We start from the raw sequence: 57671 nt of genomic DNA, 5'->3' as shown, positions 1-57671 counted from the left end.
GGACAGAAAAAGGATCCAACAGTGAGGAAGGAACAATGAAATTGCGAGTTGTCGGCCCGGGCGTGGCGCTTTGCGTAATGATGCTCAGCGGTTGCGTGCCGCGTATCGAACTGGCCGCGCCGAAAGAGCCGATCACCATCAACATGAACGTGAAAATCGAACACGAGATCCATATCAAAGTGGATAAAGACGTGGAAAATCTGTTGAAGAATCAAAGCGATTTATTCTAGGGGCCACTATGTCCGCGATATTTTTCAATAAAAACAGCATCAGGAGAATCAGCCTGATGTTACTGACGGGGGGTTTACTGTTTTGCAGTCAGGCGTTCGCGTTAACGCTCAATGAAGCCAAACAGCAAGGGCGCGTGGGTGAAACCTTGTCCGGCTATCTGGCACCGCTGAAACAAGACGCCGACAGTGTCGCGCTGGCGACAAAAATTAACGAGGGGCGCAAACAGCAATACGAACAGGTGGCGCGGGACAATAACGTCAGCACCGACGATGTGGCAAAACTCGCCGGACAAAAGCTGGTCGCCCGCGCCGGAAAGGGCGAATATGTGCGGGGCATCAACGGTAAATGGTTGCAGAAGTAAGCAGAGGATCGCAGGCAAAAAAAAGCGCGCCTTTCAGCGCGCAATAGCTTTATCACAACATCATCTGAGCGGAACGGACAGATTCTTAAGTGAATGGGTGCTCAGATTGTGATAACGATAATTATGCAGCAGCCAGTTCTTTGATGGCGGCATCGATTGCTGCTTTCGCATCAGTCTGTGCTTTAGTCGCCACTTCAGGACCGTACGCAATACCTTCCGCGTAAACGAATTCTACGTCGCTCATCCCCAGGAAGCCCAGGAACAGAGACAGGTATGGGGCAACCAGGTCGCTTGGGGTGTCTTTATGAATACCACCACGGCTGGTCAGAACGATAACGCGTTTGCCTTTCACCAGACCTTCAGGGCCTTTCTCGGTGTATTTGAAGGTCACGCCAGCACGGGCAACCAGGTCGAAATATGTTTTCAGCTGAGTCGGGATGTTGAAGTTGTACATGGGTGCAGCGATAACGATCACGTCATGCGCCTGCAGTTCGTCAATCAGGGTGTCAGACAGCGCCAGTGCTTCTTCCTGACGTGGCGTCAGCGGAGCATCGGAAGGACGCAGTGCGCCAACCAGTTCGCCATCTAATACAGGGACTGGGTTAGCCGCCAGGTCACGAACTGTCACGGCAGAACCGCTGTTTGCAGACTGATACTGTGCAATCAGGTAATCGGCCAGTTGATTTGACTGAGAGAAGTTAGCCAGAATGCTTGATTTCAGAACGAGTACTTTGCTCATTAGTGAGTTCCTTAACTGTGTGATACATAGGGAATGGTTTTTTATAACCAGAACGTCCCCCGAATGGAACTTACTTTATTCACAAAGCTTATTCAGTGATAGCGCAATATTTAGAGACCTATCATCGATTTTTTTGAACAACTTTAATCCTGCGGCGTAATCACCCGTTTTCAGCATGTTCAATACCTTGTGTTAACATAGACACAAGCAGGCAAGGCTTAAACCTTCCTCATCACCCATTCAGATTCAGCTGGCGCAGACGTTTTGCTCTCCGGCTGACATGCAACAAGGAATTGTGAACGTGAAATCACCGCTCGCGGCATTATCAGCGCAGTTAGACGGGCTGATGCTACGTGACCGGCAACGCCTGCAACGCCGTTTGCAGGGTGCCAGAAAGATTGATAAACCTGAAGCACTCGACGCGTTAAGTGCTGAAATCCAGACCGCCATCAACGAGAGCCTGAAGAGAGTCAGTGCCCGTGAAGCCTCACGGCCAAAAATCAGCTACCCGGAAAACCTGCCGGTCAGCCAGAAGAAAGAAGACATCTATAACGCTATCCGCGATCACCAGGTAGTGATTGTCGCAGGTGAAACCGGCTCCGGTAAAACCACGCAAATCCCGAAAATCTGTATGGAACTCGGTCGCGGGATTAAAGGCGTTATTGGTCATACTCAGCCGCGACGTCTGGCGGCGCGTACTGTGGCCAACCGTATTGCCGATGAGCTGGATACCACGCTGGGTAACACGGTCGGTTATAAAGTTCGCTTTAACGATCAGGTCAGTGAAAACACCCTCGTTAAGCTGATGACCGACGGCATCTTGCTGGCGGAGATCCAGCAGGATCGCATGCTGATGCAGTACGACACGCTGATCATCGATGAAGCGCATGAACGCAGCCTGAATATCGACTTTATCCTCGGTTACCTGCGTCAGTTGCTGCCAAAACGCCCCGATCTGAAAGTCATTATTACCTCGGCAACTATCGATCCGCAGCGGTTCTCGCGTCATTTTAATCATGCACCGATCATTGAGGTTTCCGGCCGGACGTATCCGGTTGACGTGCGTTATCGCCCGATTGTGGATGACGCAGATGATGTGGATCGTGACCAGTTGCAGGCGATTTTCGATGCGGTCGATGAACTCGGTCGCGAAAGCATGGGCGACATTTTGATCTTCATGAGCGGTGAGCGTGAAATTCGTGATACCGCCGATGCGCTGAACCGTCTGGATTTGCCTCACACCGAGATTTTGCCGCTGTATGCGCGGTTGTCGAACAGCGAGCAGAACCGCGTATTCCAGTCGCACTCCGGTCGCCGTATCGTGCTGGCGACCAACGTCGCCGAAACCTCGCTGACCGTGCCGGGTATCAAATATGTCATTGATCCCGGCACCGCGCGTATCAGCCGCTACAGTTTCCGCACCAAAGTGCAGCGCCTGCCGATCGAACCGGTTTCGCAGGCGTCGGCTAACCAGCGTAAAGGCCGCTGCGGACGTGTTTCCGAAGGTATCTGTATCCGCCTGTATTCCGAGCAGGATTTCCTCTCGCGCCCGGAATTTACCGACCCTGAAATTCTGCGCACCAATCTGGCTTCCGTCATTTTACAAATGACCTCGCTGGGGCTGGGTGATATCGCTGCATTCCCGTTTGTTGAGGCGCCGGACAAACGCAATATTCAGGATGGCGTCCGTCTGCTGGAAGAGCTGAACGCCATTAATAACGCCGTCGATGGTCGCTATACGCTGACACCGCTCGGTCGTCAACTGGCGCAGTTGCCGGTGGATCCGCGTCTGGCGCGCATGGTGCTGGAAGCACAGAAAAACGGCTGCGTACGTGAAGTGATGATCATTACCGCCGCGCTGTCGATTCAGGATCCGCGCGAGCGTCCGATGGAAAAACAGCAGGCGTCCGATGAAAAACATCGTCGCTTTGCCGACAAAGACTCTGATTTCCTGGCATTCGTAAACCTGTGGGATCACCTGCAGGTGCAGCAGAAAGCGCTGTCTTCTGCACAGTTCCGCAAATTGTGCCGCAGCGATTTCCTCAACTATCTGCGCGTGCGCGAGTGGCAGGACATTTACACCCAGTTGCGTCAGGTAGTGAAAGAACTGGGGCTGCCGGTGAACAGCCTGCCGGCTGAATACCGCGAAGTTCATTGCGCATTGCTGACCGGTTTGCTGTCGCATATCGGCCAGAAAGATGCCGATAAGCAGGAATATACCGGTGCACGCAATGCCCGTTTTGCGGTGTTCCCTGGCTCCGGATTATTCAAAAAACCGCCGAAATGGGTGATGGTCGCCGAACTGGTGGAAACCAGCCGCCTGTGGGGGCGTATTGCCGCGCGTATCGAACCGGAATGGATCGAGCCGCTGGCTCAGCATCTGGCGAAAAGCAGTTACAGCGAGCCGCACTGGGAAAAAGCCCAGGGCGCGGTGATGGCGACGGAAAAAGTCACGCTCTACGGCCTGCCGATTGTGGCGGCACGCAGGGTGAATTACGGCACGATTGATCCGGTCGTGTCACGGGAACTGTTTATCCGGCATGCGCTGGTGGAAGGCGACTGGCAGACCCGTCATGCGTTCTTCCGCGCTAACCTGCGTCTGCGCACCGAAGTGGAAGAGCTGGAACACAAATCCCGTCGCCGCGATATTCTGGTTGATGACGAAACCCTGTTCCTGTTCTATGAACAACGCATCGGGCAGGAAGTGGTGTCGGCGCGTCATTTTGATACCTGGTGGAAAACGCAGCCGCAGGACAGCCTGAACTTTGAAAAAAGCATGCTGATCAAAGAGGGCGCGGGCAATATCAGCGCTCACGATTACCCGAATTTCTGGCATCAGGGCAATCTCAAACTGCGCGTGACCTATCAGTTTGAGCCGGGTACCGATGCTGACGGCGTAACGGTACATATTCCTTTACCGCTGCTCAATCAGGTGAGTGAAGAAGGTTTTGACTGGCAGATCCCGGGCATTCGTCGTGATCTGATCATGGCGCTGATTAAATCGCTGCCAAAACCCGTTCGCCGCAATTTTGTGCCTGCGCCAAATTACGCGGATGCCTTGCTCGGGCGCATCAAACCGTTCGAGATGCCGTTGCTGGATGCGATGGAAAAGGAACTGCGTAAGATGAGTGGCGTGACGGTGTCACGTGAAGACTGGCAGTGGGATCAGGTGCCCGATCATCTCAAAATGACGTTCCGCATTGTCGATGATAAAAACAAAACGCTGCGCGAGGGCAAAGACCTGGCCGCGCTGAAATCTGGCCTGAAAGAGCAGGTTCAGCAAACGCTTTCTGCGGTGGCTGATGACGGTATCGAACAACGCGATCTGCATGTCTGGAGCTTTGGTACCTTACCGGAACGCTACGAACAAAAGCGCGGCGGCTATGAAGTAAAAGCTTATCCGGCGATTGTGGATGAGAAAGACAGCGTAGCGATCCGCCTGTTTGACAGTGAACTGGAACAGCAACAGGCAATGCTCAGCGGAATGCGACGTCTGCTGCTGCTGAACATTCCTTCACCGGTCAAATACCTGCATGAGAAGTTGCCGAACAAAGCCAAACTGGGGCTGTATTTTAACCCGTATGGCAAAGTGCTGGATCTGATTGACGACTGCATTTCCTGCGGCATCGACAAACTGATTGCGGAGTCCGGCGGGCTGGTGTGGCGTGAAGAAGATTTCGCAAAACTGCATGAGCACGTGCGCGCCAACCTGAATGATACGGTGGTGCAGATTGCGATTCAGGTGGAGCAAATTCTGACGACCGTTTTCAGCATCAATAAACGGCTGAAAGGACGGATCGATATCAACATGGCGCTGGCGCTTTCAGATATCAAAACCCAGATGTCCGGCCTGATTTATCGCGGTTTCGTGACGCAAAATGGCTGGAAACGTCTGCCGGATACGCTGCGCTATTTGCAGGCCATTGAACGCCGGATGGACAAACTGGCAATGGATCCGCACCGCGACCGTGCGCAGATGCTGAAAGTGGAAAACATCCGGCAGCAATGGCAGCAGTGGTTCAACAAACTGCCGCCGGTGCGTCAGCAAAGTGATGAGGTGAAAGAAATACGCTGGATGATTGAAGAACTGCGCGTCAGCTATTTCGCTCAGCAACTGGGCACGCCGTATCCGATTTCGGATAAACGGATTTTGCAGACCATGGAGCAACTGGTTTAACCGGTTCTAAAAACTAAAAAACCGCCTGATACACGAAGGCGGTTTTTTTATGCTCTGAAATGGTGATGCTTACGGTTACTGAGCGGGCGTCGTTACCGGCGTGCTCGCACTGATCACACCTGAGGACAGCGTATTCAGGGCATCGCGGATGGCCGGAACGGCCAGCGCACGGTTATCGGCCAGATAACGGTCTTGTGCCGCTGGCGCGGAACTTTGAATCGCGACCAGCGACCAGCCATCGGCATTTTTCAGCAGTAGCGGTGAGCCGCTGTCGCCCGGCAAAGTATCGCAGCGATGCGATAACACACCCGGTTGCGCCCATCCGGTGATCAGACAATCCTGATGTACATACAAATCATCCAGATGATCTTCCGGGTATCCGGCCTGGGTCACTTTCCTGCCTTCCTGTTTCAGCAGAGCGGTCAAGTTGTCACGGGAGCCTTCCCACAATGGCAGGGGTTTGATCGGCAATGCCAGTTTTTCATCTGTCAGGCGAACCAGTGCGAAATCAAACGGTGCCGCTTTAGGCGGAACAATCCAGCCATCGCCATCCGCTTTCAGTTTCTTGCCCAATTTCGGATCCACCAGCGTTTGTAATGCGGTGATCTGATATCGCCATTTCTGATCATGAGAAATGAATCTCAGCGCCACGACTTTGTCTATTTTGCCCGGAGGCGCCAGCACACAATGGCCCGCCGTGAGGACAAGATGTTTAGAAATGAGCGTCGCGGTGCATAAATTGCCGCTCTCGGTTTCAATCTGCCCGATGGCCTGCCATGGCCAGTGCGCCGCCGCAGCCACAGGTGTGCGCTGATCGTGACCAAAGAAAAGGGCCGTTTTTTCTTTCATGCTGATGGAAGGTGTGTCGGAATCTGCATCATCAGGAGAGTCTGCATGTACAAGGGCACTGGCGGTAAAACAGAAAAAGCACAAAAACAGCGGTAACGCGATGCGCATAACATTCTGACCTTGAAAACAGGGAGAACCCGGGAAGCCGTAATTATGGAACSATTATAGACGGTTATGTTTCGTGGTGGATATATTTGTCTGGTAACTCAGCCTTTTGAGCCGATGACGGGCGTCATCGCGGGGTATCTCAGAAGTAGAAGAACAGGGTGATCAGACCGCAAAGGATCAGGGAACACAGGGTGATTTCGAACAGGTAGCGGCGCAGCATCTTCCATCAGTACCTCAAGATAGAAAACCGGAGAAAAAAACACCCGGCGAACCGGGTGTTAAATCATCAGTCTTGATAATGGTGAGTAGATACGCTCACAAAGACTTTTACTGACTACTTATGCTGCTGGAGTTGCTTTTGCAGCTGGAGCCGCTTTTTTAGCGTGTTTCACGTGTTTTTTAGCAGCCTGGGCTTTCTGAGCTACTGGAGCCGCTTTCTTAGCATGTTTCACGTGTTTTTTAGCAGCCTGGGCTTTCTGAGCTACTGGAGCCGCTTTCTTAGCGTGTTTCACGTGTTTTTTAGCAGCCTGGGCTTTCTGAGCTACTTTCTTGTGAGTTTTGTGCTTAGTCACATGCTTGGCAGCAGGTGCTGGAGCAGCGGTAGTTGCAGCAGCAGCTGGCGCCGGAGTTGCAGTAGTTTCAGCAGCGAAAGCGACAGAAGACAGACCCATTGCAGCGGCTACAACCAGAGCTAATACTTTTTTCATCTTTAATTCCTCAGAATTTTTGTTTAAGTGTCCACCCCACTGCGGGGCCGGTATGAAGAATACTAGGCGTGTTGGATCTGGTTGTCCGTGAGTGATTGGTTTCGGTGTGTAACGGAATGTACAAAGGAGGGGGGCGTAATAAAATCAGGAAATTACGGTGAAATTGGAGGATATAGCGATGGGGTTGCTACGGGGCAGTGGATCGCGTGTTTGCGTTTAATGCAAACTTCAACTTATTGATTTTGCTTTAAAACCCCACCCCAGCCCTCCCCTTCGCAGGGGAGGGAGCGGACCACGTGTTTGCTCCTCCCCCTGCGAAGGGGGAGGCGGGGAGGGGGTATTAATGGCAACTTCCCTTTTAAAGAAAACTTCAACTTATTGATTTATATTTAAAAAATCGACAACGCACGCCTTCCGCCTACAAGTATCGCCCTTCAAGATGCGCCCGGAAGAACGCCGGATTCAGCGTTTCGCCTGTCGCGTTTTTCATCAGCTGATCTGTCGTGAACCGGCTGCCGTGCTGCCAGATATTCTGTTGCAGCCACTGGAACAGGGCGGTCAGGTCGCCGCGGACAATGTCATCCTGCAACGTCGGAATGGCTTTGTTAGCCGTCTGGAACAACTGCGCGGCGTACATCGCGCCGAGGGTATATGTCGGGAAATAACCGAAGCCACCGTCGGTCCAGTGGATATCCTGCATGCAGCCGTCGCGGTAGTTGCCGACAGTGTCGATGCCAAGATATTCCTGCATCTTTCTGTTCCACAGGGCCGGAATATCATCAACTTCTATTTCACCTTCCATCAGCGCTTTTTCGATTTCATAGCGCAGAATGACGTGTGCCGGATAGCTCAGTTCATCGGCGTCAACACGGATAAGGCCCGGCTGGACGTGCTGGTTCAGCTTCATGAAGTTGCTTTCATCCAGCCCTTCACGGTGACCGAATTGCTCGATAACCAGCGGATACACAGATTTCAGGAACGGCTCGCTGCAACCCAGTTGCATTTCAAACAGCAGGCTTTGTGATTCGTGAACACCCATCGAACGGGCGTTGGAAACCGGCTGGCCCAGCCATTCTTTTGGCAGGTTTTGCTCGTAACGTGCATGACCGGTTTCGTGGATAACTCCCATCATGGCGCTGAGGAACTCATTTTCATTGTAACGCGTGGTGATACGTACATCCTGCGGAACCCCGCCACAGAACGGGTGCGCGCTGACATCCAGACGACCGGCATCGAAATTAAAACCCAGTTTACCCATCACTTTCAGACCAAGCTGCCGCTGTTTTTCGATGTCAAACGGCCCCTGTGGCGCAATACGGGTTTCGGATTTTTGCTTTTCAACCACGGTTTGTAACAGGTCCGGCAGCCAGGTTTTCAGATCGCCAAACAGCACATCCAGCTTCTGTGAGGTCATGCCCGGTTCGTATAAATCGAGCAGGGCGTCGTAACGACTGATGCCCGCAGCCTCGGCGCGCAACTGTGCTTCCTGACGGCTCAGCTTAACCACTTCTTTCAGGTTATCCGAGAAGCCTTCCCAGTCGTTCGATTTACGCTGGATACGCCACGCCTGCTCGCAACGTGCGCCGGCCAGTGATTTTGCCTGTACCAGGCTTTCCGGCAGCAAAGCCGCCTGCTGATAGTGACGGCGCATTTCGCGCAGATTGGCCTGCTCAACGTCATTAAGTTGTTCGCCGCTGGCCTGTTCCAGCCATTCACCGACCTGTTTCGCCGTGAGGATCTGATGCGTCAGCACGCTCAGTTCAGCCAGCGCTTCCGAGCGGGCTTGTCCGCCTTCCGGTGGCATCATGGCCGCGGCATCCCAGCCTGCAATAGCCGATAAATGGCCGAAGCGGGACAAACGGGCGAAGGTGTCGTGTAATTTTTTATAGGCGATGGTCATTGTGGCTCCCTTCCTGATTTTCGTGATTAGGCTGTTCTGCAGCCAGATTGAATGTGGGTTTTACCGGCCAGCTGAAACGCAGACTGGCACCGCCGAGCGGGCTGCCGTCAACGGCGATACGCCCCTGATAAGCGACGGCGATGGAATGGACGATTGCCAGCCCCAGCCCGCAGCCGCCGGTGGCGCGATCACGGCTCGGGTCCAGGCGAACAAAGGGCTCAAAGATGCGGGTACGTTCTTCCGGCGGGATGCCCGGCCCGTCGTCTTCAACCTGCAGGCAGGCGAGTTCACTGTCTAACCACAGGCTGACGCGCAATGTCTGTTGTGAATAGCGCAGACCGTTATTGACCAGATTGTCCAGCACACGCTCCATCAGACGTAAATCCACGCCGCCGAAATCGGCATTTTGCGGCGCGTCATAGAGAATGGTGCGCTCGGTGATCAGCCGGAAATCATCGACTTTGTCTTCCAGCCATTCGGCCAGATTGACTTTTTCCAGGTTAAGCGCCACCTGCGGACGGTCCAGACGTGCATAAGTCAGCAATTCGTCGATCAGCGCTTCAAGCTGCCCGATATCGCGGTTGATGGCATTTTGTTCGGATTCCGGCAGGTTTTCACTGATCGCCAGCCGGTAACGCAGACGTACCAGCGGCGTACGCAGCTCATGGGCGATACCGTCGATCAGGAGTTTTTTACTGGCGACCAGCGTACTGATGTTGTCTGCCATCTGGTTAAAGGCCACGCCCAGCCGGTTAAGGCTGGAGGTCGAATCAAAATCAATACGTTCGTCGAGATGGCCGTTACCGAGGCGCAGCGCGGAGTTTTCCAGCCGCAGCAAATCCTGCCAGTGCGGGCGCATCCACAGGAATACCGGCAAGGCCAGCGATAAACCGATGAAGATCAGCAACCCCAGATCCAGCAGCCGCATTTCATGCATATAAAACAGGTACGGAATAGGGCCGACCACCAGCACGTAATGGCTGCGCGGCACACGCTGAATGAAAGTGTATTCGTCATCAAGTGCAATAATTTCGCCGTCTTTAAGACGTTGATCCAGCACAGGGCTGAGTTTGCGTTTTCCGAGCGGCTCGATATGCAGTTTGAAAGACAGATTCAGATCCAGCGTATTGATGGTCTTGTTCCAGTCTTTAATCGGAATTTCCCGCAGTTCACTGCGCATCAGGTAGAGCGAACTTTTCATCAAATCGTTCATGGACTGACGGCCGGTACGTTCAGCGGTGACTTTGTAAACCAGTCCGACCAGCATCGCCATCACCAGAAAACAGACCAGCAGTAACAGAAAGAACTGGATGAAAAGCTTTTTCATTCCTGTAACGTCTCCCAGGCGTTGGGAGCAAACAGATAGCCTTTATTGCGCACGGTTTTGATGCGAAATGGCTCAAGGGTGTTGTCATACAGTTTGCGACGCAGGCGGGAGATCGCGACATCAATGCTGCGATCCAGCCCGTCATAGCTGACCCCGCGAAGGTTTTTCAGCAGCGCTTCGCGATCCATAATGCGCCCGGCGTGTGTTGCCAGTTCCCACAACAAATCAAAGTCGGAGGTAGAAAGAACGATCGTTTCATCCACCAGCGTCACTTCGCGGTTAACTGGGTCGATGCACAACTGACCGAAATGCAGGGCATTGCCGCTTTTGAGCGTCTGAACCGGTTGTTCATTTTGGCTATTCTGCGCCGGACTCTGACGTAAATGCAGCCGCAAACGGGCCAGAAGTACCGCTGGTGGCGTTGTTTTCAGGATGTAATCACTGGCGCCCATTTCAAGCGATAAAATGTGGTTCATGTCGCTGTCGAGCGATGTGAGCAACACAATCGGGCCGGGGAAAATCGGGCGTWAATCGCGGCATAATGTCATGCCATCTTTGCCCGGCAGCATGATATCGAGCAGAACCAGATCGGGTTTTTCTTTTTCAATACGCGCCTGCGCGGTATCGCCACGCGGTTCAACCAGCACGTCGATATCGTGTTTACCCAGATAGGCGGCGATCAGGTTGCCGACTTCTGCATCATCTTCTACAAAAACGATTTTATTCATTGGCTTGCTGCTTTAAGAAATCCGGTGATTAGCATAGCGTGACCCGCAGGGCGACGCTATCGTGCTAGCGTAATAGAACATGTCAGTTTCCGTTACGGAAAGCACCGGAAGCGACTGGCAAAGTGTTAGTGAATTATGCCATTATATAGCTGAATATCTTCGGCGTTATACATTGATTAAATAATTGATTGACCCTGACCAGGAAGAGGAAGAGGGGATGAATGAAAACCGCCTGGTACCCGATGCGCGCAGTCAACAAGCATCCTTTGACTACATGGAATACTTGTCCGCATCCTGCAAAAAGAAATGGAGTTTTGTCGACGCTATTTATGGCGTGATGCCGTTCTTTGGCATGGTTCTGAAATCCCGTTCGAAAAAAGAAAAATCCAGGCAGGAAGCGTTGCGCGCACTGGCCTTACAGGTAGTTTCCACCCAGGTCAGCGACGAGACCAATATTGTCCGGCTGATTGAACTGGCTGAGCAGCAGAATATGTACAGCATTGATATTAATCTGCCGTACTCGCTGACTGAAGAACAGCTCACTGCAATAAAAGTAGAATGCAAACATCTGGTGCAATTAAACCAGAATAATGATCATCTGTTAGTGCAGATTATGCAGATGCCTCCCCGGCACTGATTTCTCCGTGATGCATTCAAAATAAAGGCCGCTCTCGCGGCCTTTAACATTTCAGCAAATCCCTGCTTATTTCTTCAGTTCTGCGCGTAACTCTTTCACGTCTGAGGCAGAAACCGGCGCGGCGGCATTTCCCCAACTGTTACGGATATACGTCAGCACGTTAGCGACATCAGCATCGCTCATGTTGGCATCAAACGATGGCATCGACGGCGCGGTCGGTTGGCTGTCGGTAGCCACCGGACGGCTGCCCGTCAGCACCACGCGGATAAGCGACGTGGCGTTGGTCTGGTTGATGAGCGGTGAATCGGCCAGACGCGGGAACAGACCTTCCTGACCTTTTCCGGCTGGCGTATGGCATGCGGAACACCGGTCAGCATAGATATTTTTCCCGGCCACCATCGCCTTATCATCGGCTTTCACCGGCGCAGGGGCTTTGCTGCCGCTGTCATGACCGCTGTCTTTCAGGTACACCGCCACGGCTTTGAGATCAGCATCCGTCCAGTGCTGAGACGAATTAGTGACTTCTTCCGCCATCGGACCGGAAGCGATATCGAAACGGTTAGACCCGGTTTTCAGATATTGCATCAGATCTTCCTGCGTCCAGTTGCCGACACCGGTGTGCTTGTTGCTGGTGATATCCGGCGCAACCCAGCCTTCCACCACCGCGCCTTGCAGGAATTCGCTGTCCTTGTCGCCGCCAATCATATTTTTCGGTGTATGACAGGTGCCGCAGTGCCCCAGACCTTCAACGATATACGCGCCACGGTTCCATTCCGCTGATTTATCCATCTGCGGTTTGAATTCGCCTTGGGTGAAGTTCAGCCAGTTCCAGCCCATCAGACTGGTTCGCACGTTGAACGGGAACGGCAACTGGTTGGTTTCCACTTCGTGATGCACCGGTTGCAGGGTTTGCAGATACGCCCAGATGGCGGCGTTATCTTCGCGGGTTACTTTGGTGTAGGCCGTGAACGGCATCGCACCGTAAAGACGTTTGCCGCCGTGGCCGATGCCTTCGGACATCGCGCGCTGGAAGTCATCGAACGTCCATTTGCCGATACCGGTTTGCACATCTGGCGTAATGTTTGCGCCGACCAGACGGCCAAACGGTGTTTCAATCGGTACGCCACCGGCGAAAGGTTTGGCATCCGGCGTGGAGGCGGTATGGCAGGCGGCGCAGTCGCCCACCGTTGCCAGATACCGGCCACGTTCCACCTGTTCGAAAGAGCCGTCGCCTGCCGCGTGGGCCAGCCCGCTGATGCTCAAAGCCAGTAAACCGAGTGAGAATGAGGTTAACTTTTTCATGCGATCATCTCTCCCGGTTTTTTCAGATAGTAGTTACGGATTGCATGGGCGGCTTTGAACGCCAGCGCGCCGACGGTGCCGGTCGGGTTATAGCCCGGGTTTTGCGGGAAGGCAGAGGCGCCGACCACAAACAGATTAGGCACATCCCAGACTTGCAGATGTTTGTTTACCGAGCTGGTGGACGGATCCGCGCCCATCACAAATCCGCCGACCACGTGGGAAGACTGATACGGCGTACCGTTCCAGTGGCCTTTCATCGGATTAGCGACCAGCTGACGCGGATTCATCGCCTTGGCGATTTCGGCCACTTTACCGGTGCAATACGCGGCCATTTTCAGATCGTTTTCCGGGAAATCGAAGGTCACGCGCAGCAGCGGGCGACCCAGACGGTCTTTATAGTTCGGATCCAGCGACAGATAGTTGGTTTTGGTGGTGTAGCTGCTGGCCTCACAGCCGATCGACATCGAGCTGAGATAGTTGGCAACCGTGGCTTTTTTCCATTCGCTTCCCCATTTCGGTGTTCCCGGCGGAACAGGGCGGTAGCCGATGGGCGCACCACCGATGGGTGTGACACGGATACTGCCACCGCCAAAGAAGCCCAGACCACTGTGATCGAAGTTGTCGTTGTTGAAATCGTCGATGCCCATCCCGACCGCGCCTGCACCGATGAACGGGTTAAAGTTTTTGTCATCGAAGAACAGTTGCACACCGTTGGCGGTCTGATAAGCGTAATTACGGCCCGTGGTGCCGCTTAAGGTGACCGGGTCATAGGGTTTACCGATGCCGGAAAGCAGCATCAGACGGACGTTTTCGAAGGTAAAGGCACTGACGATCACCAGATCAGCCGGTTGTTCCCACTCGTCACCGGACGAGTCGATATAGACCACGCCTGTGGCGCGTTTACCGGTGGAATCGGTCAACACCTGCATCACTTCACAGTTGGTGCGGGCTTCGAAATTCTCCTTGCGGATCAGCGCCGGTAATACGGTGGTGATGGCGCTGGCCTTGGAATAGTTCGCGCAGCCGTAGTTGGTGCAGAAGCCGCAGTAGGTACAGGGCCCCATTTTTACACCGAGCGGGTTGGTGTAAGGCTCGGAAATCAGGGAAGAGGGCACCGGGAACGCTTTGTAGCCCATATTGCGCGCGGCTTCAGCAAACAGTGTCGGGCCGTAAGGCTGATCCATCGGGCGGGTCGGATATTCAATCGAGCGCATCCCTTCATACGGGTTACCGCCTTCATGATGTTCGCCGTTCACGTTACTGGCTTTACCGGACACGCCGGCCAGACGTTCGAAAGAGGCGTAATGCGGTTCCATTTCTTCCCAGTCGGTGCCCCAGTCTTGCAGAACTAACTCTTCCGGGATGGCGTTCGCGCCGTAACGTTCAGTCAGATGGCTTTTCAGGCGGAATTCATCTGGCTGGAAACGGAAGGTGATCCCCGCCCAGTGGTTGCCTGCGCCGCCGGTGCCGTTACCCGGATGGAAAGATCCCCATTCGCGCATCGGCAAAGCCGTTTGCGCCGGATTGTTGCGGATGGTGATGGTGTTCTGACGGGTGCGTAACATCAGTTCCTGACGGGTGTTGTAACGCAATTCATCAGTAACGGTGGCTACGTTGAAATCGCGCGCCGTATCACGCCACGGGCCGCGTTCAATTGCCACCACATTCAGACCTTCGTCGCACAATTCATTGGCGATGATCGAGCCGGCCCAGCCGAGTCCGATCACCACCACGTCGGTTTTGGGTAATTTTTTTGCCATAATATTGTTCTGCCCTTAGCTTTTCATTTTCCATGCGTCGCCGCCGGAAATGCTCAGCGGTTCGAGATCGAGTTTCTGGTTATGTTTGCCGACATATTCGCGGTAGTCGTAGCGTGCGCCGGGGAAGCCCAGCATTTTCCACGACACCATATTGCGGTTACCGCCATAAATCGGGTCAGCGAAGAAACCTTCCATCGTGTTCTTAAGTGCAATGGCGAAGAACAATTTGGAATCGATCCCATCAAGGGCAATTTTTCCACTCTCAAGGCCTGACAGGATTTGATCCTGTTGGTCACCGGGCAGATCTTTGAATAATTTCTGATGCTGTGACCGGGTGTATTTATCCAGTGCGGCCAGACCAAGACGGTAACGCTGTTGCGGAACCAGCGGTGACTGGTCACCTTGTTCCGGTGTACCGTCCTGGAAAGGGCCTTGCATATAAAGGCGGGAATAGGTGCCGTAGAATCCGGCCAGCTGACGGTCGATAAACACTGCGCATCCGGCATCTTTACCGCCCACGCTCAGGTCATCGGCGGGCACCAGACGGTCAACAATAGCTTCCATAGCAGCGGCTTCGGCGTCGGTGAAGAACGCCCAGCCATCGGTCTCAATCTGCGGCGGCGGGCTGGCGTCAAAGGGGCTCCACACGGGCGTGCCTTTGAGCGTCACCGCGTTTGCGGCTTTGGCGGCACCCAGTACTGCGGAGGCGGCCGTGAAGGAGAGAATTTGTCTGCGGGTCACGCCGGGCAAGGTTTTTTTGCTCATTTATGTTCCCTGTTTGTATACATCACTTTAAGGTCCGGACGCACTCTGCCAGGGCAGTCGGGTGGCGTCGGGATAATCGTTAACCTGCTAAGGATAAATGAAAACAGACTGTAAAGATAAATGGTTGGTTTGTTAAAAATGTTATCAAATGTGTGCAATGATATCTTTGGTGTTATTTTAGGTGATATTTTTTGTGATGTGACGGCAAATCATCCATGTATTCACTATGGAAATGAATTGGCATGATTTCATTTAAGGAAATGATGTATGTGGCCGTTCGTGGCGTGAAGGTTGAATTATGCTGACCGTGCGGTAAGATCAAACCTTACGGGCAAAATGTGTAAGGTATGACTGACGTCACAGATTTTTTTTCTGATTTATTGAAGCGATTTGCAGGCAAGACCTGCGCCTCTTTGCTGATGGCTGGGGGAACCGCCTTCTATGCTGTAAGCGCCAGTGCGCTGACGGCAGAACCCACCGAATACGGCGCACTCAGCTATAACCTCAGCGGTTTTCTGCCTGCCAGCGACGAAAGTTCTGTCTTTAACAATGGCACCCCGACCCAAGCGTCTCAGACGTTACCGAGCCTTGGCAGCCAGTATATCCATAACAATACCGGACCGACGGCCACTGAAAAACAACTTGCTACCACGCTGAAAGAGCTGGGAGCCACCACTACGGACAGCGATGATCCCCTGCGTGTGCAGGCGGAGACGCTGGCGTTGAGTCAGGCCGCGAAACTGGTGCAAAAAGAAACCAGCAGTTTGCTTTCGCCGCTGGGAACAGTCAGCACCTCACTGGATATGACCGGGCGTAATCTTGACGGCAGCTCCGGCCGGCTTTTCAGCCCGCTATATAATTCTCAAACCAATCTGGTTTACAGCCAGATTGGCCTGCAAAGCGAGACGGATGCCACTGTCGGTAATTTCGGCCTGGGCCAGCGCTTCAACACCGGCGCGTGGATGCTGGGATATAACGCTTTTGTGGATAATGATTTCGATCATCAGCTGACGCGCGGCAGTCTGGGCGCGGAAGCCTGGACAGATTACCTGCGTTTCTCCACCAATTATTATCATCCGTTTTCGTCCTATAAAGCCGACAGCAGTACGTCTGCGCAACTGCGCCGTCAGGCGCGTGGCTATGACATCACCACCAAAGGCTATTTACCTTTCTATCGCCAGTTGGGGGCTTCGCTGAGTTATGAGCAGTATTTCGGTAATCAGGTGGATTTGTTCGGCAACGGCACGCGGCAGAGTAATCCCTCGGCGGTGTCGTTTGGCGTGAATTACACACCGGTACCGCTGGTGACGGTGATGGCCGAGCATCAGGCCGGGCAGGATGGCGATAATCAGGATGTGGTGAAGCTGACCCTCAATTACCGGCTGGGTGTGCCGCTGGATCAACAATTGTCTTTCCGGAATGTCGCGGCAGCCCGCTCGCTGCGCGGAAGCCGCATGGACATGGTTGATCGCAATAATATGCCGGTGATGGAATTCAAACAGCGTAAAACCTTGTCGGTGTTTTTAGCCACGCCGCCGTGGTCATTGCAGCCGGGTGAAACTGTGCCGCTGAAACTGCAACTGCGCGCGCTGAATTCAGTGGTGGCGCTGAGCTGGCAGGGCGATACGCAGGCGCTGAGCCTGACGCCACCCGCGAATAACCGTAATCCCGATGGCTGGAGTGTGATTGTGCCGCCGTGGGATGATTCCCCGGACGCCACCAACATTTATCGTCTGTCGGTGACCGTGGAAGACAGTAAATCGCAGAAAGTGACGTCAAACTGGATCACCCTCAATGTATCCCCGCCGCTGACTGCGCAACCGCAATACGGCAACGATGCGGGGCTGAATTTCTGATCGAGCCACTGAGGGTTTAGCTTTTTGCTCCTCCTCCTGCGAAGGGGGAGGCGAGGAGGGTTTTTAAAGGCTAACACCTTGTTAAAGCACATTACTCTGCAACACCCATACCGCCGCTTCGACGCGGGATTTGAGTTTCATTTTTTTCAGCAGATGTTTGACGTGCACTTTCACCGTGCTTTCGGTGATATTCAACCGGCGGGCGATCATTTTGTTCGGTAAACCTTCAGCGATCAGTTTGATGATGTCGCGTTCGCGCGGCGTAAGGGACTGAATATCGCGGTCACCGCTCGGGCGGCTTTCACGCAGGCTGGCGGCGAGCACCGGCGTCAGCGCTTCGCTCAGCACCATCTTCCCGGCGGCGGCGTTATGCAACGCGGCCAGCAAATCTTCCGGCTCCATATCTTTCAGTAAATAACCATCCGCGCCACGTTTCAGGGCTGTCACCACGTCATCTTCGTGATTCGACACGCTGAATACCACGATACGACCGGAAAGCGAGGTCTGGCGCATGCTGTCGAGGGTATCCAGCCCGTTCATGCCCGGCATATTCAGATCCAGCAGGATCAGATCCGGGTCGAGCTGTTTCGCCAGTTCAACGCCTTGTTCGCCATTGCTGGCTTCGCCAATGACCTTGAGACGCGAGTCCAGCGCGATCAGCTGTTTCACGCCGTTACGCAGCATAGGATGATCGTCAATCAGCAAAATAGTGGAAGGGGTGATGTCGTTCATACTTGCTCCTGGGGATTGACAGGCAGGGCTTCCGGACGGAAACGCACCGTGACTTCTGTGCCGCCATCCGGGCGTCGGGCGACCCGACAGCTGCCGTGTAAGGTACTGGCGCGATCCTGCATGATGATCAGGCCATAATGATTTTGTCGCTCGACGTCCTGTGAAATGCCTTCGCCGTTGTCACAAACACACATGTTGATTTCGCCGTCATGACAGTGCAGTGAAAGCGATACCTGCGTGGCGTTAGCGTGTTTGTAAACATTGTTCAGGGCTTCACGGGCGATGTGCAGCAGGTGAATACCCTGATTGGCCGGCACGGAACGCGGCGGGATCTGGTAATCAAAACCGATGGACAAACCCATGCGGCGCGAGAATTCATCCACGGTATGTTGCAGCGCAGCACGCAGGCCGGGAGTATTGAGCGTCAGTCGGAACGTGGTCAGCAGTTCCCGCAACTGACGATAAGCGGTACTCAGTTCCTCACGCATTTGCTGCAACAGATTTTTATCTTCTTCAGAGAACGTGTCAGCGTGCATTTGCAGGCAGGCCACCTGAATTTTCAGGCACGACAGCGATTGTGCCAGCGAATCGTGCAGTTCGCGGGCGATGGCTGAGCGTTCTTCCATCAGCATTAACTGCTGCTGATGTTCTGCCTGACGCGCCAGCATCAGGGTGCTGGTGAGCTGTTCCAGCAGGGTATGTAGCAGTTGCTGCTGATCGTCATCCAGATACTGGCCCGGCGGCAACTGTGCCAGCAACACACCGTAATTTTCACGATCGTCGCGCAGGCTCCAGCTCAGGGATTCGCCGCCGTCATCCGCATGTTCACCGACCTTAGGGCTGTCAGGCTGACGGGGTGAAGCATGGCTGAATTCATTGAACACTTCCACACTGTTATTTTCGTATTGCCGCAACTGAATGCCGCTCAGCGGAGTCAGTGACTGTAACTCTTTCAGCACCGGCTCCATGCGCACCTCAAGCGGGTCGCTGGTGTGAAGCTGACGGCTCACACGGTACAGATAATCCAGCATCTGATTTTTTTGTTGCAGGTCGGCGGTTTTTTCTGCCACGCGCTGCGCCAGATTATCAACCATCTCCGCCAGCGCCAGCGACATGCTGTTAAGCGAATCGCCGAGAATATCCATTTCATTATGCGCATCGCCATTCGCCACACGTTTGCGCTGATAGCGGTGGCTGAAATCCCCGGCGGTAATGGCGCTGGCCTGTGCGAGCAGGCTTTTCCAGGGCGTTAACAGATGGCGGCGCAGGAACCAGATGGTCAGCGCCATCAGTAATACAGTGACCGCCACCAGCCCGCGCTGAATCAGCGAAATCTGTTGCAGATGGTATTCGGTTTTGTACTCAAGTGCGGCGACCAGCACATCAAGCTGGCCGACAAATACGGCGATATTGGCTGATACATCTTGCGGATGCTTAGCCGCCAGAAGCTGGTCGCGCAGGGTAGTTTGCCAGTACTGACGTAACGCCAGAAACTGCGGTTGCAGGTTTTCGCGCTCTACCGCCTGTAATAAATCGGCGCTGCTTTCGTCAGCTTCCATCTGGCTGATATAACGGGCACTGGTTTCGCTCAGAGGGACCTGCGACAACAGCCGGTAACTCTGCATACGCAGTGAACCTGCTTTATTAATCGCATGGGCGTTGCCTTCGATACTGCCCGCCATCCACGCCGCCATGCTCATTCCGCCAATGCCCAGAAGGCCGAGCAGCAGCATCAGCAATGTGATCTGGCTGATGAGCGACAAAGAAGGCAGTGCGCGTTTAAACATGAATAGTATTTCCTGAACCTATATCGAAAGCTGCGGATACCGTGCCGGGCTGACGCCAGCCTGTACAGAGTGGGCATTTTTTATGATCAGAGGAAGTTTCCCTATACCTCTTTATGGTTACTCCTTTATTTCCATCTGATTTATACCTTCATTAGATGAAAGAATATTTCTTCATCAACTTTATGAATACTAGCAGTTTATTCTTTTTTCACCGGATACTCACAAAGGATTCATGGTCATTTTTCCTGCATTATCCACCTGCGATTGCGTTGATTTGTATCAACATCCTGAAGCGGGGCTCTACCTAGTGTGTGCGACATAACTTAATCATTACAACAACAATGCGTTGCCACCGAGGTACACATGTCACACACATCAGCTTCACCGACGGAAAAACCGTCACGCCTGCTGCAGGACTGGCGTCCGGAAGATCCGGCCTTTTGGGAAAAGACCGGGCATAAAGTGGCCAGCCGTAATTTATGGATTTCCGTGCCTTGTTTGTTGCTGGGGTTCTGCGTCTGGATGCTGTTCAGCCTGGTCTCCGTTAACCTCAATAAAGTCGGTTTTAACTTCACCACGGATCAGTTGTTTATGCTGACCGCTATTCCGTCCGTGTCCGGCGCACTGTTACGCGTGCCTTACTCCTTTATGATCCCACTGTTCGGCGGCCGCCGCTGGACAGCCATCAGTACCGTGTTTCTGGTGCTGCCGTGCCTGTGGCTGGGTTTTGCGGTGCAGGATACCACCACGTCGTATAACGTTTTCCTGATCATTGCGCTGTTGTGCGGTTTCGGTGGAGCAAACTTCGCCTCGAGCATGTCCAATATCAGCTTCTTCTTCCCGAAAGCGAAGCAGGGCGGCGCATTAGGGATCAATGGTGGTCTGGGTAATCTGGGCGTGAGCGTGATGCAACTGGTTGCGCCGCTGGTCATCTCCCTGGGTGTGTTTGCGGCTTTCAGCGATAAACAAACGCTGGCGAACGGTGCGGACATGTGGCTGCAAAATGCGGCGTGGATCTGGGTACCCTTTTTGATCATCGGTACGCTTGCTGCCTGGTTTGGTATGAACGATCTGGCGTCTTCTAAAGCCTCAATCCGCCAGCAGTTGCCGGTGCTGAAACGCGGTCATCTGTGGATCATGAGCATATTGTATCTGGCGACTTTCGGCTCATTTATCGGTTTCTCCGCCGGTTTTGCGATGTTGACTAAAACCCAGTTCCCCGACGTTAACATCCTGCAATTCGCCTTCTTCGGCCCGTTCTTTGGCGCGCTGGCGCGTTCTGCGGGAGGCATGCTGTCAGACCGCCTTGGCGGTATTCGCGTAACCCTGGTGAATTACATCGTCATGGCGATTTTTGCCGGTTTACTGTTCCTGACCTTGCCGGTCGGCGGCGCGGGCGGCAACTTCCCGGCATTCTTCGCGGTATTTATGGTGCTGTTCCTGACGGCCGGTTTGGGCAGTGGCTCCACCTACCAGATGATTGCGGTGATTTTCCGCAAACTCACTACTGACCAGGCTAAAGCGCGTGGCGCCAGCGATGATGAAGCGCTGCGTGAAGCGGTGACGGATACTGCTGCGGCGCTCGGTTTTATCTCTTCAATCGGCGCGATTGGCGGTTTCTTTATTCCTAAAGCGTTCGGGACTTCACTGGCGCTGACCGGTTCACCGGCTGGCGCGATGAAAGTCTTCCTGGTGTTTTACGTGGTCTGTGCGCTGATCACCTGGCTGGTGTACTGGCGCAAACTAAACAAAGGTTTTGCCACCAAACAAGTCAAAAGCTAATCGCGATACTCAGTGACGGAAATATAAAGAAGGGGCTTCGGCCCCTTTTGGCGTGATCAGACCTGCGGCACAGGAGGTTATTTCACGTAAGAATTCAGCACGCTCAGTACGACGTCCAGATCGGCCTCACGTTTCACAACATCTTCTTCATGAACAATATGCTCAGTCAGATGGCCTTTAATCACTTCCCGCATCAGGCCATTCACTGCGCCGCGGATCGCGGCAATTTGTTGCAGAACAGCCGCGCATTCATGGGGCTCATCCAGCATTTTATTTAACGCCGCCACCTGACCCTGAATTTTGCTGGTACGGGCTTTCAGCTTCTGTTTATCGCGAATGGTATGGGACATCTCACTTCCTCCGTGACACCAATGACGGCGCGATCATATCATTTTGTGGATACTGGGGGGGTGTATTTAATACTGGGGGGGAGTAGAATCCCAGCGCCTACCTTATCGGGAATCATTAACATGAATGACTTTTCTACCCTTTTACAGCAGGGAAATGCGTGGATCTTTATACCCAGCGCCATATTGCTGGGGATTTTGCACGGGCTTGAGCCCGGCCATTCGAAAACCATGATGGCTGCCTTTATCATTGCGATTAAAGGCACTGTCCGGCAGGCTATTTTACTGGGGCTGGCGGCCACGGTTTCGCATACTGCGATTGTCTGGATCATCGCGTTTGGCGGCATGTATCTCAGCAACCGGTTCACCGCAGAGGCTGTCGAGCCGTGGTTGCAACTGGTGTCTGCGGTCATCATCCTGGGCACGGCGGCATGGATGTTCTGGCGTACATTTCGTGGTGAACAACTCTGGAAGAAGGAGCACGCGCACGGGCATCATGCTGATCATGACCATCATCACGGACATTCCCGCACGCATGCGAATGTTCAGCGTCCCGTTCAGCCCCGGGGACTTAATAACCTGCGCGGCATGAAGCGTATCAGCCTGTCGCCGCAGGAATATCAGGACGCCCATGAACTGGCGCACGCCAGCGATATTGAGCGACGTTTTGCCAGCACGGAAGTGACTAACGGGCAGATTTTATTTTTCGGTCTGACCGGCGGGCTGATCCCGTGCCCGGCCGCCATTACCGTGCTGCTGATCTGCATCCAGCTTAAACAACTGGCGCTGGGAGCGACGATGGTAGTGTGTTTCAGCATCGGACTGGCGCTGACGCTGGTAACTGTAGGCGTGGCGGCTGCCGTCAGTGTCCGCCAGGCGGCTAAACGCTGGAGCGGTTTAAACACGCTGGCGCGCCGGGCGCCTTATTTTTCCAGTGTGCTGATCGCGCTGGTGGGGATTTATATGGGCATTCACGGGGTTATGGGCTTAACCTCATGAAAAATCTGAACGTAATCAGTCATAAGCAATAACAATTCAGACTTTTTAAAACCGGCTCAAGGCGTTATAAATGACGGGATGATAAACGGATAAATGGATCCCGCCATGAAAACTGCCCACCTTGTTGACCCCGAACTGCGCCCGTTACTGGATCTGATGCCAGAACGTGTGCTTACAGCCTCCGTTCTGCCTGCCATGCGCGAGCAACGTCAGACGGCGGCGCTGGAAAGTCTGTTACAGGATGATGGGTTGCCGGTAACGGTTAGTCAGCATCACATTTCAGGTGGCGAAAATGCGCCAGCGGTGCGTGTCGTGGTGATTTCGCCGCAGCATGAACGGAAAGGCCGGATGGGTATTCTGCATATTCACGGTGGCGGTTATGTGCTGGGCAGCCCTGAACAGTCGATGCCGCTGACCCGCCCGACGACGGCACAGCACGACTGCGTCATTGTATCGGTGGATTACCGTCTCGCGCCGGAAACGCCATTCCCCGGCCCGCTGGAAGATTGTTATGCGGCGCTGATCTGGATGACCGCACAGGCAGAGGCGTTGGGTATTGACCCTGCACATATCGGTGTGATGGGTGACAGCGCCGGTGCCGGGCTGGCGGCCTCTCTGGCGCTGCTGACCCGCGACCGGGGCGGTCCGACACTGGCGTTTCAAAACCTGATGTATCCGATGCTCGACGACCGCACCGTGACAGATCCCAACCCGAATCCGGTGACCGGCGAATTCTCCTGGACGCGCGAGGACAACCGTTTCGGCTGGCACGCCTACCTCGGTCACGAAGCGGGTTTGCCGGATATTTCCTGCTACGCTGCGGCTGCCCGCGCAGAGGATCTGAGCGGATTACCACCGGCCTGGATTGGCGTCGGCTCAATTGATTTGTTCCTCGATGAAAACATCGACTATGCCCGCCGGTTAATCCGCGCTGGCGTGCCGGTGGAATTCAGCATCTATCCGGGCGGATTCCACGGTTTCAACGGCGATCCGGCCTATGCACTGGCCCGTCGCGCACGCAAACAACGTCAGGATGGCTTAGCCGGTTTTAATCCGCTGCGTCATTATCATGACTTTGGCTTATAATCAGCAGCAATCGATAAGGCATAACAACCGGCTGAATTAGAAAATAAATTGGATATCAAACAACTTATCTATCTCTGTAACCTCGAACGCGAACGGCATTTTGGCAGGGCGGCGGAAGCCAGCTTTGTCAGCCAGCCGACGCTGTCGATGCGTCTCAAAAACCTCGAAAAAGAGCTCGACCTGAATCTGATCAATCGCGGTAATAACTTCGAAGGTTTTACCGCAGAAGGTCTGCGGGTGCTGAGCTGGGCGCGGGAAATCGTGGCTGTCTATGAAGGCCTGAAACTGGAAGTCGAATCGCTGAAACAGGGCATGAGCGGGACCTTGCGTATCGGCGTGATGCCGCAATGCAGCGTGTCGCTGGCACAACTGATTAAGGCGGTCAGCGAAGCGCATCCGGGACTGGATTACCGCGTGGCAGAAGTCAGTGCTGATCAGTTGATTGAAGCGCTGAGCAGCCATTCGGTGGATGTCGGTATCGGTTTCTTTGAGTTCTCGACGCTCAATGAGCTGCGCTTCCAGCTGGTGCCGCTCGATGACGGCGGAATTGATGTGGTGTATCACCCGGATCATTTCCCGCAGTTACAGGGCATTGAACGGATAACCGCCGAACAGGTTGCCGCGCTGCCGTTGTGTCTGTCTGAACCGAGCCGCTATTTCCGCCGGTATCTGGATAATTTCTTCCGCCAGGCCGGACTTGAGCTGCATCCGCGGCTGGAAAGCACGTCTATTTTCCAGCTGATGCAGGGCGTGTTTGTCGGAATTGGCTGTGCGCTGGTGCCGCGTGGACATCTGATTGATGAAATGCATCCTGCACTGAAACGTTGCCCGCTGGATATCACGCCGATGAGTCGTCATGCCGCGCTGGTCGTCGCCGAAGCGGGCAGGGCAACGCCGCTGGCGCAGCATTTCTTCACCGCCGCCGGGCTTTGGCTGGCGCAGCAGGCGCTTAACAAGTCGTCAAATGTGGCGCAATAAAGACGTTCTGTCCGGTATTCCTATTGATGTAATGAAACTTTCAGCCCAAGCTTTGCCGCAATACTTATGTGAAATGGATGGAGTAAGACATGAAAACATTGAAAGCCGTTGTTCTGGCGTTGGCCTCTGCGGGTATTTTGCTTTCAGCAGGTGCACAGGCTTCGAATAATCTTCTGGGACAACTGCAGCAGGCCGCCAACGAAGGACTGAATGGCACCAGCAGCAAAACCGGTTCTGCCGGTACCACATCTTCGCTGACCTCGCTGCTCAGTGGCGGCGACAGTGCCCTGACGTCGACCAGCGCGAACAACGTCGCAGGTGTGTTGCAGTACTGCGTGAAGAACAACGTACTTTCCAAAGCCAGCACTGAGAATGTGAAAGATCAGTTGCTGAGCAAGCTGGGCATCCAGACGGCAGCGGGTGCTGAAAGCCAGGATTATCAGCAGGGTCTGGGTGGTTTGCTGAAAACCGGTAAAGATCAAAGTGTGGATCTGAATAATCTGGGGAGCGGGCTGACGCAGGTGAAAGAGAAAGTGAAAACCAAAGCCTGTGATGTGGTGCTGAAGCAGGCGAAATCGTTTATTTGATTGCAGAGGCCGCTGCAATGGCGGCTTTTAACTTCAAATTCAAATTCAAGGTCAACACCGTGGGCATCGGCCCACACCGACCAGAGACCCGGTAACGCGCGGGCCTCTGGACTCCGCGCTTTTTCACTGCGCGCTCCGCTGGCGCAAGGGACATGTTCTGCTGTATTGATGAGTGGCGCAAATCCAGGTGCTGCGCACTACCTTCTCTCGGTCTTCGAGCCACAGGTCTCGAAGCCGCTCCGTTCAGCTGGATTTTGAGCACGCCATTGAACTCTCTAAAACAGAGTAATTTTGTTTTTTGAATTTAAGATCCTGCGGGCGATTCAGAAAGCTTGCTGAATGAGAGGTTGCAGACCATAGGCTGCAATCCCGAAACGAAGGAACCGCGCAGCGGCAAGATTTCCAGCCTGTCGCTGCGGTTGCTGAAACATAGCCAGCGCGCGGATCACATGTTTGAAAAAGCGAGGGGAGTTCAGAGGGGAAAAGCCTTTCCCCTCTGGTCGGTTTCGGCACGAAAGGCCGTGTGATAACCGTTATTGAGAAACCGAAATTTACTCAATTCTATTTAAAGCTTTTAAAGCTTTTAAAGCTTTTAAAGCCATTTAAAGCCATTTAAAGCCATTTAAAGGGATCCAAAGGGAATCCCCTTTCACTCCGCATAAACCTTCTCTTTACTCTCGCACAAATCTTCGATCAAACATGACCCGCACCGCGGCTTACGTGCAATGCAGGTATAGCGGCCATGCAGGATCAGCCAGTGGTGGCAGTCGAGCTTGAACTCGGCCGGAACCACTTTCAGCAATTTCTCTTCGACGTCATCCACGGTTTTACCCGGCGCGAACTTCGTGCGGTTACAGACGCGGAAAATATGCGTATCCACGGCAATGGTCGGCCAGCCGAAGGCGGTATTGAGCACTACGTTGGCGGTTTTGCGGCCAACGCCAGGCAGCGCTTCAAGCGCGGCGCGGTCTTCCGGCACTTCACCATGGTGTTTTTCCAGCAAAATACGGCAGGTTTTAATCACGTTCTCCGCTTTGGCATTAAACAGGCCAATGGTTTTGATGTATTCCTTTACGCCGTCCACGCCAAGCGCCAGAACCGATTCCGGCGTGTTGGCGACCGGATACAGCTTTGCTGTCGCCTTGTTCACGCTGACATCGGTAGCCTGCGCAGAAAGTAATACCGAAATCAGCAGTTCGAACGGGGTGGTATACACCAGTTCGGTAGTGGGATGCGGATTGTTATCGCGCAAACGGCTGAGAATTTCGGTGCGTTTTTCCTTATTCATGAACGCTTCCCTTTGGCAGACTTTCTTCCGCCACAACGTGCTGTGCCGCTTGCCGTGCTTTCATACGCTGATCAATCAGATATTTGCCGGCCAGCAGCAGACCGAGGCCGATAAATGCGCCCGGCGGCAGCATTGCCAGCAGGAACGGGTTATCCAGATGCAGCACTTCGACGCGCAGCACTTTCGCCCAACTGCCGAGCAACAAATCAGCGCCATTGAACAGCACGCCGCTGCCGAGAATTTCACGCATTGAACCCAGCACAAACATTGCGCAGGTTGCCCCGAGACCTGTCATCGCACCGTCGAGGGCAGCCAGATGCACAGGGCTGCTGGCGGCGCAGGCTTCGGCACGTCCGACCACAATGCAGTTGGTCACAATCAGCGGAATAAAAATCCCCAGCGCCTGATACAGACCGAACGCGTAGGCGTTGATCAGCATCTGCACGGTACTGACCACCGAGGCGATAATCAGCACGTAAATCGGGATGCGGATTTCATCCGGGATCCACTTACGGAATGCGGAAATCATGGCGTTGGTACAGGTCAGCACCAGCGTGGTCGCCAGCCCTAAACCGAGGGCATTGGTGGCAGTCGACGTCACGGCCAGCAGCGGACAAAGCCCCAGCAACTGCACCAGCGAGGAGTTATTGGTCCACAGACCCTGAACGATTATCTTTTTGGCTTCACTCATCACGGGCTCCACAAGGGGTGAGGTGGGAAAGCTGAGACGGTACCGTCCCGATAAACAGCGCCGTACGTTTTACCGAGCGGACGACGGCGCGCGGTGTAATGGTCGCACCGGTAAACTGATCAAACATACCGCCGTCTTTCTTCACCGCCCAGCGCTCATCGCTTGCACCATTGACGGTCTGATTGGCGAAATGTTTGATCCAGTCGGAAATGCGCACTTCAATTTTGTCACCCAGCCCCGGCGTTTCGTGCTGTTCCAGCACGCGGGAACCGTAAACTTTGCCATGAAAATCAGCCGCCACCAGCAACTGAATCGCACCGGAATAGCCGTCAGGCGCGGTGGTTTCAACCACGGCAGCCACCGGCTGACCATTTTTGCGCGCCAGATACAGACGGTGCGGTGCCATGCTGCCAAGTGACTCATCAGTGACGTTGTAACATTCGTTTTGCATATCGTTGTCGTACACGCTGGCCGGGATCACCTGATCAAACAGCGTTTTTTGCTGTAACAGCGCCTGATGTTCAATGGTCGGCTTGGTCATCAGGTTGACCAGTGCCGTCATACCGGTCATCAGTGCGCCAAAGAAAGCCAGAATCAGGCCGTGGCGTCGCATTGTAGCTAACATAATTCTTCCTCAGCGATGCCCGTAAACGCGTGGTTGTGTGTAGTGATCAATCAGCGGCACGGTGATATTGGCCAGTAAAACGGCAAAAGCGACACCATCCGGATAACCGCCGTAACTGCGGATCAGCCACACCAGTAAACCAATCAGTCCCCCGAAAATCAGGCGGCCTTTCGGGGTGGTGGATGCTGTCACCGGATCCGTGGCAATAAAGAACGCGCCCAGCATGGTCGCGCCGGAGAACAGTCCGATCAGCGGTGAAGGATAGTTTTCCGGTGCCAGACCCCACGCGATACCTGCGCAAATGACCAGCATGCCTAACATGGCGGCCGGAATATGCCAGCTGATGATTTTGCGCCACATCAGGAACAGGCCACCGGCCAGGAATCCGAGGTTAATCCACTGCCAGCCGAGACCGGCCAGTGTGCCGCTGAACAGCGGCGTCCCGAGGATCTGATCGGCGGTATGGCCGGAGCGCAAACCGGTTTTAAATGCATCCAGTGGTGTCGCCTGCGTCACGCCATCCACGTTCATGTTCAACTGATACGCGGTCAGATCCTGACTGTTATGGCCGGTGAAAATGGTCAGCAGCGTGTCGGTGAATCCGACGTGATGATGCTGTAAAACATCCGGCGGCAGCCAGGTTGTCATCTGAACCGGGAAAGAAATCAGCAGCACCACATAACCTACCATGGCCGGGTTAAACGGATTCTGACCAAGACCCCCGTAAAGTTGTTTGGCGATGATGATGGCGAAAATCGTGCCGAGCACCACCATCCACCACGGGCCCAGCGGCGGCAGGCTGATACCCAGCAAAACGGCTGTCAGCAGGGCACTGTTATCGCCCAGGCGTTTTTTCACCGGCAGTTTGCGCAACTGTAACACCGCGCCTTCTGCCAGCAGGGCAATGACGATAGCCAGCGTCAGCTGAATCAGCGTGCCGTAACCGAAGAACCAGACCTGAGCGAGCAGGCCGGGAATACACGCCAGAATCACCATCATCATGATGGTACTGGTGTTCTGGCGATTATGCGTAAAAGGTGAACTTGCAATCCTGAAGGCCATCTATTCCTCGTTCGACATTGTCTGAGCGGCTTTACGGGCCTTAACTCGGGCGATCGCAGCCGCTACAGCGGCTTTGCGTGGATCGCTTTCTTGTTGTGATGTTTCTTTTTCTTCCGGTTCAGCGTCCTGCGCTTCACTCAGCGCAGCGGCTTTTTTGGCTTTGGCACGCGCGATGGCAGCCGCCACCGCCGCCTTGCGTTTGTCGTCTGCGGAAGGCTGTGCAGGTGACGTTGTCACGTTTTCTTCAGTGCCCGCAGGTTGCGCAGCAGCGGCCTTTTTGGCTTTCACGCGGGCAATGGCGGCGGCGACAGCAGCTTTGCGATCGTCGTCAGCGGAGGGCTGTGGTGCAACGTTCAGTTCGCTTTCTTTGACTTCCACGACAACGCCGTTATTACCGGCTTTCTTCGCTTTCACGCGGGCAATAGCGGCTGTCACGGCGGCCTTACGATCGTCTTCTGCAGATGGCGGCGTTTCAGGCACCGGCTCAGAAGCCACCGGAATTTCCTGTTCAGCGGCGGCTTTTTTGGCTTTTGCACGGGCAATGGCAGCGGCCAGCGCCGCTTTGCGCGGATCGGCTTCGGCCTGTTGTTCCGTGGCTTTTTCAGCGACAGGTACTTCTTTTGCTGCGACGTCGTCCAGCTTCACTGCCGCTTTCTGATGTTTCTCTTCACGCGCTAATTTCTCACGTTCCATACGCGCCTGTTTGGCTTCGAAACGGGCTTTGGCTTCGGTGGCCCGGGCAGTCTCTGCATCGATGGCACGGATTTCGGCCTTTTCCTGACGGTAATATTGCACCAGCGGAATATTGCTCGGACAGACATAGGCACATGCGCCGCATTCGATGCAGTCGAACAGATTATGCTTGCGCGCTTTTTCGTGTTCTTCGCCTTTACTGAACCAGTAAAGTTGCTGAGGCAGTAAACCGGCCGGACAGGATTCCGCGCACAGGCTGCAACGGATACAGGCTTCTTCCGGCTCCGGCTGACCCAGTTCGGCGTCAGACGGCGCGAGCAGACAGTTGGAAATTTTGACCACAGGCACATTGAGCGATGGCAGGGTGAAGCCCATCAGCGGGCCGCCCATGATCACCATCTTTTTATCGCCCTGCGGTTGTAACTGGCCTTCCTGCATCAGGTGTTCAATCGGCGTGCCCAGACGYGCCCAGACGTTACCCGGTTTTGCCATCGCTTCGCCGGTCAGCGTGACCACGCGTTCGATCAACGGTTCGCCGTCAATGATTGCGCGTTTAATGGCAAACACGGTGCCGACGTTTTGCATCAGTACGCCGATGGACGACGAGTGATGGCCTTTCGGCACTTCGAGGCCGGTCAGGATTTTGGTCAGCTGTTTGGCACCGCCGGACGGGTATTTGGTCGGAATGACCCGCAGTTCGAAACGCACTCCGTCGGAGATTTCAGCGCTGATCGCGGCTTTAAGCGCGGCAATCGCTTCAGGTTTGTTGTCTTCGATGCCGATCAGCACCCGTTCAGGATGCAACATGTGGCAGAGGATGCGCGTGCCCTGGAGAATTTCCATGGCATGTTCCTGCATCAGCCGGTCATCGGCAGTGATGTAAGGCTCACATTCGGCCGCGTTGAGGATCAGTGTGCGGGTCGATGTCAGGCCACCGGCTAATTTGCTGGCGGTCGGGAAGCCTGCGCCACCCAGCCCGGCAATACCGGCCTGACTGATGCGCTGATTCAGTTCATCAGCAGAAAGCTGGCGGTAATCGGCAATGAATTCGCGTTCGCACCAGGTATCAAGGCCGTCGGCTTCAATCAGCACACAGAGTTCTTTCAGACCGGAAGGGTGCGCGGTGATGTGCGGTTCGATGGCCGTGATCACGCCCGACGTCGGCGCGTGAACCGGCACGGTACGGCCACGGCCAGTGGTCAGCGGCTGACCTTTTAACACAGGGTCGCCGGCTTTCACACACAGCTCGCCTTCAGGGCCAAGGTGTTGCTGAAGGGGGATGATAAAGCGCTCAGGCAGCGGCACGTTGCGCAGCGGAACGTGGCTCGACTGAGTCTTCATTTCCGGCGGATGAATACCGCCGTCGAAGTCCCAGACTTTGTCTTTTTTGAGCGCCGCAAACAGATTAAACATGTTACTCCGCATGGATGACCTGAACCGGAATGGATTTCAAATCCCACTTCCAGTTTGCGGTGGTGGTTTTTACTGGCAGCATTTCGATGCAGTCCGTCGGGCACGGCGCGACGCACAGGTCACAGCCGGTACATAAATCAGTAATCACGGTGTGTACGGCGCGGGTGGCACCCACGATGGCATCCACCGGACAGGCCTGAATACACTTGGTGCAGCCGATGCAATTGCTCTCGTCGATATAGGCGACTTTACGCACCGGGACAGCAGCCGCAGCGTCTTCACCCATCGGCTGCGGCTCAACGTTAAGCAAGGTCGCCAGCTTGAGCATGACGGCTTCGCCGCCCGGCACGCATTTATTGATGTTGTCGCCATTGGCGACCGCTTCGGCGTAAGGCTTGCAGCCGGGATAGCCACATTGCGCACACTGGCTTTGCGGCAGGATATCGTCAATCTGATCGACAACCGGGTTGCCTTCCACGGCAAAGCGGCGCGAGGCGTAACCCAGCAGCAGGCCAAAAACCAGCGCCAGAGCGGTCAGCGCGCCAATCGCTACCCATAATTCAAACATTAGAATTTCACCAGACCTGTGAAGCCCATAAAGGCTAATGACATCAGGCCAGCCGTGACCAGCGCAATCGAAGAACCTTTGAAGGGTGCCGGGACGTCAGCCACCACCAGACGTTCACGGATAGCGGCAAACAGCACCATCACCAGCGAGAAGCCCAGTGACGCGGCGAAACCGTACAGCGCAGATTGCATAAAGTTGAATTGCTGGTTGATGTTCAGCAGCGCCACGCCGAGCACAGCGCAGTTGGTGGTGATAAGCGGCAGGAAGATGCCCAGCAGGCGGTACAGAGACGGGCTGGTTTTGCGCACCACCATTTCGGTGAACTGCACAACAACCGCGATCACCAGAATAAAGGCCATAGTGCGCAGATAAACCAGCCCCAGCGGCATCAGAACGAAAGTGTTGACGATCCACGAGCAGATATTCGACAGGGTGATCACAAATGTGGTGGCGAGACCCATACCGATAGCGGATTCCAGTTTTTTGGAAACGCCCATAAACGGGCACAGGCCAAGAAACTTAACCAGTACGAAGTTATTTACCAGCACAGTGCCGACAAAAAGTAATAAATAAGAGGTCATGACAATTGCCCGGACATAATAAACATTAAAAACCTCAGGGTTATTCCGTGAAGGTTTCTTTTACCCGCAGTGAGCGCTTGAAATAAGGCACAAAGACGGCGGCGGCCAATAAAGGTAACAATAAGTTACGCACGGCCAAATCATCGGTAACCGGTGAGAATGCAAAGGCTTTTACCGCCAGAAGTACTGTGCACAATAACCAGATAATATACATTTTGGGTAACACGCTGGCGCGCTTACAGAATTGCAGCAATACCGCGACGGTAAATAACCCCATCGCTAACGTGGTCACCACCGAGAAATACCATTGCAGGGTAAATGCCTGGGAGTTGGTGATGAGATATTCGCGCGATTCCGGCATAAATAACGCCATTGAAAACAGAAACAGCATTAATACCACGCTCAGCAGCGTCACAATCAGATACGCCATCGGGGCCAGTAGCCACCCGCCAATACGTTTATAACCCGGATTATTCAACATAAAAGCTTTTCTCACGCTGGTTTTGCTATCAAATCAGCACAGGGAAACTTCCCCGACCTTCAAGGCGCAGTAGCTTAACCTGTGAGAGGCATTCTCGTTATCGTATTTATGTGATCAATGATCCCCTTCGCTCAGGAAGGGGATTTAAATAGAAAGGCTTTAATGCACCGGCACCAGAATTTCGGTGGCGACAATTACCACAATCAGGCCAACCAGCACGGGAACGGACGTGCGTTTGACGACTTCGAAAGGCGATATTTTTGCCATACCGGCCACGGCCACTATGACGCCCGAAACAGGGGAAATAGTGCGACCCAGGTTGGATGCCTGCAACATCGGGATGACCAGATATTCCGGGTTGATGCCCATTTTCGCGGCCAGTTTTGGGATAAGTTCGACGAAGGCGTAAAACGAAGCATTACCGGAGCCGGTGGTCATGGCGGCGAGCACGGTGATGACTACCAGCACCAGCATCATGACGATGCTGCCGGAGCCAAAGTTTTGCGCCAGTCCTATCAGGCTGCTGATGAACCCGACGGTGCTCAGCCCCTGAGCAAACACGCCCGCCGCGACCAGCAGCATCACCACGTTGGCGAATGCATCCGCCATGCCGCGATAAGCCACGTCCAGTCCGGCGAATACCGCTTTGCCGTTACGGTTACGCACGGTTTCAATCAGGGCGGTCAGCAACATACAAATCACCAGAATGGTGATGATATGCAGATTGGGTCCCCATTTACCGTCAAAAATCAGCACACCGATAATCGGCGTGAAAGGCAAAATAGCGTAGAAAGCCGGAGCATTGGTTTCAATGACATCGTCAGCATTGGAATCGACAGCATCCGCCAGCACGGAGGTATCGCGTTTATCCAGATAGCGTTGCCAGAAGAAGTGCGCGACCGCCATCRCCGCGATGGCAGCAATCGAAATCGGCAGGGTGACTTTAAAGGCAAAATCCACCAGCGGCATATTCGCCGCCTGCGCCGCCAGCACCACATCACCTGAGGTAGGGGAAAGAATGATCGCCGCAGGAGACGCACAAATCGCCGCCGCCGCGCCCCGGCTGATGCCGACGTTAACCATAATCGGGAACAACGTTGCCATCAGTAACACGCCCAGACCGGTCGCCGAAGACACGGCCAGGGACATCAGACACGCCAGAATATACGCCGCAACCATCAGAATGTACGGTGAATTGATCATCTGTAACGGGCGCGACGCCAGTTTGACGACCACATCGTTGGCACCAATATGGGTCATGTAGGCTGCGAAACCGCACAGCATCATGATCATCATCCCCAGATCGCCACCGCGGCTCATCAGCAGGATTTTGACGTACTCAACGATATCTGTCGCATTCCAGCCGGTACTTTTGGTGCCTTCCGGCAGGATGCTGTGACCCATGATGGCGCTGATAATCAGCAATAATAAGCCGCCGACCATCAGAACGCCGGTGGGTGAATAGCCTTTAATGATATAGCGGCCGACAAAGACGGCGACTACCAGCCCGATCAGTAATTCCAGCATTATTGTGTTCCCCGAGATTAAATTTGGATCCAAGTGAAAGGCGGGCACTTTGCCGAAATAGTTCACCGGGCGTTATGACGCTTATCAATTATGGGTGATGAAAAAGCGGGGAATATTTAAATTTGTGATGCCTGTTCAGAAGAGGATTCGGTACGGCTCCTCCCCCTGCGAAGGGGGAGGCGGGAGGGGGTTTTACGGGCTTACACCGCGTTTGAGCAAACTTCAACTTATTAATTTCGCTTTAATACCCCACCCCAACCCTCCCCTTCGCAGGGGAGGGAGTTGACCGTGCACATCAATACGTTTGCCTGAAAAATCAAAGCTTCGGGATTTCCCGATAAAATCCCACACCGATGAGGCGTCCAAACAGGAAAGGTATAAATTTCCGCCCGCGCAGCCACGCTTCCAGCCGTGAAGGGGCACGCTTTCTTTGTTTCTGTCCTGCTTTACTGATCATGATCTGTAATGCCTGCGTCGCCCACGTCGGGAACGCGCGGCGGCGCTGGATACGTTTTAAGTGTCGCAGCGTCAGGCGTCCGGCCTTCAGCGGTTCAGTGATGATATTCGCTGTCGCCACCGCATCCTGAATCGCCAGATTCACGCCGACGCCGCCAATCGGTGACATTGCATGTGCCGCGTCGCCGATGCACAACAGACCCGGTTTAGCCCATTCTTTGAGACGGTCGATGCGGATCACCAGCAAGCGTACGTTTTCCCAGCTGAGAATATCGTCGGCTAAGCGCTGGCGCTCAAACGGCGACACTTCCGCCAGCAGGTCGAGAAAAGGCGCGATGCCCTGTGCTTTGAGCGCATCCAGGCTGTCTTTCGGGATTGAATACCCACACTGCCAGTAATCACCCCGGTCGATCATGATGAAGTTTTTCTTTGGCCCGCGATGCCCCATCGACCACAGAGGATCATCCGGGCGTTTGGGGATTTTCAGCCATAACACGTCACGTGGCGCGCCATAACGGCGGATTTCCATCCCGGCCTGTTCGCGCACGATGGAATTACGCCCGTCGCAACCGACGACCAGATCCGCATCAAAATGCTGCGTTTCGCCATTCACTTCAGCAAGAACGCCGGATACCTGGCATTTATCCTCCAGCAATGACAGGACCTGCGCGTTATGAATCAGCCGGAAATTGGGCAGTTGCGCAGCCTTGCTGGCGATGAAGTTGAGAAAATCCCACTGCGGCATAAAAGCGATAAATTTGCACTGCGTCGGCAGATGACTGAAATCCGCCAGCGTGGTTTCCTGGCCGTTGATCTCGCCATAAAGCTTTTCAGCGCGCTGATGCGGCAGGGCGAGGAACTCGTCGAGAAAACCCAGTTGCCAGATGATGTCCAGTGTAGACGGATGAATGGTATCGCCGCGAAAATCGCGTAAAAAGTCGCTGTGCTTTTCCAGCACGGTGACGTCAATTCCCTTTCGCGCCAGAAGGTATCCCAGCATTAATCCTGCGGGGCCACCGCCGACGATGCAGCAGGACGCTGCTGCGGAGGATTCAGTGTTCGGTGTCATTCCAACCTGCCTGACGGGATGAATTTACATGATAACAATTATCATTTGCACACGTGGGCGTCAATTCATCCCGTGCTACATCACAGAACATTTCCTGCACAGCGTCGTAACAAAACTCCATGTTTTTGCACCACCGCGATCTTGTCGCTGCTTTCCCGTTTGGGATTAAATTTACTCATTGTGTCTGTAAATCATTCGCTTAACGGTTGTTTTTAAAACTGGCAGACAAATTGCAAAGTGGTCCACAGGTTGAGTTGTTGGGCCAATTATGGCCGATGTTTGCACAAGCCAAAGTGCGGAGAAGCCAATGAACGGCGACATAAATTTATTGCATCCGATTGCGCCACAACAAAGCGACACGCTGGTGCTCGATGCACTGACCCGCTATGTGGCGCAGTCCGGCACCCATATCGGCGAGAAATTGCCGCCTGAGCGCGTGCTGGCCGAAGGGCTGGCGGTGAGCCGTAACACCGTACGCGAGGCGCTGAAACGCTGGGAAGCGCTGGGGATTATCGTGCGCAAAAAAGGCAGCGGCACGTTTTTGCAGTCTGAAATTACCGCCAACGACAGCTTTCTGTCCCTGCGCTTTAAGAATGACTCAGCCACCATGCTTCATGCACTGGAAGTGCGCCGGATCATTGAATGCGAGGCTTCCGCGCTGGCGGCGGTACGTGCGACGGAAAGCGATTTGCTGTTTATCGAACAGAGGCTGGATGTGATGGAAAAAGTCCATCTGAGCGTCGGTTCCGCCGGGGCAGAAGACTGGCAGTTTCACGCGGCAATCTACAGCGCGGCGCATAATCCGCTGCTGCTGCAAATGGTCGGCGGCATTTATGACCTGCTGCATGCCTTTTTTGAATCGCCGCCTGAGCAGGCGCTGTTCAGCGACTCTTTTCCGCTGCATCGCATGTTATTTGAAGCCATTGCGCGCCGTGAACCGGAAAACGCGCGCAGGCTAAGCAACGACATTCTGAACATAACTGAACGTGACATGAAGGAAGTGATCAATGCAGCAAGATGATAAGAGCCAGCCTGTTGAGTTAGGGGAAAACACCCGTTTAGTGCACGACGCCCGCCACGATCGCGGAGCGATTTCGCCGCCCATCTATCAGTCTTCGTTATTCAGTTTCACTGATTATGACAGCATGATTGCCCGTTTCCGCGGCGACAGCGACCATGCTTTGTATTCCCGCGTTGATAACCCGACCGTCGTCGAATTGCAGAAAAAAGTGGCGCAACTGGAAGGCGGCGAAGCCTGTCTGGCGTTCGGCAGCGGCATGGCGGCGATCAGTAACGCCATTCTCAGCGTGGCCGGTCCCGGCGATAAAGTGGTGTGCGTGAATCACGTCTACCCGGACACCTACCGTTTCCTGCGCGGTTTCTGCACCCGTTTTCAGATTGAATCACAGTTTGTCGATGGCGGTTCACTGCCCGCGCTGGAAGAGGCGATGCAGGGCGCGAAACTGCTGTATCTCGAAAGCCCGAACAGTTGGGTGATGGGCGAACAAAATCTGCGGGCCATCGCGGAACTGGCGAAAAAATACGGCGTAATAACGATGATCGACAATAGCTGGGCGTCGCCGATTTTCCAGAAGCCACTGGCTGCGGGCATCGATCTGGTCATTCATTCCGCGTCGAAATACATCAGCGGGCACAGCGACGTGGTCGCCGGGCTGGTGATTTCCAGCCAGGAACGCATCAGCGCCATCAGTCGTTATATCAGCCCGTTTTTAGGCGGCAAACTTTCTGCCAATGAAGCCTGGCTGCTGCTGCGCGGCCTGCGCACGCTGCCGCTGCGTATGCGCCAGCATCACGAAAGTGCGCTGGAACTGGCGCGCCGGTTGCAGGGCTATTCGCGCATCACGCAGGTGAATCATCCGGGACTTGACCCGTTGCCGACTTCCACGCTGACCGGCTACAGCGGTCTGTTCTCCTTTGAGCTGAGCGAAGGCATCGATATTCCGACGTTCTGTAACGCGCTGAATCTGTTCCGTATGGGGGTCAGTTGGGGCGGTTTCGAAAGTCTGGTGATGCCAGCCATTTCTGTGCTGAATCAGGCGGGCGAATTCAACTCGGCAATAGATTTCGGTGTGTCGCCCCGCGTGATCCGCATTTCTATCGGGCTGGAAGAGACCGAAGATTTATGGCGTGACCTGAAAAACGCCATCGAAAGCGCCTGTTCCTGAGGCCTTTGTTGAAAGACCGTTCCTGTGTTCCGACTTTTTTCACCGTGGAGAATCAAGATTATGCGACACCCGAAACGTCATGTGCTCAGCCTGCTGGCGCTCAGCGTCAGCCTGTTTTCCTGCGCCAGTTTTGCCGCCACCAAACTGACGCTGGTGGAAGTGATCACCAGCCCGGCGCGTACTGAAATGCTGCAAAAAATGTTAACCGCTTACAAAACGCAGCACCCTGATGTCGAGATCGACGTGGTGTCGCTGCCGTGGGGACAGGCGTTTGAAAAGCTTGGCACCATGATCCAGAGCGGACAATACCCGGATGTGGTGGAAATGCCGGACACCTGGCAAGGGCTGTATGCCAGTAACGGCATGCTGGCTGATCTCGAACCGCGGCTGAAAGGCTGGTCGGGCACGCCGGATCTGACTGACAAAACACTGACCATGGCGCGTTCTTCCGGCGGCACCGCCACCATGATCCCGTACGGTTTTTATCTGCGGGCCATGTTCTGGAACAAAAAACTCTTCCAGCAGGCGGGTCTGACCGAGGCGCCGAAAACCATGGACGAGTTTATGGCGGATGCGAAGAAAATCAGCGCGCTGGGTAACGGCATCAGCGGTTATTGCATGCGCGGCGGCGTCGGCGGTACGAATGCCTGGATGATGTTTATGGCGGCGATGAACGGCTCGCCGGACTTCTTCGACAAAGAGGGCAACAGCACGCTGACCAAACCTGGTGCGATTAAAGGTGCGCAATTCCTGGTGGATATGTACCAGAAGGGTTATGCGCCAAAAGACAGCGTCAACTGGGGCTTTAACGAAATCGTCTCCGGATTCTATTCCGGTAAATGCGCAATGCTCGATCAGGATCCGGACGCGCTGATCGCCATCAAAAACAGCATGAATCCTGACGATTTCTCGGTCGCGCCAATGCCGCTCGGGCCGAACGGCAAAGCCTATCCGACCATCGGTTATACCGGCTGGTCGATGTTCAAACAGGGCAAACATCAGGATCAAAGCTGGGATCTGATTTCCTTCCTCAGTAACAAAGAAAACAACCTCACCTGGTCGAAATTTGTCGGCACCTTACCGATTTATAAGGGCGCAGAGCAGGATGCGTATTACCACGCGCCGCAGTTTGCAGGCTGGTTTGCCGAGCTGAATAGCCCGGATTACATCCCGCTGACTATGCCAACGCACCTCAAAGGCTGGGGCTATTTCAACTCGGTGATTGTGAAAGACAGTTCGCAGGAAACGCTGCTCGGCCAGAACGACACCGAAAGCATGGTGAAAGACTGGGCGAAATACCTGACCAAAGAACAGAAAGCCTGGCTGGCTGCGCAAAAGTAAACCGGATAACTCCGGCGCGAATCTGCTGCCGGAGTTCGATATTCTTCTCAACGGAGACGCGTCATGATGTTGGAAGTTTCACCGCCAGACACCGCTGCCGTGCCGCGCTTCCCGCGTTTGCGGGCGCTGCTGGAACCCTGGGTTTATCTCAGCCCGACGCTGGTGCTGATCGGCCTGTTTATCTTTGTTCCGATGGCCATCGGTATTTCCTATGCTTTTCAGAACATCCAGTTGCTTAACCCTTTCGATACCGGCTGGGTCGGGCTGGATAACTTCCGCACCATGTTTGATGACCGGCATTTCTATGCTGCGCTGCGCCATACCTTCAACTGGACACTGACTTCACTGGTGTTGCAGTTCGCGCTGGGGCTGGGGTTAGCCTTATTGCTCAACCGTGAGTTTCCCGGCCGCCGCTGGGTGCAGGCGCTGGTGTTTCTGCCGTGGGCGGTTCCGGCGTTTCTCTCCGGCCTGACCTGGGCGTGGTTGCTCAATCCGGTGATTGGCGTACTGCCTTACTGGCTGGCTGATCTGCATATCATTTCCGAGCCGTACAATATTCTGTCTGATCCGCAACTGGCGCTGTACGGCCCGGTGGTGGCCAACGTCTGGTTCGGCATTCCGTTTTTCGCCATAACGTTGCTGGCGGCGTTGCAGTCGATTCCGAAAGATTTGTACGAAGCGGCGGCAATGGACGGGGCGACCGGCTGGCAGCAGTTTCGCAAAGTTACACTGCCGTTTCTGGCACCGATGATTGCCATCACGGTGATGCTGCGCACCATCTGGATTGCGAATTTCGCCGACCTGATTGTGGTGATGACTGACGGCGGCCCGGCGAATTCCACCTCGATTCTGTCGAGTTTCATCTTCACCACTGCGTACCGCAAACTCGACTTTGGTTATGCGTCGGCGATGGCGGTGTTCCTGCTGGTGCTGATGACGCTTTACGCGCTGGTTTTACTGCGCATCCGCCATCAGTTGCTGAAATAAGGAGGCTCATATGAACGCATTGTCATTCAACGCGTGGCTGCGCAAGGGCGGACACCGGCTGGGAATTTTGTTTTACCTGGTGTTCGCGCTGTTCCCGATTTACTGGCTGATCAAAATCTCAATCACACCGGACAAACTGCTCTACAGCGAAGGCGTGCGGATGTGGCCGGGTGAGATGACGCTGACACATTTTCAGCGGGTGTTTACGGAAAGCCAGTTTCCACTGTATTTCTTCAACAGTCTGATTGTGTCATTCGGCACGGCATTTCTGACCACGATCATTGCTGCCGGTGCAGGCTTTGCATTTTCCCGTTTCAGTTTTCGCGGCAAAACGGTGATGGCCGCGCTGCTGCTGTTTACGCAGATGTTCCCGCTGGTGATGATCCTCGCGCCAATTTACAAAGTAATGGCACCGCTCGGCCTGACCAACAGCCTGCTGGGACTGGTGCTGATTTACACCGCCTTTAACGTCCCTTTTGCCACGTTCCTGATGCAGTCGTTTTTCGACAGCATTCCGAAGGATCTGGAAGAGTCCGCGATGCTGGAAGGGTGCAGCCGCTTTATGGCGCTGCGCAAAGTCATCATCCCGCTGACGTTACCGGGCATGGCGGCAACGTTAGGTTTCGTGTTTACCGCCGCGTGGAGCGAATTGTTGTTCTCGCTGATGCTCATCAACAAAAACGAGGTGATGACGTTCCCGGTTGGCTTACTCAGTTTTGTGTCGAAATTCGCGGTTTCATGGGGCGACATGATGGCGGCGGCCGTGCTGGCGCTCATTCCTGCCTGTCTGTTCTTTGCGTTCATTCAGCGTTACCTGGTTCAGGGGCTGACTGCGGGTGCGGTTAAAGGATAATTTTATGGCTCAGATTACGATTTCCGATCTTCAAAAACGTTACGAAAATGTCGAAGTGTTGCGACATATCAACCTGACCATTAAAGACGGCGAGTTTGTGGTGCTGGTCGGGCCGTCCGGTTGCGGTAAATCGACCCTGCTGCGCACCATCGCCGGGCTGGAACTGGCGACGGCGGGGGACATTCATATTGGTTCGCGTCTGATGAATCAGGTGGCGCCGAAAGACCGTGACATTTCAATGGTATTCCAGAGTTATGCGTTGTATCCGCACATGACCGTGGCGCGCAACATGGGCTTCAGCCTCGAAGTGCAAAAACGCCCGAAAGCGGAGATTGAGGCTGCGGTAAATAAAGCTGCCGATATCCTCGGACTGACCGCGCTGCTGCATCGCCGCCCGAAAGAGCTTTCCGGCGGGCAGCGTCAGCGGGTGGCAATGGGCAGGGCGATCGTGCGCGAACCGCAGGTGTTTTTGTTCGATGAACCGCTTTCCAACCTAGATGCGCAGTTACGCGGGCAGATGAGGATTGAAATCAAAAGCCTGCATCAGAGAATGAAAAACACCATTGTTTATGTGACGCACGATCAGGTCGAAGCCATGACGCTCGCCGACCGTATTGTGGTGCTTAATCATGGCCTGATCCAGCAGGTCGGCACGCCGCTGGAACTGTACGACACACCGGCCAATAAATTCGTTGCCAGCTTTATCGGGTCGCCTTCAATGAATTTCATCAACGGCACACTGGAACTGGGTGATTCTGCACCGCAGTTACGGATTACGCCGGAATTAACGCTGCCGGTGGATCCTTCAATCATGAATCTGCAAAGTGGTTCAGAGGTGATTTATGGTGTCCGCCCTGAAGCCATTGTGCTGTGCGAAGAGGGTGCGCCGGGCGCCGTGCCGCTGGACATCACGCTGATTGAACCGACCGGTCTGAGCGAACTGATCCACGGTAAATTTGGCCGTGAAAGCCTGAGTGTTTACAGCATGGTGAGATCGGGTGCCGCGCCGGGGGATCGCGTGTGGGTACAGATTGATACTGCACGAATGCAGTTGTTTGAGGGGGATAGCCAGCGGCGGATGGGGAAATTAGGGGAGTAGATTTTGGGTTTGCTCCTCCCCCTGCGAAGGGTGAGGAGCAAACCAGTTAAACCGCTTTCGCCTCAGATAAGCTCATCAGCTTAAAGCCGACACCGACACCGGCAATCAGCATCAAACTGATAAACCCGGTAATCCCGTACCAGCCAAATGAGTGCCAGAAGAATCCGCCTGACGTCCCGGCGACGCTCGACCCTGCGTAATAACTGAAAAGGTATAACGAGGAAGCCTGTCCTTTTGCGCGGCGTGCACGACGCCCGATCCAGCCGCTGGCGACGGAGTGGGCGGCGAAGAACCCGCCGGTAACCAGGATCATACCGATGAAAATCAGCCAGACCGGCGAGAAGGCGGTGATCAAAATCCCCAGCAGCATGAGCGCTGTTGCGCCGATCAGCACCGGACCGCGGCCATAAACACCGGTCAGCGCACCGGCTTTCGGCGAGCTGTAGGTGCCCATCAGATAGACCACAGAGATAATACCGACAATCGCCTGGCTCAGATTGTAGGGCGATGAAAGCAGACGGTAACCGATGTAGTTAAACATGGTCACGAAACTCCCCATCAGCAGGAAACCTTCGGCGAAAAGTAGCGGCAAGCCGCTGTCGCGCCAGTGCAGCTTGAAGTTAATCAGCAGCTTGCGTGGTTTCAGCGAGCTTGCCCGGAAATGTTTTGACGGCGGCAGAATGCGCCAGAACATAATTGCCGCCGCGAGCGCGAAGAAACCAACGACGGCAACGGCGATACGCCAGGAGAAGAAATCCGTCAGCACGCCGCTGACTAAACGTCCGCTCATGCCACCGATAGAATTTCCGCTAATGTACAAGCCCATCGAGAAAGCGACCACGCTCGGGTGGATTTCCTCACTGAGATAAGTCATGGCGACTGCCGCCACGCCGCTCAGCGACAGGCCGATCAGCGCACGCATGACGAGAATGCCATCCCAGCTTTGCATAAAGGAACAGACCAGCGTGCAGCCCGCAGCGAGAAATAACGCCACCACCATCACTGATTTACGCCCGACGGCATCAGAAACTGGCCCGGTGAACAGCAGGCCAATCGCCATTAAACCGGTGGACAACGACAACGACAGGCTGCTGGTGGCCGGTGAAACGCCGAAATCATGCGACAACACCGGCAGAATTGGCTGGACGCAATACAGCAGGGCAAACGTCGCCAGACCCGCTGAAAACAGCGCAAGGGTGACGCGGATAAATTGCGGCGTACCACGTTTGATAAAAGGAGTTTTAAGTCCGGAGCGGGCGACGGGGGTTTCAGGATTTAACTCGTCGTCGTTAACTGAATCACTGGCTGGTGCAGCGGAAATCCGCCGGGAGGTTTTCACTGGAAGTCCTTAATACGGGGGCTGTAAAACTTAATTTTAAAATGTATAAGAATTTTAACGCTGCGAGGTTTATTGTCTAATATATTAATCAGTCAAAAACGATACGTTTAAAGTATCAATCTGGTGAATTAATCCACATCATGAACCACATCGAACTGCGTCATTTACGTTATTTCATCGCTGTTGCCGAGGAACTGCATTTTGGCCGGGCAGCGGAACGTCTGCACATGTCCCAGCCGCCGCTGAGCCAGCAAATTCAGGCGCTGGAAACCCATCTCGGCGCCGCGCTGTTTTACCGCAACAACCGCAGCGTGCGGCTGACCCAGGCGGGACAGGCGTTTCTACCGGAAGCCCGGCAGATTTTGCAGCGTGTCGGTGAGGCGTCCGCCCAGGCGGCACGCATTCATCGCGGCGAGTCAGGCAATCTGACCCTCGGGCTGACCTCTTCGGCACCGTTTTTACGTCGTGTTTCCCGCACCTTGCACCGTTTTCGTCTGACCTATCCGGATGTCAATATTCGCATTGAGCAGCTCAACAGCAAACAGCAGATCGAACCGTTACTGGAGGGAAAACTGGATCTGGGCATTATGCGTAATGGCGAGTTACCGGAGGAGCTGGAACACCATCTTGTGCTGTCCGAACCGCTGATTGCTGTGGTGCACAAAGACCATCCGCTGAATGCGCTTAAAGAGGGTGAACTGACTTTTCAGCACCTTGCCGATCAGCCTTTTGTGTTTTTCTCCAAAGATGTCGGCACGTCGCTTCACGACGATATACTCGGCCAGCTCAAAGTGCAGGGGATCACGCCGTATATCACTCAGGAAGTCGGCGAACCGCTGACCATTATCGGCCTGGTCGCGGCCGGTCTCGGGGTGTCAATTCTGCCCGCTTCTTATCTGCGTATTCAGGTTGAAGGGGTGAGGTATTTGCGATTTGGCACGCTACAGGGCACGACAGAGCTTTGGCTGGTGAATCACGCACGGCGTCCTGCGACTGCCGCAGCCCGGGCATTTATGGATTTGTTGTTACACGAAGAATAAGGAGGCGAAGTCAGAAGATGCTGTATTTCCAGTCAATTCTGAGCGTGTTTTCGCGCAATTTGTGCACCAAATCACATAACGAATCAAATAGTTGACGACATATAACAAAAACTCCAACATAGCCCTAATCTTTATTTTGAAGCGCGAAAATAACAGGAGTTCCTTGAGTGATCCCCGACGGGCAACCAGGACATATAGATCAGATAAAACAAACCAATGTCGGTGCTGTGTACCGCCTGATAGATCAGTTTGGTCCTATTTCGCGCATTGAATTGTCAAAAAAAGCACAACTGGCTCCTGCCAGTATCACCAAGATAGTTCGTGAGTTAATCCAGGCGCATCTGGTGCTGGAAACTGAATTTCAGGATCCCGGTAGCCGCGGGCGTCCGGCCATTGGTTTAGCGCTCGATACGCAGGCCTGGCATTATCTTTCAGCACGTATCAGCCTCGGTTCCATTACCCTGGGTCTGCGTGATCTCAGCAGTAAACTGGTGGTAGAAGAAGTCCTCCCGCTGCCGGAACAGGCGTCGCAACCTCTGCTTAAACGTATTATTTCGGAAATCGATCAGTTTTTTATCCGTCATCAGCGCAAACTCGAACGTCTCACCGCCATCGCCATTACCTTACCGGGCATGATTGACGCACGGCGTGGCATTGTGCACCGCATGCCGTTTTATCATGACGTGTTTGATATGCCGCTGGGTGACACGCTGTCTGAGCACACCGGTTTGCCGGTGTATGTGCAGCACGATATCGGTGCCTGGACGCTGGCCGAGTTGCTATACGGTGCCTCCCGGGGCTGTAAAAATGTGGTACAGGTGGTGATTGATCACAACGTCGGAGCAGGGGTGATCACGGGCGGGCGCGTGTTGCACGCGGGCAGCAGCAGTGTGGCGGAAATCGGCCATACGCAGGTGGATCCTTACGGCAAGCGCTGTTATTGCGGCAATCACGGTTGCCTTGAAACTGTCGCCAGCACTGACAGCATTCTTGATCTGGTTCGTCAGCGGTTAACGGTACCGGTTCCGGCCAGCTTACTGCATGGTGTGTCGCTGACTATCGAGGCCGTGTGTGATGCAGCAAACCGTGGCGATCAGCTAGCGCGTGATGTGATCATCAGCGTCGGACAAAGCGTTGGACGCATTCTGGCGATCATGGTCAATCTGTTTAATCCGGAGAAAGTGCTGATCGGCTCACCGCTGAATTTATCTCAGGATATTCTCCATCCCGCGATAATGTCCTGTATTCAGCAGCAATCGCTTCCCGCCTATAGCGAAAATATCAAACTTGAATCGACACAATTCTATAATCAGGGAACGATGCCCGGCGCGGCGTTAGTGAAAGATGCGTTATATAGCGGATCCCTGTTAATTAAATTACTGCAAGGCTAATATCCTGCGTAATTGAAGATACTTCTGCATTGGCTGCATTTATTCGCCCGAATCCTTGATCTTCGTCAGCGCATCGGGACTTTCTTCCTTGCCACCCTGTCGTAATTTCCATTAATTGGGATATATCATTAACCTGTGTACGTAAATAAAAAAATATAAGCCCTCTGCATTAACTGCATGGACAGTCAACAAAACATTGCGCTAACGCAAACCGCTCTCATCCCGCATCGCCTAGACTTTCTGTCGTGACTTTGTCTCTGGCGGTGTGTTCTTACCGGAGACTATCTTTCAATAAGACGGAGAGATCCCGGAGCCTGAATTCCATGTTAACGCACTTTTTCGTCACGGGTACGGATGCCCGTGTAGGTAAAACCATTGTCACACGTGCCTTGCTTCAGGCTTTAGCCGCGCAGGATCGCTGCGTTTTAGGCTATAAACCTATTGCAACAGGCAGTCAGGAGCTGGCCGACGGGGTTCGAAATAAAGATGCGGTAACGCTCCAGCAGTCATCTTCAATTTCTTATCCTTTTAATAAAATAACTCCGCTGGCATTAGCTGATGAAGATATTTATGCCAGCCAGGTCCCTGAAAATGTTTTTGAAATAATGACTAACGGTCTTAATTTCATGCGTAAGGAGGCTGACTCCGTTGTAGTGGAAGGGTGCGACGGCTGGAGAACATTGATCACACCGCATCTTTTATATTCGGACTGGGTCCGCCAGCAAAATATGCCGGTAGTATTAGTGGTAGGTATTCAGGAAGGTTGTGTCAGCCATGCGTTATTAACCGCGCAGGCGATTATTGCGGATGGTTTACCACTGCTTGGTTGGGTGGCGAACCGCATTAATCCCTGTCTGGCTCATTACCAGGAAACGATTGATGCGCTCAGCGTCAATATTTCCGCACCGCTGCTCGGTGAAATTCCGTATTTACCTCGTGCGGAAAGCCGCGATATGGCGAAGTTTATCGACCTGTCCAGCTTTAACCTGGAAATGGTGATTAAAGTATGAGGCTGACGGTTTTTTAAAATTTATCATGGATGGAATTAAGTGCCTGAAAAACAGCAATATTCAAAATTGAACAGCATGTTGCTTCAACGCAAAATGATGAAAGTGATCGACCCTAAATGTGTCGATCAGGAACCCGCTAATCCGTTATATGTTTATGAAGTTATCCGTCAGGCGGCGGGAAATTATAAACTTGTTAATATAATGGATCCTCAACGCACCCTTGTACCAAATGGAGGTGGCTGGGTGTTTGCTATCATGGATGATGCTCCGGGGGCTGTTATTTGCGGCAAGGCAGATTATCAAAATGTCCATGGACATACTTCTCTTACGGGTATCTGTGAACATAAAAAGGGGGGAGTGATAATAGAAAGGGAACGCGGAGTTTATTTCGCTGGTGAGCTCGTATTTAGTGCCGGGCGACTGACGCGCTGGACTAATGGTAGTGGACATTTTGCTCCCTCCCGGTCATTGGCTTTTTCCAACTTATTAGCCCCCGTACGCCTCACTTTACCCATCCATTTATTCAGGCCAGAGGACGCATAATCGCTTTCTCAATAAATCATCTTTTTTTAGTCAACACTTATAACTGATGTTGTCATAATTAAACTGTCCTTAACAGGCGCTGTGTGCAAACCCGGCGCCTCTTTTTTGTCTATAATTTGGTATCTGCCTGCGTGCACTCATCAAAACAATGCTAAAGAAAACAAAGAACATGGCCGTCAATCATCCTGAAGTAAAGTCTGCTGTTAAATCTTCTCACCGACCTCTAATCCTTGCCGCCTGCATGTTGTCGATGTTTATGGCCGCCGTAGAAGTGACCATTGTCGCGACGGCGATGCCAACCATTATTGGCGATCTGGGTGGGTTCTCGCTGCTCGGTTGGGTGTTCGCCGTCTATCTGCTGACGCAGGCGATCAGCGTACCCATCTACGGGCGGCTGGCGGATTTGTATGGTTGCCGGAAAATGTTTTTCATCGGTACCACGCTGTTTCTGATCGGCTCTGTTCTGTGCGGATTCGCCCCTTCGCTTGGCTGGATGATCGGCTTTCGTGCCCTGCAGGGACTGGGTGCAGGGGCAATCACGCCGATAGCCACCACGCTGATTGCCAATGTGTACGGCCCGCAGGAAAGGGCAAAAGCGCAGGGATATTTGTCCAGCGTATGGGGCGTTTCGGCGATTGTCGGCCCGCTGATGGGAGCGTTTATTGTTTCTCATTTCCCGTGGGCGGTGGTGTTTTGGGTGAACGTGCCTGTCGGCCTGGTGGCGATGATCATTCTGGTGAAATACCTGCCGCCGGACGGACAGCGTAAACCACATAAGCTGGATCTGGCCGGTACCGGTTATCTGACCCTTTCTGTCGCGGCCTTACTCCTGGCGCTGTTGCAGGCTGAAGTGCTGGGTTACTGGGCGTTGGCACTGATGGCATTAGCCGTTTGCAGCGCATGGCTGCTTATCCGCCAGGAGCGTAAAACGCCGGAGCCTTTGTTCCCGCTGGCGCTGTGGCAAAGCAAAGTGATTATTGCCGGAAATGTTGGCGGGTTGATCATTGGCGCCACCATGATGGGTATCAGCGCATTTTTGCCAACCTATGTGCAGGGCGTACTCGGCGGAACGCCGTTACAGGCGGGCACCACGCTGGCGCTGATGTCGATTGGCTGGCCGCTGGCGAGCATGTTCAGCAGTCGTCTGATGCAGGCGACTTCATACCGTGCAACGGCGGTCATTGGCGGATTATTGCTGGTCGGCGGAAGTCTGGCGCTGTTGCTGCTTTCGCCATCGTCCGGTTTGTGGATGGCGCGTCTGGCGGCATTTTCGATTGGCGCGGGCATGGGGTTGTGTAATACCACCTTTATTGTCTCGGTGCAAAACAGCGTTGAACCGGCTATCCGCGGCATCGCGACGGCCTCAACACTCTTTACCCGTATGCTGGGTTCCGCCATTGGCACCGCGGTGCTTGGCGCAACGTTGAATCTGAATCTGCAATATCGTCTGCCGCAGGTAAACGATCCGGTACATCTGTTGATGGAGAAAGCCACCCGCAGCGCAATGGATAGCCAGCAACTGGGTGCTCTGACCGACAGCGTGGCGGCGTCGCTGCACTGGGTATTTGTGGTGTCTGCAGTGATTTCGGTACTGGCAGTCGCCGCCGGTTTACTGATCCCCTCCGGTGACCGCCCGCACGCTGAACCGCAGCGGGAAAGCTAAGCCGGGGGTCGTTGTTGCAGCCTGACCGCAATCAACATCAGCGTCAGGCTCAGCAGCACTGCAACCGACGCCATCGCCATCCCGTCGCCCACCGAACCCTGTTCAAACTGACGCCAGACATACACCGATACGGTCTGTACGCCCGCCGGTGAAAGCAGCAGGGACGTCACCAGTTCCCGTGACGCCACGGCAAAAACCATCATCATTGATGCCAGCAGGCTCGGAAATACCAGCGGCAGCAGGATCAGACGCAATGTCTGCGCCGCCGTGGCACCGTGCACCCGTGCGGCGGCGTCCAGATTGCCGCCAATCTGCTTCAACGCGGCGCTGACATAACGCACCGGATAAGGCAGCAACAGGCAGCAGTAAGCCAGCAGCAGAATTCCCCAGGTGTTGTACGGCGTCACCGGCCAGAAACTGCGGTTCCAGGCCAGAATCAGACCGACACCCACCACAATCCCCGGCAATGCCGCCGGTAACAGCGATAAACCGTCGATAACCGCCGCACCGCGAATTTTTCGTGCCACTACCAGCCACGAGGCAAGAAAGCCGGTCGCCCCGGCGATCAGCGCGGTACCCAGCGCCAGACTGAGGCTGGTCGACAGCGCACTCAGCGCGTCGCCGTGCGCGGCAAACAGATTACTGAAGTGGCGGAAGGTCAGATTCTGCCACGACAGCCCGCCGGACAACGTGCGGGAAAACGCCGTGGCCAGTGTGGAGACAATCGGCAGTGCGACGGCAATCACTGCCACCGCTGTAAACAACATCAGCACCGGAATTGTCCAGACTCCCGGCGTTTTTTGTGTCACGTCCGCCGGTTTGCCGGTCACGCTTTCCACATTCTTGCCCGCCAGCACTGCACGCTGAACGCTGTACGCACAAAGCGCAATTGCTACCAGCATCAGCGACAGCACTGCCGCGCCGGGCAGGTCGATCGGCCAGTCGGCAAGGCGCTGTTCGATGCCGGTGGTGAGCATCAGAATGCCGCTGCGCGAACCCAGCGCGCCGGGCACGCCGTATTCTTCAATCGACAGCGTAAACGCCAGTAACAAACTGGAGGCCATTGCCGGTAACGCCATGGGTAAAGTGATGCGCAAAAATGCCCGCCACGGACCCGCACCATGAATACGCGCAACATCTGCCAGACGACTGCCGCTGGCGGCCATGCTGCGCGATACCGCGAAATACACGACCGGAAACACATTCAGCGTCATCACCATCACCATGCCCGGCAGCGAAAACAAAAAATCATTCAGATGCAGCCACGGCAGCAGTTGCTGGACATAACCGTGGGTCTGTAACGCCATCATCCATGACAGCGCGGCAATATACGGCGGTAAAAGGAAGGGCACCAGAAACAGGATGTCCCACAGCGCGGCGGCGGGTAGCACGAACAGGCCGCGCAAGGCACCTAATGGAATGCCAATCAGGCCGCTGCATATCGCCACGCCCAGACCGACTTTTAATGTTGTCGCGAACAGTTCACGTAACTGAGGTTCTTGGAAAACACGATAAAATGCACTGAACGGTGCCGAATAACTGCCGGCATCCAGATGCGGAAAGACCGCCTGTAAAATCACAAAACTGACCGGCACCGCGACCAGCAGTAACAGCGCAATGCCCGTCATGCCCGGCAGGAAAGCATTTCTATTCATTGATTAAATCTCAGAAGCGGGCTGCTTTTTCAAACAGCCCGGGAAGGGATTATTGCTGTCCGAACAGTTTCGCGAAGCGGTCGAGAACGTCTTTACGTGATGCGGAAGCCTGTGATGCTTCCGGTAATAATTTCAGCGATTTAAACAGCGGGCGTTTGGCGTCGATATCCGTACGGGCTGGCATCAGCCAGGCATCGGCGACCAGTTTCTGGCCTTCAGGCGACAGCGCGTAATCGATAAAGGCTTTGGCTTCTTTGGGCTGCTGGCTGGATTTGAGGATCATCATCGGGCGCGGGGCGATAACCGTTCCGCTGCTCGGGAAAATCACTTTGACCGATTCACCGTCCTGCATACTGGCGTAAGACACATAATCAACCGCGCCAAATACCGCAGCTTTCGCGCCCTGTAAGACCGGCGTCAGCGCCTGTGCGTTGGGTCCGGCGATAATCATGCCGTTGGCTTTCAGATCCTCAAACAGTTTCCAGGCCTGTTGCGCGTGGGCATTTTGTAGACCGATCAGCAAATCCAGAGACGCCCCGGAGAGAGACGGATCCGGCGTGGTCACTTTGTCTTTGAATTCCGGTTTGGCTAAATCGCCCCAGTCTTTAGGCTCGGTCGTCCCACTTTTTGTGTTCCAGACGATGCCCAGTGCGGAAATACCCTGAGCGACGTAATAGGGGGTTTTAAACTGCGCGGGAACCTGTGCCGCATTGGGGCTTTGGTATTCAAGCAACCAGCCACGTTGTTCGAGATCGGTTGCGGTATCCCAGGATGCTGAGATAAGTATATCGGCCCGCGGGTTGGCCTGTTCGGCTTCCAGGCGAGCCATCACTTTGCCGGTTGTTGCCTGGAACACATCGACTTTTACGCCGGTTTGTTTTTCATAGCCTGCCGCCAGTTTTTTTGCCAGCGAGCCCGGCCCGGCGGTGTAGAGCGTCAGTGCCTGAGCGTTGCCTGCCGCCATTGCGAGAGAAAGAGTCATTGCTGTCATTACGCCTGTTTTGGTACGGGAAAACGTTTTGGAGGTTTTGTTGTGTGTGCGGGTCATCATTTTCATTCCATCAAAGGTTAAGCAACAAAAGGTGAAACAACGGAAGGGTCAATCTGGTCAATGCTGGCGATCGCGCCTTTGTCCATGCGCGCAATGCGGTGAGCGAGTGCGTGAGCCTCGTGCTGATCGTGGGTGACATACACCGCCGTGGTGCCGAGCTGGCGCAACAATGTTGCCATTTCCTCGCACAGGCTTTCCCGCAGGTCGCGGTCAAGATTCGACAGCGGCTCGTCGAACAGCAAAATGCGTGGCTCAGCCACAATGGCGCGGGCGAGGGCCACACGCTGTTGCTGACCGCCGGAAAGTTCGGCAGGGCGGCGGGAGACAAAATCCGCCAGTCCGACGCGCTCCAGCGCCGCCATCACTTTCTCCTGCTGTATCGCACCGCGGATGCCGCGCATCTGCAACGGAAACGCGACGTTCTGGCGCACGGTCATGTGCGGCCACAGGGCATAATCCTGAAAGGCCATGCCGAGATTACGTTTTTCCGGTGGCAGACTGATTTTCCCGCTGGCGACAGTGACACCATCGAAGCTGATTTGTCCTGACGCAGGATGGAGTAATCCCGCCAGCATTTTCAGCAGAGTACTTTTTCCGCAGCCGGAAGGGCCAAGCAGGGCGAGGATCGTGCCTTCCGGCACGGATAAATTGACGTGATTGAGTACCGGGTTGCTCCCAAAGAAATGGGACACCTGATGGACAGAGATCGCGGGGGGAGAAGACATGCGCGAAGGCGCATTCCCGCTGGCTGTAGCTGGAATGATCATGGTTGGTACTATCCTCTTTGGGACTTATTAGTGCAGGTGAGGGTAAAGGGGGAATGTGACGGACGGATGACAGTTTCTGTTCGTTCTTGTCGGGGATGCTTAAGAAATGTGAAGACTGGCTGGGGCGACTCCCTCCCCTGCGAAGGGGAGGGTTGGGGTGGGGTATTAAGGAAAAATCAAAGACTTGAAGTGTACTTTGACAGCGTGTTTGGCTTTAAAACCCCCTCCCGGCCTCCCCCTTCGCAGGGGGAGGAGCAAAGAAAAAACTGCTCTTTGAAGTGGGAGGAGCAAACAAATCAGCGACTGCAAAGTTTGTAATACACCTCATTCCACCGGATCTGATTCTTGAAGTCCGGCAACGTCGTGTCGTTATCGATCACCAGCAATTCAATCCCGGAAAATTCCGCATATAACCGCAGCGCGTCAATATCCAGTGCCTGTGAGAACACAGTATGGTGCGCGCCGCCGCCGAGGATCCACGCTTCTGCCGCTGTTGCCAGTGATGGCTGGGCTTTCCAGATAGCGCGGGCAACCGGCAGTTTTGGCAGCGGGTGTGGCTGTTCGATGGTATCCACCAGATTGACCAGCAGACGGAAGCGGTCACCCATGTCGATGACGCTGGCATTGACCGCCGGACCTGCCGGTGTGGAGAAAATCAGACGCGCCGGATCCGCTTTACCGCCTATGCCGAGATATTGCGCATCAAGCAGCGGTTTCTCTTCTTTGGCAATCGACGGACATACTTCCAGCATGTGCGAGCCCACCACCAGATCACTGCCTGGTTTAAAGTGGTAGGTGTAATCCTCCATGAAAGAAGTGCCGCCTTTCAGACCGCTGGCCATGACTTTCATGATGCGCAGCAGGGCAGACGTTTTCCAGTCACCTTCGCCACCAAAGCCGTAGCCTTTCTGCATCAGACGCTGGACTGCCAGCCCGGGCAGTTGTTTCATGCCGTGCAGATCTTCAAAGTTGGTCGTGAATGCCCCGAATTTACCTTGTTCGAGGAAACGGGTCATACCAAGTTCAATTTTGGCAGCATCCAGCAAGTTTTCACGACGTTCGCCGTTAATTTTTACCGCATCCGTCAGGCGATAGGTGGCTTCATATTCTTCCACCAGCGTATCGATGTCGCCTTTGCTGACTTCGTTGATTACGCTGACCAAATCACCAATTCCGTAGGCACTGATGCTGTAGCCGAACTGGATTTGAGCGGCAACTTTATCGCCTTCGGTGACAGCAACTTCACGCATATTATCGCCAAAACGTGCCACTTTCAGGTGCTGGCTTTCGTTTTTGGCGGCAGCAACGCGCATCCACTGGGCGATACGGCGGTGAGATTCACCGTCCTGCCAGTGACCGGCTACCACGGTGTGTTGCTGACGCATACGGGCACCGATGAAGCCGAATTCACGGCCACCGTGCGCGGTCTGGTTCAGGTTCATGAAGTCCATGTCCATGGTTTCCCATGGGATTTCAGCATTGAATTGCGTATGGAACTGCATCAGCGGCTTATGCAGGATGCTCAGCCCGGCAATCCACATTTTGGCCGGCGAGAAGGTATGCAGCCAGGTGATGATGCCCACGCAGGCGTTGTCATAGTTGGCTTCACGGCACAATGCGGTGATTTCGTCCGGCGTGGTCACCAGCGGTTTGAGCACCAGTTTTATCGGCAAACCGGCTTCGCTGTTCAGGCTACTGACCACCTTCTCGGCGTTCTCTTTTACCTGACGTAATGCCTGCGGACCGTACAGATGCTGACTGCCAATGGCGAACCACACTTCGAGATGTTTAAACGCGTCCATTTATTACTCCTGAATATCGGATAGATGAAATACGGGTTAATGCGCCGGTTTCGCTGCAAACAGCGGTTCAGTCGTGGCACACCATTGCTGATAACGTTCGTACAGGCGCTGATACTGCGCGACGCGCTGCGGATCCGGCGTCAGCGTACGTTCGATGCTGCAGGCCATTTTTTCCTGTGCGRCAGGAACATCTTTGAACTCCCCGGCAGCGACGGCGGCGAAAATCGCGGCACCCAGGGCGCAGCACTGATCGGAAGCAACAATTTGCAACGGACGGTTCATCACATCGGCGCAAACCTGCATGATGACCGGCGATTTACGCGCGATGCCCCCGAGCGTCAGCACGTTTTCTACCGGAATATCCTGCTGTTCGAAACATTCCATGATGGCGCGCGCGCCAAAAGCGGTCGCTGCGATAAAGCCGCCGAACAGTTCAGGTGCTTCGGTGCCCAGATTGATATCGGTAATGACACCTTTCAGGCGCTGGTTGGCAAACGGTGTACGGCGGCCGTTAAACCAGTCGAGCACCAGCGGCAGATGATCCAGTTTCGGATGAGCGGCCCAGGCCACAGTGAGATCGGTCAGCAGATTTTTTTGCAGGCTGGTCAGTTGCGGTGCCATTTCCGGATGGGCTTTGGCGGCCTGAATCAGCGGCCAGCTCAGCAGACGGCTGAACCAGGCGTACATGTCGCCGAAAGCGGATTGTCCGGCTTCCATCCCGATCATGTCCGGCACGACGCTGCCTTCCACCTGTCCGCAGATCCCGGCGATAGCACGGTCGTTTACGCGTTCTTTATCGGCGATCAGGATGTCGCAGGTGGAGGTGCCGATCACTTTGACCAGCGTATAAGGCTGTGCGCCCGCGCCGACTGCCCCCATATGGCAGTCGAATGCGCCGCCCGAAAGCACCACACTGGCGGGTAAGCCAAGACGTTCTGCCCATTCAGGTGTCAGTGTGCCAACAGCCTGTTCGGCGGTGACGGTGTCGGTAAACAGCGGATAGGGCAGATGTTCAACCAGCAGCGGATCGAGGGCGGCAAAGAACGCTTTTGGTGGCRGGCCGCCCCATGACGGATGCCAGAGCATTTTGTGTCCGGCGCTGCAACGTCCGCGCACCACTTTGTCCGGCGCGGTGGTGCCGGAAAGCAGGGCGGGCACCCAGTCGCACAATTCAACCCATGACGCGGCTGCTTGTTTAACCGCAGCATCAGCACGGGAAACGTGCAGGATTTTCGCCCAGAACCATTCTGAGGAATAAACGCCGCCGATATAGCGGGAATAGTCGGGGAAATCGCCGCTGCGACACAGACGGTTGATCTCTTCCGCTTCTTCTATTGCCGTGTGATCTTTCCAGAGCACAAACATGGCGTTCGGGTTTTCGGCAAATTCCGCTTTCAGCGCCAGAATGTTGCCTTCCTCATCGACAGGAGCGGGGGTTGAGCCGGTGGAATCGACGCCGATACCCACCACGCGCGCAGCACGCTCGCTGCCCAGACGTTGCACTACGTTTTTAATCGCCTGTTCCATTGCCTCTATATAGTCGAGCGGGTGATGGCGGAACTGATTTATTGCCGCATCACAATAGCGACCTTCATTCCAGCGCGGATAATAAACCACATCGGTTTCCATCTCGGCACCGGTCTGACAATCCACAGCCAGGGCACGGACGGAATCGCTGCCAAAATCAAGACCAAGAGCAATCGCACCTTGCGTCATTCTTTCTCACTCCTTCAGGTTTGCCGTAGTCATTACGGCGGCGAATCGAATTGCTCTAACAGTAGGAGGATGCAAAAAAGTGAGTGAGGAGGCGTTAGCTGGAAGTATGCACAAATCTGCTCCCAATGATGTTTCTGTGAGGTTGGTCAAATGTTAGCGTTTGGCTAAAATCGCTATATCTATGCACAAACCTGCTGTTTTCCCGCCGTGTGATAGCGCTCTACATTCCGCTGCAAAATTACCGCTAAAACTTAACCCGTCTTACAAGAGAGTGTGACGCAAATCCTCTATAAACTGGACTTCGCCGCACTTTCACTTTGTTTCTTTACGCTACTGATAACGTTTTCACGATTGCGGCAAACCACCAGATTTAAGACTGTGATTGTGAAAAACAACAATAAAAGTCGGAGAACATCATGCATAAATTCACTAAGGCATTAGCGGCGGTCGGGTTAGCTGCCCTTATGTCACATTCAGCTATGGCAGCCGAGAATCCGAAGCTGGGCTTCCTGGTTAAACAGCCGGAAGAGCCGTGGTTCCAGACTGAATGGCGGTTCGCAGATAAAGCCGGTAAGGATCTCCACTTCGACGTCATTAAAATCGCCGTGCCGGATGGTGAAAAAACGTTGAATGCAATCGACAGCCTGGCGGCCAACGGCGCGAAAGGTTTTGTCATCTGTACGCCGGATCCGCGTCTCGGCCCTGCCATCATGGCGAAAGCGCGCAGCTATGACATGAAAGTGATCCAGGTGGATGACCAGTTTGTGAATGCCAAAGGCAAGCCAATGGAAGAAGTGCCATTAGTCATGATGGCAGCGACCAAAATCGGCGAACGTCAGGGGCAGGAACTGTACAAAGAAATGCAAAAACGTGGCTGGAAAGTCGCTGATACCGGCGTGATGGCCATTACTGCCGATGAACTCGATACGGCGCGCCGCCGCACCTCCGGTTCAATGGAGGCACTGAAAGCTGCCGGTTTCCCGGAAAAACAAATCTACAAAGTCCCGACTAAATCTAACGACATCCCGG

At 54.3% G+C, this 57671-nt stretch carries 52 protein-coding genes (2 of these 52 running past the window's edge); 23 read left to right on the top strand and 29 right to left on the bottom strand.

The annotated features are described in order from the left end of the window. The 3 genes in view from AC1DUO_RS01005 to AC1DUO_RS00995 are tightly spaced (at most 56 nt apart) and all read left to right on the top strand, a layout consistent with a single transcriptional unit that may run on beyond the window. Nucleotides 1-39, top strand: partial view of a YdbH family protein gene (locus AC1DUO_RS01005; protein ID WP_119261596.1) — the final stretch only. It extends 2688 nt beyond the left edge of the window; the window shows 39 of its 2727 coding nt (coding positions 2689-2727); the start codon falls outside the window, past its left edge; the stop codon is at nucleotides 37-39. Further along, the gene (locus tag AC1DUO_RS01000) at nucleotides 36-230 is read left to right on the top strand and encodes a YnbE family lipoprotein (protein WP_013575402.1); all 195 of its coding nucleotides are present in this window, start codon (nucleotides 36-38) and stop codon (nucleotides 228-230) included. The genes AC1DUO_RS01005 and AC1DUO_RS01000 overlap by 4 nt, the downstream gene beginning before the upstream one ends. Nucleotides 231-286: 56 nt before the next feature. Continuing rightward, nucleotides 287-592, top strand: a complete 306-nt coding sequence (locus AC1DUO_RS00995; protein ID WP_013575403.1) for a YdbL family probable chaperone protein — start codon at nucleotides 287-289, stop codon at nucleotides 590-592. A gap of 121 nt (nucleotides 593-713) precedes the next feature. On the opposite strand, the gene AC1DUO_RS00990 is transcribed toward AC1DUO_RS00995, so the two are convergent. Then, on the bottom strand, nucleotides 714-1331 hold the full coding sequence (locus AC1DUO_RS00990) for an FMN-dependent NADH-azoreductase (RefSeq protein WP_477986225.1): 618 nt from the start codon (nucleotides 1329-1331) through the stop codon (nucleotides 714-716). 301 nt (nucleotides 1332-1632) lie between these two features. Here AC1DUO_RS00990 and hrpA point away from each other — a divergent pair, with 301 nt between their 5' ends. After that, nucleotides 1633-5508 carry an ATP-dependent RNA helicase HrpA gene (gene hrpA / locus AC1DUO_RS00985; RefSeq protein WP_477986223.1) on the top strand — a complete coding sequence of 1292 codons (3876 nt, stop codon included), beginning with the start codon at nucleotides 1633-1635 and terminating at the stop codon, nucleotides 5506-5508. 75 nt (nucleotides 5509-5583) lie between these two features. Here hrpA and AC1DUO_RS00980 read toward each other — a convergent pair whose 3' ends face one another. The 6 genes from AC1DUO_RS00980 to rstA all read right to left on the bottom strand — a co-directional run bounded on the left by AC1DUO_RS00980 (nucleotide 5584) and on the right by rstA (nucleotide 11127). Further along, entirely contained in the window at nucleotides 5584-6465 is an 882-nt protein-coding gene (locus AC1DUO_RS00980; RefSeq protein ID WP_013575406.1) for a trypsin-like serine peptidase, read from the bottom strand. Nucleotides 6466-6604: 139 nt separating this feature from the next. Beyond that, complete coding sequence (ydgU, locus tag AC1DUO_RS00975; RefSeq protein ID WP_455567028.1) at nucleotides 6605-6685, bottom strand: small membrane protein YdgU; 81 nt, start codon at nucleotides 6683-6685, stop codon at nucleotides 6605-6607. Nucleotides 6686-6803: 118 nt separating this feature from the next. Then, entirely contained in the window at nucleotides 6804-7172 is a 369-nt protein-coding gene (asr, locus tag AC1DUO_RS00970) for an acid resistance repetitive basic protein Asr (protein WP_015697278.1), read from the bottom strand. 418 nt (nucleotides 7173-7590) lie between these two features. Further along, a complete protein-coding gene (locus tag AC1DUO_RS00965) occupies nucleotides 7591-9072 on the bottom strand; it encodes a carboxypeptidase M32 (protein WP_112198572.1) in 1482 nt (493 codons plus the stop codon). Then, nucleotides 9056-10399 carry a two-component system sensor histidine kinase RstB gene (gene rstB, locus AC1DUO_RS00960; RefSeq protein WP_013575409.1) on the bottom strand — a complete coding sequence of 448 codons (1344 nt, stop codon included), beginning with the start codon at nucleotides 10397-10399 and terminating at the stop codon, nucleotides 9056-9058. The genes AC1DUO_RS00965 and rstB overlap by 17 nt, the downstream gene beginning before the upstream one ends. Then, nucleotides 10396-11127, bottom strand: coding sequence for a two-component system response regulator RstA (gene rstA / locus AC1DUO_RS00955; protein ID WP_477986219.1), 732 nt, complete (start codon nucleotides 11125-11127; stop codon nucleotides 10396-10398). Before rstA ends, rstB begins: the two co-directional genes overlap by 4 nt. Nucleotides 11128-11344: 217 nt before the next feature. Between rstA and AC1DUO_RS00950 the strand changes: the two genes are divergently transcribed. Next, nucleotides 11345-11764 (top strand): hypothetical protein, encoded by a 420-nt coding sequence (locus AC1DUO_RS00950; protein ID WP_013575411.1) that lies wholly within the window; start codon nucleotides 11345-11347, stop codon nucleotides 11762-11764. A gap of 66 nt (nucleotides 11765-11830) precedes the next feature. Here AC1DUO_RS00950 and AC1DUO_RS00945 read toward each other — a convergent pair whose 3' ends face one another. Genes AC1DUO_RS00945 through AC1DUO_RS00935 form a run of 3 tightly spaced genes read right to left on the bottom strand, consistent with a single transcriptional unit; the run spans nucleotide 11831 to nucleotide 15591 of the window. Next, entirely contained in the window at nucleotides 11831-13066 is a 1236-nt protein-coding gene (locus AC1DUO_RS00945; RefSeq protein ID WP_037033954.1) for a c-type cytochrome, read from the bottom strand. Beyond that, complete coding sequence (locus AC1DUO_RS00940; RefSeq protein WP_112198571.1) at nucleotides 13063-14826, bottom strand: GMC family oxidoreductase; 1764 nt, start codon at nucleotides 14824-14826, stop codon at nucleotides 13063-13065. Before AC1DUO_RS00940 ends, AC1DUO_RS00945 begins: the two co-directional genes overlap by 4 nt. Nucleotides 14827-14841: 15 nt before the next feature. After that, nucleotides 14842-15591, bottom strand: coding sequence for a gluconate 2-dehydrogenase subunit 3 family protein (locus AC1DUO_RS00935; protein WP_013575414.1), 750 nt, complete (start codon nucleotides 15589-15591; stop codon nucleotides 14842-14844). A 347-nt stretch (nucleotides 15592-15938) separates the two neighbouring features. Here AC1DUO_RS00935 and AC1DUO_RS00930 point away from each other — a divergent pair, with 347 nt between their 5' ends. Continuing rightward, nucleotides 15939-17447 (top strand): YchO/YchP family invasin, encoded by a 1509-nt coding sequence (locus tag AC1DUO_RS00930; RefSeq protein ID WP_379670825.1) that lies wholly within the window; start codon nucleotides 15939-15941, stop codon nucleotides 17445-17447. An 81-nt stretch (nucleotides 17448-17528) separates the two neighbouring features. On the opposite strand, the gene narL is transcribed toward AC1DUO_RS00930, so the two are convergent. Together narL and narX are read right to left on the bottom strand one after the other, a co-directional pair. Beyond that, complete coding sequence (gene narL / locus AC1DUO_RS00925; protein WP_013575416.1) at nucleotides 17529-18179, bottom strand: two-component system response regulator NarL; 651 nt, start codon at nucleotides 18177-18179, stop codon at nucleotides 17529-17531. Then, nucleotides 18176-19966: a nitrate/nitrite two-component system sensor histidine kinase NarX gene (narX, locus tag AC1DUO_RS00920; RefSeq protein ID WP_013575417.1), complete on the bottom strand. Its 1791-nt coding sequence runs from the start codon at nucleotides 19964-19966 to the stop codon at nucleotides 18176-18178. Before narX ends, narL begins: the two co-directional genes overlap by 4 nt. A 363-nt stretch (nucleotides 19967-20329) precedes the next feature. Here narX and AC1DUO_RS00915 point away from each other — a divergent pair, with 363 nt between their 5' ends. After that, on the top strand, nucleotides 20330-21748 hold the full coding sequence (locus AC1DUO_RS00915) for a NarK family nitrate/nitrite MFS transporter (RefSeq protein WP_013575418.1): 1419 nt from the start codon (nucleotides 20330-20332) through the stop codon (nucleotides 21746-21748). Nucleotides 21749-21825: 77 nt separating this feature from the next. Here the strand turns inward: AC1DUO_RS00915 and rcnR are convergent, their stop codons facing one another. After that, a complete protein-coding gene (gene rcnR, locus AC1DUO_RS00910) occupies nucleotides 21826-22098 on the bottom strand; it encodes a Ni(II)/Co(II)-binding transcriptional repressor RcnR (protein ID WP_013575420.1) in 273 nt (90 codons plus the stop codon). A gap of 120 nt (nucleotides 22099-22218) precedes the next feature. Here rcnR and AC1DUO_RS00905 point away from each other — a divergent pair, with 120 nt between their 5' ends. The 4 genes from AC1DUO_RS00905 (at nucleotide 22219) to AC1DUO_RS00890 (ending at nucleotide 25745) form a co-directional block, all read left to right on the top strand. Next, nucleotides 22219-23094 carry a nickel/cobalt efflux protein RcnA gene (locus tag AC1DUO_RS00905; protein WP_477986214.1) on the top strand — a complete coding sequence of 292 codons (876 nt, stop codon included), beginning with the start codon at nucleotides 22219-22221 and terminating at the stop codon, nucleotides 23092-23094. Nucleotides 23095-23199: 105 nt separating this feature from the next. Then, nucleotides 23200-24180, top strand: a complete 981-nt coding sequence (locus tag AC1DUO_RS00900) for an alpha/beta hydrolase (RefSeq protein WP_477986212.1) — start codon at nucleotides 23200-23202, stop codon at nucleotides 24178-24180. A gap of 48 nt (nucleotides 24181-24228) precedes the next feature. Further along, a complete protein-coding gene (locus AC1DUO_RS00895; RefSeq protein WP_477986210.1) occupies nucleotides 24229-25158 on the top strand; it encodes a LysR family transcriptional regulator in 930 nt (309 codons plus the stop codon). An 89-nt stretch (nucleotides 25159-25247) separates the two neighbouring features. Next, a complete protein-coding gene (locus tag AC1DUO_RS00890; RefSeq protein WP_112152218.1) occupies nucleotides 25248-25745 on the top strand; it encodes a YjjA family protein in 498 nt (165 codons plus the stop codon). 649 nt (nucleotides 25746-26394) lie between these two features. Here the strand turns inward: AC1DUO_RS00890 and nth are convergent. From nth to AC1DUO_RS00840, 10 genes are all read right to left on the bottom strand, one after another. Beyond that, nucleotides 26395-27033 (bottom strand): endonuclease III, encoded by a 639-nt coding sequence (nth, locus tag AC1DUO_RS00885; protein WP_013575425.1) that lies wholly within the window; start codon nucleotides 27031-27033, stop codon nucleotides 26395-26397. After that, nucleotides 27026-27724 carry an electron transport complex subunit E gene (locus AC1DUO_RS00880; RefSeq protein WP_119261603.1) on the bottom strand — a complete coding sequence of 233 codons (699 nt, stop codon included), beginning with the start codon at nucleotides 27722-27724 and terminating at the stop codon, nucleotides 27026-27028. Before AC1DUO_RS00880 ends, nth begins: the two co-directional genes overlap by 8 nt. Next, nucleotides 27717-28349, bottom strand: a complete 633-nt coding sequence (gene rsxG / locus AC1DUO_RS00875; protein WP_013575427.1) for an electron transport complex subunit RsxG — start codon at nucleotides 28347-28349, stop codon at nucleotides 27717-27719. Before rsxG ends, AC1DUO_RS00880 begins: the two co-directional genes overlap by 8 nt. A gap of 9 nt (nucleotides 28350-28358) precedes the next feature. Continuing rightward, the gene (gene rsxD / locus AC1DUO_RS00870) at nucleotides 28359-29411 is read right to left on the bottom strand and encodes an electron transport complex subunit RsxD (RefSeq protein ID WP_013575428.1); all 1053 of its coding nucleotides are present in this window, start codon (nucleotides 29409-29411) and stop codon (nucleotides 28359-28361) included. Then, nucleotides 29412-31517, bottom strand: coding sequence for an electron transport complex subunit RsxC (gene rsxC / locus AC1DUO_RS00865; RefSeq protein WP_449632140.1), 2106 nt, complete (start codon nucleotides 31515-31517; stop codon nucleotides 29412-29414). A 1-nt stretch (nucleotide 31518) separates the two neighbouring features. Then, on the bottom strand, nucleotides 31519-32085 hold the full coding sequence (gene rsxB, locus AC1DUO_RS00860; protein WP_013575430.1) for an electron transport complex subunit RsxB: 567 nt from the start codon (nucleotides 32083-32085) through the stop codon (nucleotides 31519-31521). After that, nucleotides 32085-32666, bottom strand: coding sequence for an electron transport complex subunit RsxA (rsxA, locus tag AC1DUO_RS00855; RefSeq protein WP_013575431.1), 582 nt, complete (start codon nucleotides 32664-32666; stop codon nucleotides 32085-32087). The genes rsxB and rsxA overlap by 1 nt, the downstream gene beginning before the upstream one ends. 40 nt (nucleotides 32667-32706) lie before the next feature. After that, nucleotides 32707-33147, bottom strand: a complete 441-nt coding sequence (locus tag AC1DUO_RS00850) for a DUF2569 domain-containing protein (protein ID WP_013575432.1) — start codon at nucleotides 33145-33147, stop codon at nucleotides 32707-32709. A gap of 159 nt (nucleotides 33148-33306) precedes the next feature. Beyond that, a complete protein-coding gene (dcuC, locus tag AC1DUO_RS00845) occupies nucleotides 33307-34674 on the bottom strand; it encodes an anaerobic C4-dicarboxylate transporter DcuC (protein WP_477986204.1) in 1368 nt (455 codons plus the stop codon). A gap of 316 nt (nucleotides 34675-34990) precedes the next feature. Next, entirely contained in the window at nucleotides 34991-36199 is a 1209-nt protein-coding gene (locus tag AC1DUO_RS00840; RefSeq protein ID WP_013575434.1) for an FAD-dependent oxidoreductase, read from the bottom strand. A 307-nt stretch (nucleotides 36200-36506) separates the two neighbouring features. Here AC1DUO_RS00840 and AC1DUO_RS00835 point away from each other — a divergent pair, with 307 nt between their 5' ends. The 6 genes from AC1DUO_RS00835 (at nucleotide 36507) to AC1DUO_RS00810 (ending at nucleotide 42665) form a co-directional block, all read left to right on the top strand. Then, nucleotides 36507-37220 (top strand): FadR/GntR family transcriptional regulator, encoded by a 714-nt coding sequence (locus AC1DUO_RS00835; protein WP_131637642.1) that lies wholly within the window; start codon nucleotides 36507-36509, stop codon nucleotides 37218-37220. After that, entirely contained in the window at nucleotides 37207-38385 is a 1179-nt protein-coding gene (locus AC1DUO_RS00830) for an aminotransferase class I/II-fold pyridoxal phosphate-dependent enzyme (protein ID WP_013575436.1), read from the top strand. The genes AC1DUO_RS00835 and AC1DUO_RS00830 overlap by 14 nt, the downstream gene beginning before the upstream one ends. 60 nt (nucleotides 38386-38445) lie before the next feature. Continuing rightward, complete coding sequence (locus tag AC1DUO_RS00825; protein WP_013575437.1) at nucleotides 38446-39726, top strand: ABC transporter substrate-binding protein; 1281 nt, start codon at nucleotides 38446-38448, stop codon at nucleotides 39724-39726. Between the two features lie 63 nt (nucleotides 39727-39789). Further along, nucleotides 39790-40713, top strand: coding sequence for a carbohydrate ABC transporter permease (locus AC1DUO_RS00820; RefSeq protein WP_013575438.1), 924 nt, complete (start codon nucleotides 39790-39792; stop codon nucleotides 40711-40713). Nucleotides 40714-40723: 10 nt separating this feature from the next. After that, a complete protein-coding gene (locus tag AC1DUO_RS00815) occupies nucleotides 40724-41566 on the top strand; it encodes a carbohydrate ABC transporter permease (RefSeq protein WP_013575439.1) in 843 nt (280 codons plus the stop codon). 4 nt (nucleotides 41567-41570) lie between these two features. Continuing rightward, nucleotides 41571-42665 carry an ABC transporter ATP-binding protein gene (locus AC1DUO_RS00810; protein ID WP_013575440.1) on the top strand — a complete coding sequence of 365 codons (1095 nt, stop codon included), beginning with the start codon at nucleotides 41571-41573 and terminating at the stop codon, nucleotides 42663-42665. A 46-nt stretch (nucleotides 42666-42711) separates the two neighbouring features. Here AC1DUO_RS00810 and AC1DUO_RS00805 read toward each other — a convergent pair whose 3' ends face one another. After that, entirely contained in the window at nucleotides 42712-44004 is a 1293-nt protein-coding gene (locus tag AC1DUO_RS00805; RefSeq protein ID WP_166860288.1) for an MFS transporter, read from the bottom strand. 140 nt (nucleotides 44005-44144) lie between these two features. Here AC1DUO_RS00805 and AC1DUO_RS00800 point away from each other — a divergent pair, with 140 nt between their 5' ends. The 5 genes from AC1DUO_RS00800 (at nucleotide 44145) to AC1DUO_RS00780 (ending at nucleotide 49651) form a co-directional block, all read left to right on the top strand. Further along, entirely contained in the window at nucleotides 44145-45044 is a 900-nt protein-coding gene (locus AC1DUO_RS00800) for a LysR family transcriptional regulator (RefSeq protein ID WP_477986199.1), read from the top strand. 167 nt (nucleotides 45045-45211) lie between these two features. Next, nucleotides 45212-46435 (top strand): sugar metabolism global transcriptional regulator Mlc, encoded by a 1224-nt coding sequence (mlc, locus tag AC1DUO_RS00795; protein WP_013575443.1) that lies wholly within the window; start codon nucleotides 45212-45214, stop codon nucleotides 46433-46435. Nucleotides 46436-46758: 323 nt separating this feature from the next. After that, nucleotides 46759-47445 carry a dethiobiotin synthase gene (bioD, locus tag AC1DUO_RS00790; RefSeq protein ID WP_013575444.1) on the top strand — a complete coding sequence of 229 codons (687 nt, stop codon included), beginning with the start codon at nucleotides 46759-46761 and terminating at the stop codon, nucleotides 47443-47445. Nucleotides 47446-47484: 39 nt separating this feature from the next. Then, nucleotides 47485-47988, top strand: coding sequence for a hypothetical protein (locus tag AC1DUO_RS00785; protein WP_477986196.1), 504 nt, complete (start codon nucleotides 47485-47487; stop codon nucleotides 47986-47988). Nucleotides 47989-48157: 169 nt separating this feature from the next. Beyond that, entirely contained in the window at nucleotides 48158-49651 is a 1494-nt protein-coding gene (locus tag AC1DUO_RS00780; RefSeq protein WP_217244122.1) for an MDR family MFS transporter, read from the top strand. Here AC1DUO_RS00780 and AC1DUO_RS00775 read toward each other — a convergent pair. The 5 genes from AC1DUO_RS00775 to AC1DUO_RS00755 form a co-directional block, all read right to left on the bottom strand. Further along, nucleotides 49648-51306, bottom strand: a complete 1659-nt coding sequence (locus tag AC1DUO_RS00775) for an ABC transporter permease (RefSeq protein WP_166860292.1) — start codon at nucleotides 51304-51306, stop codon at nucleotides 49648-49650. The genes AC1DUO_RS00780 and AC1DUO_RS00775 overlap by 4 nt on opposite strands. A gap of 49 nt (nucleotides 51307-51355) precedes the next feature. Then, nucleotides 51356-52297, bottom strand: a complete 942-nt coding sequence (locus AC1DUO_RS00770) for an ABC transporter substrate-binding protein (RefSeq protein ID WP_173362096.1) — start codon at nucleotides 52295-52297, stop codon at nucleotides 51356-51358. A 77-nt stretch (nucleotides 52298-52374) separates the two neighbouring features. Further along, nucleotides 52375-53124, bottom strand: a complete 750-nt coding sequence (locus AC1DUO_RS00765) for an ABC transporter ATP-binding protein (protein ID WP_112152228.1) — start codon at nucleotides 53122-53124, stop codon at nucleotides 52375-52377. 296 nt (nucleotides 53125-53420) lie between these two features. Continuing rightward, entirely contained in the window at nucleotides 53421-54926 is a 1506-nt protein-coding gene (araA, locus tag AC1DUO_RS00760) for an L-arabinose isomerase (protein ID WP_013575450.1), read from the bottom strand. Between the two features lie 36 nt (nucleotides 54927-54962). Next, nucleotides 54963-56642 (bottom strand): ribulokinase, encoded by a 1680-nt coding sequence (locus tag AC1DUO_RS00755; protein WP_477986192.1) that lies wholly within the window; start codon nucleotides 56640-56642, stop codon nucleotides 54963-54965. Nucleotides 56643-57058: 416 nt separating this feature from the next. Between AC1DUO_RS00755 and AC1DUO_RS00750 the strand changes: the two genes are divergently transcribed. Beyond that, nucleotides 57059-57671 carry the 5' portion of an arabinose ABC transporter substrate-binding protein gene (locus AC1DUO_RS00750; protein ID WP_013575452.1) on the top strand. Its footprint extends 374 nt past the window's final position, so the window shows 613 of its 987 coding nt (coding positions 1-613); its start codon is at nucleotides 57059-57061; the stop codon falls past the right edge of the window.

The organism is Rahnella sp. P4_A8 (assembly GCF_056402435.1).
This window is presented reverse-complemented; position numbering and strand designations above follow the sequence as displayed.

Excerpts from the sequence above, each read along its gene's own strand:
- AC1DUO_RS01000 (WP_013575402.1), top strand. The coding sequence starts at position 36 with ATGAAATTGCGAGTTGTCGGCCCGGGCGTGGCGCTTTGCGTAATGATG.
- AC1DUO_RS00995 (WP_013575403.1), top strand. The coding sequence starts at position 287 with ATGTTACTGACGGGGGGTTTACTGTTTTGCAGTCAGGCGTTCGCGTTA.
- AC1DUO_RS00990 (WP_477986225.1), bottom strand. The coding sequence starts at position 1,331 with ATGAGCAAAGTACTCGTTCTGAAATCAAGCATTCTGGCTAACTTCTCT.
- AC1DUO_RS00980 (WP_013575406.1), bottom strand. The coding sequence starts at position 6,465 with ATGCGCATCGCGTTACCGCTGTTTTTGTGCTTTTTCTGTTTTACCGCC.
- ydgU (WP_455567028.1), bottom strand. The coding sequence starts at position 6,685 with ATGCTGCGCCGCTACCTGTTCGAAATCACCCTGTGTTCCCTGATCCTT.
- asr (WP_015697278.1), bottom strand. The coding sequence starts at position 7,172 with ATGAAAAAAGTATTAGCTCTGGTTGTAGCCGCTGCAATGGGTCTGTCT.
- AC1DUO_RS00965 (WP_112198572.1), bottom strand. The coding sequence starts at position 9,072 with ATGACCATCGCCTATAAAAAATTACACGACACCTTCGCCCGTTTGTCC.
- rstB (WP_013575409.1), bottom strand. The coding sequence starts at position 10,399 with ATGAAAAAGCTTTTCATCCAGTTCTTTCTGTTACTGCTGGTCTGTTTT.
- AC1DUO_RS00950 (WP_013575411.1), top strand. The coding sequence starts at position 11,345 with ATGAATGAAAACCGCCTGGTACCCGATGCGCGCAGTCAACAAGCATCC.
- AC1DUO_RS00945 (WP_037033954.1), bottom strand. The coding sequence starts at position 13,066 with ATGAAAAAGTTAACCTCATTCTCACTCGGTTTACTGGCTTTGAGCATC.
- AC1DUO_RS00940 (WP_112198571.1), bottom strand. The coding sequence starts at position 14,826 with ATGGCAAAAAAATTACCCAAAACCGACGTGGTGGTGATCGGACTCGGC.
- AC1DUO_RS00935 (WP_013575414.1), bottom strand. The coding sequence starts at position 15,591 with ATGAGCAAAAAAACCTTGCCCGGCGTGACCCGCAGACAAATTCTCTCC.
- AC1DUO_RS00930 (WP_379670825.1), top strand. The coding sequence starts at position 15,939 with ATGACTGACGTCACAGATTTTTTTTCTGATTTATTGAAGCGATTTGCA.
- narL (WP_013575416.1), bottom strand. The coding sequence starts at position 18,179 with ATGAACGACATCACCCCTTCCACTATTTTGCTGATTGACGATCATCCT.
- narX (WP_013575417.1), bottom strand. The coding sequence starts at position 19,966 with ATGTTTAAACGCGCACTGCCTTCTTTGTCGCTCATCAGCCAGATCACA.
- AC1DUO_RS00915 (WP_013575418.1), top strand. The coding sequence starts at position 20,330 with ATGTCACACACATCAGCTTCACCGACGGAAAAACCGTCACGCCTGCTG.
- rcnR (WP_013575420.1), bottom strand. The coding sequence starts at position 22,098 with ATGTCCCATACCATTCGCGATAAACAGAAGCTGAAAGCCCGTACCAGC.
- AC1DUO_RS00905 (WP_477986214.1), top strand. The coding sequence starts at position 22,219 with ATGAATGACTTTTCTACCCTTTTACAGCAGGGAAATGCGTGGATCTTT.
- AC1DUO_RS00900 (WP_477986212.1), top strand. The coding sequence starts at position 23,200 with ATGAAAACTGCCCACCTTGTTGACCCCGAACTGCGCCCGTTACTGGAT.
- AC1DUO_RS00890 (WP_112152218.1), top strand. The coding sequence starts at position 25,248 with ATGAAAACATTGAAAGCCGTTGTTCTGGCGTTGGCCTCTGCGGGTATT.
- nth (WP_013575425.1), bottom strand. The coding sequence starts at position 27,033 with ATGAATAAGGAAAAACGCACCGAAATTCTCAGCCGTTTGCGCGATAAC.
- AC1DUO_RS00880 (WP_119261603.1), bottom strand. The coding sequence starts at position 27,724 with ATGAGTGAAGCCAAAAAGATAATCGTTCAGGGTCTGTGGACCAATAAC.
- rsxG (WP_013575427.1), bottom strand. The coding sequence starts at position 28,349 with ATGTTAGCTACAATGCGACGCCACGGCCTGATTCTGGCTTTCTTTGGC.
- rsxD (WP_013575428.1), bottom strand. The coding sequence starts at position 29,411 with ATGGCCTTCAGGATTGCAAGTTCACCTTTTACGCATAATCGCCAGAAC.
- rsxB (WP_013575430.1), bottom strand. The coding sequence starts at position 32,085 with ATGTTTGAATTATGGGTAGCGATTGGCGCGCTGACCGCTCTGGCGCTG.
- rsxA (WP_013575431.1), bottom strand. The coding sequence starts at position 32,666 with ATGACCTCTTATTTATTACTTTTTGTCGGCACTGTGCTGGTAAATAAC.
- AC1DUO_RS00850 (WP_013575432.1), bottom strand. The coding sequence starts at position 33,147 with ATGTTGAATAATCCGGGTTATAAACGTATTGGCGGGTGGCTACTGGCC.
- AC1DUO_RS00840 (WP_013575434.1), bottom strand. The coding sequence starts at position 36,199 with ATGACACCGAACACTGAATCCTCCGCAGCAGCGTCCTGCTGCATCGTC.
- AC1DUO_RS00835 (WP_131637642.1), top strand. The coding sequence starts at position 36,507 with ATGAACGGCGACATAAATTTATTGCATCCGATTGCGCCACAACAAAGC.
- AC1DUO_RS00830 (WP_013575436.1), top strand. The coding sequence starts at position 37,207 with ATGCAGCAAGATGATAAGAGCCAGCCTGTTGAGTTAGGGGAAAACACC.
- AC1DUO_RS00825 (WP_013575437.1), top strand. The coding sequence starts at position 38,446 with ATGCGACACCCGAAACGTCATGTGCTCAGCCTGCTGGCGCTCAGCGTC.
- AC1DUO_RS00820 (WP_013575438.1), top strand. The coding sequence starts at position 39,790 with ATGATGTTGGAAGTTTCACCGCCAGACACCGCTGCCGTGCCGCGCTTC.
- AC1DUO_RS00815 (WP_013575439.1), top strand. The coding sequence starts at position 40,724 with ATGAACGCATTGTCATTCAACGCGTGGCTGCGCAAGGGCGGACACCGG.
- AC1DUO_RS00810 (WP_013575440.1), top strand. The coding sequence starts at position 41,571 with ATGGCTCAGATTACGATTTCCGATCTTCAAAAACGTTACGAAAATGTC.
- AC1DUO_RS00800 (WP_477986199.1), top strand. The coding sequence starts at position 44,145 with ATGAACCACATCGAACTGCGTCATTTACGTTATTTCATCGCTGTTGCC.
- bioD (WP_013575444.1), top strand. The coding sequence starts at position 46,759 with ATGTTAACGCACTTTTTCGTCACGGGTACGGATGCCCGTGTAGGTAAA.
- AC1DUO_RS00780 (WP_217244122.1), top strand. The coding sequence starts at position 48,158 with ATGGCCGTCAATCATCCTGAAGTAAAGTCTGCTGTTAAATCTTCTCAC.
- AC1DUO_RS00775 (WP_166860292.1), bottom strand. The coding sequence starts at position 51,306 with ATGAATAGAAATGCTTTCCTGCCGGGCATGACGGGCATTGCGCTGTTA.
- AC1DUO_RS00770 (WP_173362096.1), bottom strand. The coding sequence starts at position 52,297 with ATGACAGCAATGACTCTTTCTCTCGCAATGGCGGCAGGCAACGCTCAG.
- AC1DUO_RS00765 (WP_112152228.1), bottom strand. The coding sequence starts at position 53,124 with ATGATCATTCCAGCTACAGCCAGCGGGAATGCGCCTTCGCGCATGTCT.
- araA (WP_013575450.1), bottom strand. The coding sequence starts at position 54,926 with ATGGACGCGTTTAAACATCTCGAAGTGTGGTTCGCCATTGGCAGTCAG.